The following is a 43,703-nucleotide window of genomic DNA, read 5'->3' as shown; positions in this document are numbered from 1 at the left end:
GTTCGATCGGCTGGGCTTGCCCCGTCTCTCATGACCTCAACCTCTCGAACCGCCCGGTGCGGACCCGCATGCCGGGTGGTGTGGCAGGGGAGCGACCCAAAAGGTCGCCCCCTATGCCGATTGAAAGCAACGCCGTGGAATCGGTACACGCCGCAGCCCGCTGTTGTGCTAAACGGCTGATCCATGAGTGAACCCGTCAAAACCACTGTCTTGCAGAGCGCGCTACGCGGGCTCGCCTGTCGGTGTCCGCGCTGTGGCCGCGGGAAATTGTTCTCAGGCTTTCTGACGCTGGCGCCGCGCTGCCAAGCCTGCGGATTGGACTATACGTTCATCGATACCGGCGATGGTCCCGCGATCTTCATCATCATGCTGGCGGGCGCGATCGTCGTGACCTGCGCGCTGATTGTGGAAGTGAAGTATCAGCCGCCGTTCTGGCTGCATGCGGTGCTCTGGCTGCCGCTGATTCTGGTCACCACGCTATTGCCGTTGCGTTCGATGAAGGCGCTTCTGATTGCGCTGCAGTTCCATCACAAGGCAGCGCCGGGCCGTTTGATCGATCGCGAACCAAAATGAGCGCGACCGCAGGACGGCCGCGCCTCGGCTTTAGCCTCTTTACGCTTGTCATGGTCGCCGCCTTCATCGGCCTCGGCGTCTGGCAGCTCCAGCGCCGGATCGAAAAGCATGCGCTGATTGCGGCGCTGACCGAGCGGCTCGCGGCCACGCCAGTGCCACTGCCGCCTGTGGCAACCTGGAGCTCGCTTAACGCCGGGAGAGATGAATTCCGCCGCGTCCATTTCAGGGCGGCGTTTGACGCCGGGTCCGACGCCATGGTCTACAGCTCCGGCTCGGCCGTTCGCGACGATGTTTCCGGACCCGGCACCTGGGCTTTTATCCCGGCGCGGCTTTCAGGCGGCGAGATTGTCGTGGTCAATGCCGGCTTCGTGCAGAATACGATGCAGGACCGAGCGCAGCAGGATCGCGCGGTCGCGCACCTTGGCGCCGGTGAAGCCACCGATCTCGTCGGCTATATCCGCTTTCCGGAAAGCGCCGGCATTCTTACGCCGTCTGCCAACGTCGAGAAGCGGCTGTGGTTTGCGCGCGATCTTCCAGCGATGGCGCAAGCGCTCGGATGGAGCAATGGCGGCAAAACGGTTGCGCCATTCTACATCGACCTCGAACAGCCGCTGCCGGCGGGCGGCATTCCGAAACCCGCTCCGCTGCAGGTGCATCTCAAGGACGACCACCTGCAATATGCCATCACATGGTTCGCTCTGGCGGGCGCGGTTGTGATTGCCTTTTTCGTCTGGTGGCGCGGCAAACGTCCCCGCGCCGGGCCAGGATAGTTTGCTCGTTGCGTTCGGCTGACGAGGCCGTCAGGACAATTGCTTGTTCTCGCGACCGATGACCGCCAGTTGTTCACTTTGAACCGCCTCGAGCCGCGCCATCATCAGGATGCCGGCGACGAAAGCCAGACCGAGGTCCTCGGCCTGTTCGATCGCGTCATCGATTTTTTCAACCAGCACTCTCGTCTTTTTCTCTCGGAACATAAGAATCCCCATTGCTTTCTGCACGCCTCGCGCCAGTGCGGCGCCTCAAATCGTGTTCCAAAGTCGTCTAATGATCACGAACATAAAAACGTCGGGTCATGCGGCCGGGACCAGATCGCGGATCGCCGGGTGCTCGACGGCGGAAAGGCCCTGCCAGACCAGCATCGGCCCCGGTACAGACCGGCGGGTGCAGATTTCCGTCCAGGCCTGCTCGTTGACGTCGACCATCACGGCAACCGTCGACATCGATTCGATATCGAGAGGAAGGCCGAGCGGGCGTGCGACCCAGCCCTGATCGAGCAGGCGCGGTAGCCACCAGCTTTCAAGCACGATCGTGAAGGCCGACAGTCCCATCGAAAGCCCGTATTCTATGGCGGCGGCCTGGATCACGGCCTCGGTACGCGGCCCGGCATGTTCGCCGCGCCGGTTGGGTACGACAAAAATCCGTGACAATTCGTAGACGTCGGAGCGCCGGATGGGACCATCCAGCGACAGCTTCGGAAACAAATCGCTGAGCAGCGTCGGTCCCGTCGTCGGCACCAGGCGCATGCCCGCGACGATGGAGCGGCCTTCCAGGCCTAGCAGGTAGACCGTTTCGTCGGTGTCGAACTGGTCTATTTCGCGTTTGTCGGGGCGATCGAGAAAGCGCTCGACGACATAGATCTGGTGGCGAAGACGAAAATAGTCTTCGAGGATTTCCGAGTACAAATGCCGGTTGTCGCGACGGATGACATGGACGTCCATTGGACTCTCCCGAGCGGCGCGCGATTTGCGCGTGTCGGGAGAATGTTTTTTCGCACGTCAACCGCCTACTGTCCGAAAGGACAGGTCAGTGCTCCGATTCCGAAGTTCGCAAGCTGTTGCGGCAACCCCTGGTGCGAACTTCGGCATCAAAGAAGCAATGCCAAATATAGGTTTTCAGAACGGCTTTGAATTTGAAGTTCCTATGACGAAGTCGCAGCGATCCTTAAGGAATTCAAATTTGCCGCACTAGAGCTTGATCAGCCCGCGGGCCAGCGCCTTGGCAACCGCCGAGGTTCGGTTGACGGCGTTCAGTTTGCGTGAAGCTTCGACTTGATGGAACTTCACGGTGCGCTCGGAGATCTTCAAGATGATCGAGATCTCCCATGAGGTCTTGCCGCCGGCAACCCAGCGCAGAACTTCCCGCTCGCGCGTGGTCAGCAAATCGCGCTTTTCCGGTTGTGCCCGGGCCAGCGATCGAATGCGATTGTGGGCGTAGACCCCGATCAGTTGAAGCGCGCTCTTTGCCACCGGGTCGAGGTGCAGGTGTTCGGTGGCGAGGCTGACCACGGCGCCGCCCTCATCGTAGTGCAGCGGAATACAATGGCCGTCCCTCAGCCGGAACTCGGTGGCGCGGGTCATCACCAGATGCGCGGCGGGGTCTTCGTCCTTGTCATAACGTGCTTCAGACCATCCGAACGGTTGGACCGTGGAAGCGCGTAGCGCGGGACCGGATCCAGAACGCTGAAGTTTTCGCGTGTGTAGAGCTCGAACCATTCCGCCGGCCAGCCATTGGCGAGCGTCAGCTCGGGAAGCGCGGTTCCCGGCGCCGGCAGGCCGGCCATGATATAGGCGTGAAATCCGCACGCCTTGATTTCGGATTCAAACAGTTTGACGAGACCCGGCGCGTTGAGGCGCTCGACCGCGTCGACAAAGTCGAGTGCCCGCCTCCCCCATTGCCGGGCTGCGTCAGGCATCATGTCCCCTCGGTCCCTCCCAGAGATTGCAACCCCTCTGTGCTTCCGTCAATTACGGATCAACTTCCGCTTATCGCGTCGTTTGCGGTCACCCGGTCCATGTGGGGCGCGTACCGCCAGCGACAGGTGGCGAGGGTTGGCATCCTGATCGGTCTGGGGCAGGGCGCGCGCGAGCGAGTCCACATTCTCCGCCCTGCCAGGCTTTCAAGTCTCGTTTGGTGGAACGCCAAATAAGAAGCGGTTTCCAGTTCCTGTCAAAACGCCTATGGTGGCGCCGCTTTGCCTCCGGCAGAGTGATTTTACATATAAATGTCAAAGGCTTGACCGGATGTCGGGCCTTTGGAGGGTGGTTTGACGAAGTACATTTCGACGCGGGGAGAGGCCCCCGCTCTGGGTTTTTGCGACGTGATGCTGGCCGGGCTCGCCCGCGACGGCGGCCTCTACGTGCCTGACGTCTGGCCGCAACTCTCAGCCCAAACCATCGCCGGATTTTTCGGGCGACCTTATTGGGAGGTCGCGGTCGACGTGATTCGTCCCTTTGTCGCCAACGAGATTTCCGACGCCGATCTCGGGCGCATGGCCAACGAGGCCTACGCGACGTTTCGTCACCCCGCGGTGGTACCGCTCGATCAGACCGGGCCCAGTCAGTTCCTGCTGGAACTTTTTCACGGCCCGACGCTGGCGTTCAAGGACGTCGCGATGCAGTTGCTTTCGCGGCTGATGGATCACGTGCTGGCGAAACGGGCGCAGCGCACGACGATCGTGGTGGCAACATCCGGAGACACCGGCGGTGCCGCGGTTGATGCCTTTGCCGGTCTGGATAATGTCGACCTCATCGTGCTGTTTCCGCATGGCCGCATCTCGGAGGTGCAACGGCGGATGATGACCACGACCGGCGCCGGCAACGTTCACGCGCTGGCCGTCGAAGGTACCTTCGACGACTGCCAGGCGATCGTGAAGGAGCTGTTCAACGATCACGCGTTTCGCGATGCGGTTGCCTTGTCTGGGGTCAATTCCATCAACTGGGCGCGCATCGTGGCGCAGGTGGTGTATTACTTCACGTCCGCCGTCGCCCTCGGGGCACCGGCGCGCAGCGTCGACTTCACCGTGCCGACGGGCAACTTCGGCGACATCTTCGCCGGCTTCGTGGCCAAGCGCATGGGGCTGCCGATCAGATGGTTGCGCATCGCCTCCAACGTCAACGACATCCTGCCGCGCACCCTGAAGACCGGTATCTACGAAACCCGCGAAGTCCACGCTTCGACCTCACCATCGATGGATATCCAGGTGTCGTCGAATTTCGAGCGCCTGCTGTTCGAAGCAAGCAACCGCGATGCGGCGCTCGTGCGCGGACTGATGGCCTCGCTCAAGCAGTCGGGCCGCTTCGTCCTGCCGGATTCGGTTCTGGCCGCGGTGCGCGCTGAATTCGACGCCGGCCGCGCCGACGAAACCGAGACCAGCGCCGTCATTCGCGCCGCCTGGCGCGAAGCGGGTGATCTGGTCGATCCGCACACGGCTGTGGCCCTGGCCGTAGCTGACCGCGACAGTCCGGATTCGAAAGTGCCCAATATCGTATTGTCGACCGCGCATGCCGCCAAGTTTCCCGATGCAGTGGAGGCGGCCTGCGGTGTACGGCCAGAACTGCCGTCATGGCTTGAAGGTTTGATGACCAGGCCCGAGCGCGTTGGGGTGATGAAAAACGACACGGTCGAAGTTGCGCGATTTATCCGCTCGGTTAGCCGGGCCGCGAAGGAAGGAACTGCGGGATGAGCGTTGAAGTCACCAAGCTGCCGTCTGGCCTCACCGTCATCACCGATACCATGCCGCATCTGCAGACCGCCGCGCTCGGGATTTGGGCGGGCGTCGGCGGTCGCGACGAGAAGCCCAACGAGCACGGCATATCGCATCTGCTCGAACATATGGCGTTCAAGGGGACGACGCGGCGCACGTCGCGCGAGATCGTCGAGGAAATCGAAGCGGTCGGCGGCGATCTCAACGCCGGTACGTCGACGGAAACCACCGCCTATTATGCCCGTGTCATGAAGGCCGACGTTCCGCTGGCGCTCGATGTGCTGTCGGACATTCTCACCAATCCCTCTTTCGTGCCCGATGAACTCGAGCGGGAAAAGAGCGTCATAGTGCAGGAAATCGGCGCCGCGCAGGATACGCCCGACGATGTCGTGTTCGAACACCTCAACGAGCTGTGCTACCCGGATCAGCCGATGGGACGCTCGCTGCTCGGAACGGCGAAGACGCTGAAGGCCTTCGACCGCGACATGCTACGCGGTTATCTTTCGACCCATTATCGTGGCCCCGATATGGTGGTCGCAGCCGCTGGCGCCGTCGATCACAAGCGGGTGGTCGAAGACGTGGCGCAGCGTTTTGCAGGCTTCGACGGTACGCCGGCGCCAAAACCCGAGCCGGCGATGTTCGGCAAGGGAGGCTCGCGCGTGGTGCACCGCGAGCTTGAACAGGCGCATCTGACACTGGCGCTCGAAGGGGTTCCGCAAACCGACCTGTCGCTGTTTTCGCTTCAGGTATTCACCAACATTCTCGGCGGCGGCATGTCATCGCGCCTGTTTCAGGAAGTGCGCGAGAAACGCGGCCTCTGTTATTCGATCTACTCTTTCCACGCCCCCTATATCGATACCGGATTTTTCGGCCTCTACACCGGCACCGATCCGGGCGATGCCCCGGAGATGATGGAAGTCATCGTCGACGTCATCAACGATGCCGTCGAGACGTTGACAGAAGCCGAGATTGCGCGCGCCAAGGCGCAGATGAAGGCCGGTCTGTTGATGGCGCTGGAAAGCTGCAGCTCGCGCGCGGAGCAACTGGCACGTCATATCCTGGCCTATGGACGGCCGCTGACGGTTGAAGAACTGGTGACGAGGATCGATGCCGTCAGTGTCGAGACCACGCAAAACGCGGCGCGTGCACTATTGTCCCGCAGCCGCCCCGCGGTCGTTGCGCTTGGCAGCGGGAGGGGGCTAGACACCGCGGTCGCTTTTGCGGAAGGATTGACCAAATCGAAGGCTAAGGAGCGCCTTCACTGACGGCCGTTGCATAATAACGGGATCATGCCTGATCCTGTGTGAGGCATCGGGGGAGTTTCATTCATGGCCCTGTTTCGGTTGCCATCAAGCGGTCCGGCGGCGCTGGTCCCGCGCGGCCACGGCCTGTTGCTGCGGGCGCCGCAGATGTCGGATTTTCTGCAATGGGCGCATTTGCGGGAAGTCAGCCGCGGTTATCTCACGCCCTGGGAACCGATCTGGCCATCAGACGACTTGACCCGGTCCGGCTTCCGCCGGCGCTTGCGCCGCTATGCCGAAGATATCGCCGCCGACCGGTCGTATCCTTTCATCGTGTTCCGCGAGACCGATGGCGTCATGATCGGCGGTATCACATTGGCGAATGTCCGCCGCGGCATCGTTCAGGCCGGCACGATCGGTTATTGGGTCGGCCAGCCCCATGCGCATCGCGGTTACATGACGACGGCGTTGCGCGTGCTGCTGCCGTCGCTGTTCGGCGAGCTCAATTTGCACCGCATCGAGGCCGCCTGTATCCCTACCAACGCGCCGTCGATCAGGGTGCTGGAGAAGTGCGGTTTTACCCGCGAGGGTCTTGCGCGGCGTTATTTGTGCATCAACGGCGTCTGGCAGGACCATCTGTTGTTTGGCCTGCTTCACGAAGATTTCCGCGGCTAATTACCTTGTTGCAGGCAAATAACCTTGTTTCCAGATTATGACAGACGCCTTGGGTTTGCCTCCATTGCGCTGCTATAAGCACCGGCACATGCGCCGTCGAAAGGCTGTTCGGCGGCAATTTAGGTCGGGGATTTTCCGGTAATGCGGCACAGACGGATCGGGCAGGCGAGAGTGGCCGGCAACGGGGGCCACAAGCGCATCGCGATGACGCTTGCGGCCGTATTGCTTACGTCATGCAGCGGGGCCACCATCAACAATCCCTTCAGCACGGCGCCGCCTGCCGAGGAAGAAATTCCCACGATCAGCGAGCGGTTCGATCAGCTGTTCGGCGGCCGCGGCAAGGTCTCTGAAACGGCGCCCGACGGCACCGAGGTCGATTGTCCGGTGGTGAAAATCCGCGCCGGCGCGTCCACCTACGGGGTAGCGCCGCCCGGCAAACAGCCCGTGGCGAGCGAGTTGAACTATCAGGCGACCATCACACGGACTGCACGCGATTGCCGCCGCACGCCCAATGGCCAGATTGCCGCGCGGATCGGCATCCAGGGCCGCGTCATTGCCGGTCCTGCTGGTGCGCCCGAGGCCGTCGAAATCCCGGTTCGTGTCGCGGTGGTGCAGGCGGGCGTCAACGAGCGCGTGCTTACCACCAAGGTATACCGGACCACGGTATCGATGACCGAGGCCGGCGGCGCGTTCAGCGTGGTCGGTGAAGACCTGCTTTTCAACATGCCCGCGCAGCTGACGAGCGAGTCCTTCGTTCTCTATGTGGGTTTCGATCCGCAGGCGGTTACGCCCCCGGCCAAACCGTCGCGCCGGAAATAGCAACGGATCGAAAATTTTCGGCAATCGAAAAGCCGGCGCGATGAACTCGCGCCGGCTTTTGTCTTTCCGTGAATTGGATCGGTCAGTTCAGCTTTTCGCGAACTTCGGTGATGCCCTTGGCCAGCAGATCGTCGGCGACCTGTCCCTTCACCGTCTGCGACAGGATGGCGGAGGCCGCGGTCACCGCGGCGTTGGCTGCGGCGGCACGGACATCGGCAACCGCCTGAGCTTCGGCGAGCGCGATCTTGCTCTCGGCGGTTTTGGTGCGCCGGGCGACAAAGTCTTCCATCTTGCCCTTGGCTTCGGCAGCGATGCGCTCGGCATCGACCTTCGCCGCGGCGATGATGTCCTGGGCTTCGCGCTCGGCGCTGGCGCGCTTGGCCTTGTATTCTTCAAGCAGGTTGGCGGCCTCCTGCTTGAGGCGGCGGGCATCGTCGAGCTCGGACTTGATGCGTTCGCTGCGATGATCGAGCGCCGTCAGTACCGTGCGGTGAACACCGACATAGGCGAATACCCCCATCAAGATGACGAAGCCAACGGCGACCCAGAATTCCGGTTCGGCGAACATCGAGCTTACCCTTTCAAGGTCGCGTCAACGGCCTGTCCGACCGACGCGCCGTCCGGCGCTAATCCGGTCAGCCGCTGCACGATCGCGGCGGCCGCATCAGTTGCGATGCCCCGCACATTACTCATCGCTGCTTCTCGCGTGGCCGCGATGGTTTTCTCGGCATCGGCCAGTTTGACCGCCAGCCGCTCTTCCAGCGTCTTGCGCTCGGCTTCCGCGGTTGCGTTCAGCTTTTCACGGGTCTCGGCTCCGATCGCCTGGGCACGGGAACGCGCGGCGGCCAGTTCGCTCTCATAGGTCTTGAGCGCACCGTCCGATTCGTCCTTCAGCTTCTGGGCGGCCGCCAGATCGCCGTCGATCGTGTTTTGGCGCTCGTCGATCACGCCGCCGACGCGCGGCAGCGCAATTTTTGAGACGATCAGATACAGCGCGGCGAACGCAATCACCAGTGACACCAGCTGCGAGGCGAAGGTGTCTTTCTGGAACGGCGGGAACGGCGCCTTGTGGCCGCCGTCGGCCTCGGTATGAGCGGTGGCGCCCTTCGGCTCGCCATGACTCTCAGCCATGGGCTTCTCCTGTTCGGCTAACCGAGTTTCGATTCCCGCCTCTCAAGCGAGGCGGGATCGGCGATGGATCAGAGCGCGAACAGCAAGAGCAGCGCGATCAGCAGCGAGAAGATGCCGAGCGCTTCGGTCACTGCGAAGCCGAAAATCAGGTTGCCGAACTGGCCCTGAGCGGCCGACGGGTTGCGCACCGCAGCGGCAAGGTAGTTGCCGAAGATGATGCCCACGCCGGCGCCGGCGCCACCCATGCCGATGCAGGCAATACCAGCACCAATGTACTTCGCGGCAATCGGATCCATGAAACGAACTCCTTCTTGAGGTTTGGCTAGAGGGGCCGATCAGTGGCCCGGATGGATAGCATCGTTGATGTAGATGCAGGTGAGGATGGTGAAGACGTAGGCTTGAAGGAAGGCCACCAGAAGCTCAAGCGCGGTGAGCGCGATGACCATGCCAAGCGGCAGAATGGCGCCGAAGTAACCGACAATGCCCAGCCCCGCCAGCAGCGGAATGAAGCTTGCGAACACCGCGAGCGCAATGTGGCCCGCCAGCATGTTGGCAAACAGACGCACCGAATGCGAGATCGGTCGCAGGAAGAACGAGAAGATCTCGATGAAAACAACCAGCGGCAGGATGAAGATCGGGATGCCCGACGGCACGAACAGCTTGAGGAATTTCAGGCCGTTCTTGTAGAAGCCGTAGATCAGCACGGTGAAGAACACCAGAAACGCCAGCGCCGCCGTGACGATGATGTGGCTTGCGATCGTGAAATTGTAGGGAATGACGCCGACGATGTTGGAGACTGCGATCAGCATGAAGAGCGAAAAGATCAGCGGAAAGAACTTCATTCCTTCCTTGCCGGCCGTCGAGCGAATGGTGTTGGCGACGAATTCGTAAGCGATTTCGGCGACCGACTGGATGCGTCCCGGCACCAGGCGGCGGCCCGATCCGAGCATCAGCAGCGAAATCAGCGCCACCGCTCCGAGCATGTAGGCGGAGGAATTGGTGAAAGCGATCTCCTGATTGCCGATATGGCCAATCGTGAAGAGCTTCTCGATGTGGAATTGTTCGATCGGATCGACCATCCGCGCGGCATCTCTAGCTGTTGCCGGCCACGCCGGCATTTCAAGTCACGTCGTCCGGCACTTCCTTAACGGCCAGTCTTGCCCCGGGCAACACCTGCGGAGCGGATCACGTTCAGAACGCCGGCCGTGAAGCCGAGCAGCACGAACACGATGAGCCCGAAAGGTGACGTCGAAAGCAGACGGTCGAAACCCCAGCCCATCAGTGCTCCGACGAGAACGCCGGCGACCAACTCCGATGAGAGGCGGAAACCGAGTGCCATCGCCGAAGCGCGGGCACTGCCGTTTCCACTTCCTGCTTCGGATTGGTCAGTTCTGATGTTTCGGCTGCCCCGAACTTCGGACAACCGGTGCTCCAGACTTCCGAGCCTTGCGGAAAGCGCGGCCTCGTCGGAGGACGATTTCCTTTCATCTTCGCGGTCGTTCGTGCCTTGCGCCATTTTTGCTAAGACCCGAAACGATTGCGGAGAATGAAAGCGACGCCCGTCACCCCTCAAAAGCCGCGCGGACCATACTGACCGTGTTAAATCAAGTCAAGATTGCGTCACATCTATTTATCTATTTGATCTTATTTACATATTCGTCTTATCCCGGGATGCCCGAATCGCATGGTCGCCGCACTGCAATAGATCGCAGCCGGATCACGAAAAAATCCGCGCTGGAAGCCTTTTTGCACCGGCTTGCGGAGTGGATTTGACATTCGCTACCGGGGGCGTGTTGGGATGATCGGTCCATAGCCAATTCCGAAAGCTGCCCCTTGGGAGACCTCATGCCGCGTCAGATCGACTACTACTTTTCGCTTTCCTCTCCCTGGGCCTATATCGGGCACAAGTTATTCCGGGAAGTCGTCGCGGCCCACGACCTCAAGGTCAACCACAAGCCGGTCGTGCTGGTCGATCTGTTCTCTGAAACCGGAGGCCTGCCGCTCGTCAAGCGTCACCCGGTGCGACAGCGTTACCGCATGCTCGAATTGCAGCGCTGGCGCGACAAGCGGGGGCTGAATTTTCATTTCCAGCCGAAGCATGTGCCCTTGAATGCGCGGCTGGCCGACGGTCTTGTGATTGCGGCGATCGAGGCGGACCATGATCCCGATCCGTTCCTGCGCCGGGCCTTTGCAGGCGTTTGGGAAGACCAGCTCGATCTGGCGGATGCCGCGACGCTGGTTCGATTGGCCGACGCAAGCGGCCTTCCGGGCCAAGCGCTGGTGGAGCGGTCCGCCACCGACGAGATCAGCCAGAAATACGAACAGAATCGGCAGGATGCATTGTCGGTCGATGTGTTCGGATCTCCGGCCTATGTACTGGACGGCGAAGTATTCTGGGGTCAGGATCGGATCGAATTGCTGGCGGACGCATTGAAGTCGGGTCGTGCGCCCTATCGTTCGCAGGTTTGAGGGGGAGGCGCGGATCGGCAGCTGGCAAAACTCGGACAGGCTTTGAGGCGGAGCAGCCCATGACCAGAGCGACAAACCTGACGTCAGCCGTTGTCCTCATGTCGGCGCTGGCCGGAACATGCGGCGCTGTGGCGCAATCGACGCCCGACAACGAAAACGGCCGTTATGCGCTGTCGCCGATCCCCGATGGCGTGATCAGGCTGGATACCCGCACCGGCGCGGTCTCGAGCTGCAGCAATGGCGGCGCCGGCTGGGCCTGCTATGCCGTCCCGGATGAGCGCGCAGCGTATGACGCGGAAATCGGCCGTTTGCAGGCCGAGAATGAAAAGTCCAAGGCGGAAGTGGAAAGGCTGACAGCCGAACTGGCCTCGCGCCCGCCAGCAGAAGACAAGACAGCCGAGGCGCTGCCCAGAGAAGCGCTGCCCAAATCGGACTCGCTGAAAAAGGCCGAACCCAAAGCTGCCGAAGGCGAACGCAAGATCGAAATCCCGTTGCCGAGCGACCGCGACATGGACCGGGTGATGTCATTCCTCGAACAAGCCTGGCGGCGGCTGGTCGAGATGGCCAACCGGATGCAGAAAGACGTCAGCGGCAAGATCTGAAAACCGCTCATGGCAGCATCCCCACTCATCTCCCGCAGCGCGCCCTCGGTGGTTTCCGCCGGTTCGATCGTAACGTCCGTGCTTGACGTCCAGACGTCGGACCGCGGCTTTCTCGATCTTACGAGTGAGGTCGCGCAATTCCTTAAGGAAGCGGGCGCGGTCGAAGGCCAGGTGACGTTGTTCGTTCGCCACACCTCGGCCTCGCTCACGATTCAGGAGAATGCCGATCCCACGGTGCTGGCCGATTTGACCACGGCGCTCGATCGTCTGGCGCCGGAAAATGCGGGATGGCGCCACGACGCCGAAGGCCCCGACGACATGCCGGCCCATATCAAGACCATGCTGACGGCAACCTCGCTGCAAATCCCGCTTCTCAAGGGCAGGCTGATGCTGGGGACGTGGCAGGCGATCTATCTGATCGAGCATCGACGACGGCCGCATGCCCGCGAGATCGTCGTGCAATTCGTCGGGACGGCGAACTCAACATCATCGAGCGCAAAATAAAACCGGCCGCGGATTGCTTCGCGGCCGGTTTGCTTGAGGCTCGTTGTAGAGGCTTGATCAGTTGGTCCTGATGTCGACGTCCTTGGTTTCGGGCAGGAACAGGAAGCCAACGACCAGGCTCATCAAAGCGATGCCGACCGGATACCACAAGCCGGAATAGATGTTTCCGGTATAGGCCACGATGGCGAACACCGTCGCCGGCAGGAAGCCGCCGAACCAGCCATTGCCGATATGGTAAGGCAGCGACATGCCGCTATAGCGGATACGACTTGGGAACAGCTCCACCAGCCATGCCGCGATCGGCGCATAGACCAGCGTCACATAGATCACAAGCAGCCACAGCATGACCGTCGTCATCACCCAATTTATCTCGGCCGGATCGGCGGCGGCCGGATAACCATGGGCCTTGATGGCGGCAGGCAACGCCTTGGCGAAATCCGGCGAGCTCGCGTTCAAGGTCTGCTCGCCGATCTTCACCTGCGCTGGCGTGCCCTTCGGCGCGTCCTGAGTCTGGTAATTCACCGACAGATTGACCAGTCCCGACTTCGCTATATCGCAGCTCGTGGTGAATTTCTCGGTGCCCGTGGCCTTGAACTGGAACGAGCATTCCGAGGGGTCCGCGGTCACAGTGACCGGTGCGGAGCTAAGCGCCGCCTCAAGCTTTGGGTTGGCGAAGTGCGTAATGCCCTTGAAGATCGGGAAATACGTCAGCGCCGCGAGCAGGAAGCCCGCGAGAATAATCGGCTTGCGGCCGATCTTGTCGGATAGCCAGCCGAACAGGATGAAGCCCGGCGTGCCGAGCGCGAGCGCAATCACGATCAGGATCTGCGCGGTGGCGCCGGGTACCTTGAGGGTCTGGGTCAGGAAGAACAGCGCATAGAACTGTCCGCCGTACCACACCACGGCTTCGCCGGCGGTGGCGCCGAACAGCGCGACAATGGCAATCTTGGCGTTGCCCCATTCTGCGAAGGCTTCGCTCAGTGGCCGCTTCGAGGTTTTGCCTTCCTCTTTCATCTTTTTGAAGATTGGCGACTCGTTCAGACTCAGTCGAATCCAGATCGATACGGCGAGCAGGATACCGGAGAGAAGAAACGGAATACGCCAGCCCCAGCTGCCGAACGATTCTTCACCCATCCAGTTGCGAATGCCGAGGATGAGCAGCAACGCGAGGAATAGACCGAGTGTCGCGGTGGTCTGAATCCAGGAGGTGTAATAGCCGCGCTTGTTGCGTGGGGCGTGCTCGGCCACATAGATCGCCGCGCCGCCATATTCGCCGCCGAGCGCCAGGCCCTGGATCAGCCGCAGCACGATCAGCACCACCGGCGCGGCGATGCCCCAGCTGTCGTAGCCCGGCAACAGGCCGATGAAGAAGGTGCCGACGCCCATCAGGGTCATCGTGATCAGGAAGGTATATTTGCGGCCGATCATGTCGCCCAGACGGCCGAAGATCAGCGCGCCAAACGGCCGCACCGCAAAGCCGGCCGCAAAGGCGAGCAGCGCGAAGATGAAGCCGACATTCGGCGGTACGTTTGAGAAGAAGTACTTGGCGAGGAAGGCGCCGAGCGTTCCGTAGATGTAGAAGTCGTACCACTCGAACACGGTACCCAACGACGAGGCGAAAATGACCTTTCGCTCTTCGGCGGTCATTCCACCGCTGCGGACCTCGTCACCACCCGCTGTTGCTGCCATTGCCATTGTTCGCACTCCCCGAAATCATGTTGCTGGCTCGTCCTCATGCGCCGGCCGAACCAGGCCACGAGGTTACGCGGACGGTAACATCGTCGTGAAACCGCGCCCAGTAAGACTTTCGGCCCGCTGGGGAAGGCGCATCTGTGAAAGGATACAGACGTGCTGCGCGGGTTGCGCCTAAGGCGGCGCTGTTGCGGCGCACAAGTGGCCGAGTTAACCGCTATTTCGTATGGCGGACATGGTGCCCTTGCGTGCGGTCACAGGCCGCAGGACAATCGAAAAGCAAAACAGCTACACCGGCGTTGTTCCACCGTAACCCCATTGCAAGCCATAGATGACTGCCACCCATCTCGTGATTGCCGACGACCATCCGCTGTTCCGCGACGCATTGCGTCAGGCGGTGGCGAGTGTCGTGACATCGGCCAGAATCGACGAGGCGGGCAGTTTTGAGGAACTGACTGCCCTGCTCGATCGGGATTCCGACGTCGATCTGGTCTTGCTCGACCTGACGATGCCGGGAATTTCCGGCTTCTCCGGATTGATTTACCTGCGGGCGCAATTTCCGGCGATTCCGGTCGTGATCGTCTCTGCCAGCGACGACGGCGGCACCATTCGCCAGTCGCTGGATTTCGGCGCATCCGGCTTCATCCCGAAGCGATTTGGCGTCGAGACGCTGCGCGACGCGATCATGAAAGTGCTCAACGGCGATGTCTGGGTGCCGGCGGATACCGACCTGTCATCGGCCACCGATCCGGAACTGGTCCGGCTGCGTGACCGGCTGGTGACGCTGACGCCGCAGCAGGTACGGGTGCTGATGATGCTGTCGGAGGGCCTGCTCAATAAGCAGATCGCCTATGAACTCGGCGTATCGGAAGCGACCATCAAGGCCCATGTCTCGGCGATCCTGCAAAAGCTCGGCGTCGAAAGCCGGACCCAAGCGGTGATTGCGGCCGCAAAAATCGCCGGCGGCCAGTGGCGCCTGGTGGAGTAGATTTGCCATTCGGCTATTCATCTAGCCGCAGATCAGACCACGAGGGTGCGCCGCAAGCCCAGGGTTACTCCGCGGCGACCATCTGCTGGATACGCCACTGTCCAACCAGCGCGCGCAACGAGGCCGGCTTCACCGGCTTGTTGAGTACGGCGATATTTTCCTCGCGCGCCGCGGCGCGGACATGCGGGCTGCGGTCGGCGGTGATGAGAATGGCCGGGATCGCCTCGCCGAATTTCTTCCTGATATCCCGGATCGCGGCAACGCCGTTGCCGCGGTCGAGGTGATAATCGACCAACAGGCCCGTGACCGGCTTGCCGGCGGCTTCGATCGCCTCGATGGCGGATTCCGGATCGGCCACCGCAATCACTTCGGCGTCCCAGCCTTTGAGAAGCGTCTTCATGCCGTCCAGGATCGCGGCATCGTTTTCGATGCAGGCGATCAATGCGCCCGACATCGGCGTTCGCGATAGCGGCGTGGCACTGGTGACCGCGGCGGTGTGGTTGATGGCTTTCGCGGTCGGCACGGTCACCGAAAAAAGCGAGCCGCCGCTGGCAATGGAATCGAGCGCAATGCCATGGCCGAGCACGCGGGCGAGCCGTTCGACGATCGACAGGCCAAGCCCAAGACCGCGCGCGATGCGGGCGCCTTGTTCCAGCCGGTGAAACTCCTTGAAGATCTCGCCGCGCTTTTGTACGGGAATGCCGACCCCAGTGTCGTAAATGCCGATCTGCAAGGATTGTCCGCGGCGGCGGCCGCCGACCAGCACCCGCCCGCGCGGGGTATATTTGATCGCGTTGGAGATCAGGTTCTGCAACAGCCGCCGCAGCAACAGGCGGTCCGATCGCACGGGCAACGAACAGGGCATGAAAGTCAGCTTCAATCCCTTGGCGCGCGCGATCGGGGCAAATTCGATTTCCAGCGAGCGCATCAGGTCGCCGATCTTGAAATTCGTGGTCGATGTCGTCATGGCGCCGGCATCGAGCCGGGAGATATCCAGAAGCGCGCCTAGAATTTCTTCGATGGCCTCCAGCGAATCGTCGATGTTTTCGACCAGCCTGGAATCCTCGCCGCCGCTCTGGCGTTCGACGAGACTTGTCACATAAAGGCGCGCCGCATTCAGCGGTTGAAGGATGTCGTGGCTGGCGGCGGCCAGAAACCTGGTCTTAGAGATATTGGCGTCCTCGGCGGTGCTTTTCGCCAGCGCCAGTTCCGAGTTCAGCCGTGTCAATTCCTCGGTGCGGTCGCGGACGCGCTTTTCAAGGGTCGCGTTGGCGCGCTCCAGCGCCTCGGCGGCCTCAAAGGACGGCGTGACGTCGGAGAAGGTGATGACGAGACCGCCACCCGGCATCCGGTTGGCGCGCACCTCGATCACCATATGCCGGTCGGGCAGGCGCTCGAGATAAGGCTCGCCCTCGGCCGTGTAGGCTTTCAACCGCCTCTCTATCAGTGCGTCCTTGTCGCCGAACTCGGACGGCGCGATCGCCGTCATGAATTCGAGAATTTCCCGCAAGGGAATTCCGATCTGCACGAGGTGCGGGGCGAGCCCAAGGATGTCGCCGAACTGGCGGTTCGAGCAGATCAATTGTAGTTCGGCGTCGAACACGGCGATGCCCTGCCGCACATGGTTGAGTGCGGTCTGCAAGATTTCGCGGTTGAAATGGAGCGCGGCGTGGGAATCGTCGAGCAGCTTGAGCGCCGCCTTGGCGGAGACAGTTCGTTTACGCAACAGCAGCGACATCACGAGGCGCGAGGAGGCCGCCCCGATCGATGATGCGATCAGATGTTCGGCGTGCTGAAGCAGTTCGAAATCCGCCGGCGCATTCGCCGTCAATCGAATGTTGCGCGAAGCCGCAAAGGCGTCGAAGGAATCCTGCGCGCGTTCGGGTCCCAGATACTGCGCCACCGTGCTCTGGATGTCCTGCACGGTCACCGTGGTCCGCCAGCGGCGGAAGGTCGGCGTCATCGGGGTCAACACGCTGGGCGCAAACAGGTCCGCCTGCATCCGCTCGATCGAGGACGGCTGGCGCGAGAGCGACAGCAGCACGTAGGTCAGGATGTTGAGCGAGAGCGACCAGAGCACGCCGTGGATGAGCTGGGGCAGGTCGGAGCCGAACAGCGCCTGCGGCCGCAGCGTCTCGAGGCCGAACGGGCCCTCGTGCAGGAACTGCAAGCCGGCCGGTGTGCCGTCGAGGAAGCTCGGCAGGAACAGCGTATAGCCCCACACCGCAAAGCCGACCAGCATGCCCCCCATGGCGCCACGTGCGGTCGCGCGTTGCCAGAACAATCCGCCGAAAAAGGCCGGCGCGAGCTGCGCAATTGCCGCAAAGGACAATAGGCCGATCGCGGCCAGCTGGGCTTCGCCGAGCGCACGATAGTAGAAATACGCCATTGCCATGATAGCGAAGATCGCAAAGCGTCGCGTGCCCAGGAGGAAGCGGCCGAAATCCTGTTGCCCGTCGCCGGTCTCGCGGCGGCGCTGCAACACCAGCGGCATGATGATGTCGTTCGAGACCATGACGGAGAGTGCGACGCATTCCACGATCACCATCGCGGTCGCCGCTGACAGGCCGCCGACGAAGACGGCCACGCTGAGCAGCGGCGCGTCTCCCTCTAGCGGCAGCGCCAGCACGTACATGTCCGAGTCCACCGCGCCGAACGGAAAGGTGATGAGCCCGGCAAGCGCGATCGGAATCACGAACAGGTTGATTGCGACCAGGTAAAGCGGAAACAGCCAGCGCGCGCGGCTGACTTCCGACGGCGTGGAGTTTTCGACCACGCTGACATGGAACTGGCGCGGCAGCAGCATGATCGCGCAGAACGACAATAGCGTCATGGTCAGGAAATTGCCGGCCGACGGCACGTATTCCAGCGCGCGCTCGGCTTCCGGGGTTTTCATCGCGCGCTCGATCAGCTCATGCGGCGAGAACATCCAGAACGTGACGAAGGCGCCGGCCGCGATAAAAGCGACAAGCTTGACGATGGATTCGGTTGCGATGGCCAGCATCAACCCGTGCTGGTGCTCGGTCGCATCGGTCTGGCGTGTTCCGAACAACACGGCGAAAGCCGCCATTGCCAGCGTTGCGATCAGCGCGATGTCGCCAACCAGCGGGATGGAGGCGATGGCCTGTTCGTCGATCAGGATGGTTTCGAGCGAGGAGGCAACGGCCTTGAGCTGCAGGGCGATATAGGGCACCGAGCCGATGATGGCGATCAGCGCCACGGTTGCGGCCACCGCCTGGCTCTTGCCGTAGCGCGCGGCGATGAAGTCGGCGATCGACGTGATGTTTTGCGATTTGGCGAGTTTGATAACCCGGCGGAGCAACGGCGTGCAGAGGCCGATCATCAGGATCGGGCCGACATAGATCGCCAGAAAGTCGACACTGGTGCGGGTGGCAAAGCCGACCGAGCCGAAGAAGGTCCACGACGTGCAGTAGATCGCAAGCGACAGCGGATAAATCAGCGCGCTGGCGCGGCCGGGCTTGGTCGGCGAGAGCCGATCGCCATAGCTCGCCACGAAAAACAGGAAGCCAATGTAGCCGAAGGCGGCTGCGATCACGCCCCAGTCGTGCAGCATCGCTGCTTGCTCCCTAACGCACGATCCGAAAAGATCATGCGCAAATAATATGCTTCAGGGAGCAACTATAGACGGAAAGGGCCGGCAACGCACCGTGCGCGGCGACCGGGGACCTGGAAAAGACAGGTAATCGGCGGATTAACGTTATTCCGCCGCCAGCGACTTTTCCTTCAGCGGCAGGCCGAGTTGATCCCAGACCTGCAACAGAGCCTCGGCTAGTTGGTCGATCAGCCCGTCCTCGTGATAGGGCGAGGGCGTGATCCGCAGGCGCTCGGTGCCTTTGGCGACCGTCGGGTAGTTGATCGGCTGGATGTAGATGCTGTGCTCTTCCAGCAGCAGGTCGGACGCCTGCTTGCACTTTTCGGGGTCGCCGACGAACAGCGGCACGATATGGGTGTCGCTCGACATCACCGGCAGGCCTGCGGCGGTCAGGATCGCCTTGGTGCGGGCCGCGCGTTCCTGGTGGCGTTCGCGCTCCCAGGTCGAGGATTTCAGGTGCCGGATCGCCGCCGTTGCGGCCGAGCAGATCGCCGGCGGCAGCGCGGTGGTGAAGATGAAGCCGGGGGCGTAGGAGCGCACCGCGTCCACCATTTCCGAGGTGCCGGCGATATAGCCGCCGAGACAGCCGAAGGCCTTGGCGAGCGTGCCTTCCAGAATATCGATGCGATGCATGACGCCGTCGCGCTCGGCGATGCCGCCGCCGCGCGGGCCGTACATGCCGACTGCGTGTACTTCGTCGACATAGGTCATCGCGCCGTATTTCTCGGCGAGATCGCAGATCTTCGAAAGCGGCGCGATATCGCCGTCCATCGAATAAAGGCTTTCGCAGGCGATCAGCTTCGGCCGGTCCGGCCCGGCGGCGCGCAGCAATTCTTCCAGGTGCGCCATGTCGCTGTGGCGGAAGATCTGCCGCTCGCAGCCACCCTGGCGAATGCCTTCGATCATCGAATTGTGGTTGAGCGCATCGGACAGGATCAGGCAATTCGGAATGAGCTTGGCGATGGTGGCAATGCCGGTCTGATTGGAGACATAGCCCGAGGTGAAGAGCAGCGCTGCTTCCTTGCCATGCAGGTCGGCGAGTTCATGCTCGAGCTGCACCAGCGGATGATGGGTGCCTGCGATGTTGCGGGTGCCGCCGGCGCCGGTTCCGACGCGGGTCGCGGTCTCGACCATCGCGCCAACCACTTTCGGATGCTGGCCCATGCCGAGATAATCGTTGGAGCACCAGATGACGACGTTGCGCGTGCCTTTTGGCGAATGCCACACCGCGTGAGGGAAGCGGCCGGCGACACGTTCCAGATCGGCAAAAACCCGATACCGTCGTTCGTCATGGAGGCGGGAGAGGGCGGACTGGAAAAACTGGCTGTAATCCATCGCGGAACCTGGAATTGGGCGTGATGCCGAAAAAGAGCGCGCCCCTTTTTAGAGGGTTTCTATAATCCGTGTCGAGCCGTAATCGAAAAACTGTTCGTGGCCGAAGGCCTTGATTCAGGTCAAGTTTTGCCACGCGCCCGGCTCAGTGCTGACATGCGTAACCGTAAATCACGACGCTTCCTCAAGCTTTTCTAAAATTGCTGCCCTTTTCTTGGTCGTGCCGTGCCGCGTCGGAAAGGCACCCGGCCGAAGCCTTATCGGAGCCGATCGATCCAATTGAATTGAATCTAGCATTTTTGAAACAATTGTTGCAAAAACGTCCGGCCGCGGCCTAGGATTGCGTCATGGACCGTGGCCCGCTGACCGAACGCATCATCGAGACGTTCGACGACATGCCCGAGCAATTGCAGGCAGGCGCGCGTTATGTGCTCGATCGTCCGCGCGACGTCGCACTGCTGTCGATGCGCGAGCAGGCGCGTCAGGCCGGCGTACAGCCGGCAACCATGACGCGGCTTGCCAAACGCCTCGGCATGGACGGCTATGACGACGTGCGCGAGCTTTATGCCGCCGCGGTGCGCGACGGCGATCTCGGCTTTGCCAGCAAGGCCGGCGTCCAGGTCCTCAGCCAAAAATTGAAGGGCGACAAGGCGCTGGCCGCGGACATACTGACCTCTATCAGCCACCAGATTCAGCAATTGGCGACGCCCGCGGGTCTCGAGCGCATTGTCGATGCGGCCAGGGCGCTGGCGTCGGCACGCCGGATTTATTGCCTGGGGCTACGGTCGAGCCATTCGATCGCCTGGCATCTTCATTACGTGCTGACGCTGGTCGCAGACCGCTCGGTCTTTATCGACGGGATCGGCGCCACGGGTTCGGATGCACTGGCGCGCGCGACCAACAAGGACGTGCTGCTGGTCGCAGGTGTGTTGCCTTATCCGCGCCTGACCGTCGAACTCGCCGAATATGCGGTGGCCCAGGGGATCGCGGTCGTCGCGATCACCGACAGCGAGGTCTCGCCGCTGGCGCAGATCGCGCAGCACGCCGTGATCGTCTCGACCGAAAGTGCGTCCTTCTTCCACGCGATGTCGCCGGCCTTTGCCGTCGCGGAAGTTTTAGGTGCGATCATTGCCGGCCGTAGCGGGGACGCCGCCCTGGCCTCACTTCGGCACATGGAGGGGCATTTCGCCGCGCTCAACACCCATCTCAAATCCAGGAACAACAACAGGAACAACAAGAAGGCGTCATGACCCATATTCTTCATCGCGCCGCCAATGCCAAAATGCCGGTCGCCGTCGGCGGCAAGGGCATCGAACTGTTCGACCAGAACGGCAAGACTTACATCGATGCGTCGGGCGGCGCCGCGGTGTCCTGCCTCGGCCACGGTCATCCCGACGTGATCGCAGCGCTTCACAAGCAGCTCGATAAGCTCGCTTACGCCCATACCGGATTTTTCACCACCGAAGTCGCTGAACAGCTCGCGGATCGGCTGGTCGAGACTGCGCCTGATGGTATCGACCACGTCTATCTCGTTAGCGGCGGATCGGAAGCGATCGAGGCCGCACTGAAAATGGCGCGGCAGTATTTCGTCGAGAAGGGTGAACCACAACGGCGGCACATCATCGCGCGGCGCCAGAGCTACCACGGCAATACGTTGGGCGCGCTTGCGACCGGCGGCAACGAATGGCGCCGCGTGCAATTCAAGCCGCTTCTGATCGAAACCCACCATATCGATCCCTGCTACGCCTATCGCTGGCAGAAGGCAGGCGAAAGCGACGCCGATTATGCCGCACGCGCCGCGCAGCAGCTCGAAGACAAAATCCTCGAACTCGGGTCCGATCAGGTGATCGCCTTTGTCGCCGAGACCGTGGTCGGCGCGACCTCGGGGGCGGTGCCGCCGGTGGCCGATTATTTCAAACGCATGCGCGCGATCTGCGACCGCTATGGCGTGCTGCTCATTCTCGATGAAGTCATGTGCGGCATGGGCCGGACCGGAACGCTGCACGCGTGCGAGCAGGACGGCGTCGCGCCGGACCTGATGGCGATCGCCAAGGGACTCGGCGGCGGCTATCAGCCGGTCGGCGCAACGCTACTGAGCAACAAGATTTTCGAAGCCTTCTCGAAAGGTTCCGGCTTTTTCCAGCACGGCCACACCTATATGGGCCACCCGATGGCGGCCGCGGCCGGGCTCGCGGTGCAGGACGTGCTACGCCGCGACCGCCTGCTCGACAATGTCGTTGCCATGGGTAGTTACCTGCAACGGCGACTCGAAGAGCGTTTTGCCAATCATCATCACGTCGGCGACATCCGTGGCCGCGGGTTGTTTCGCGGCATGGAGCTGGTCTCCGATTGCGATTCCAGGAAGCCCTTTGCTTCGGACTTGAAAGTGAATGCGCTGGTGAAACGCGAGGCGATGGCGCGCGGCCTCTGTGTCTATCCGATGGGCGGCACGATCGATGGCGTCAACGGTGACCACGTTCTGATCGCCCCGCCCTTCATCGTGAACAGAGAGCAGATCGATACGATTGTCGAACGTCTGGGCGATGCGGTCGATGCCGCGGTCGCGTCCGTCAAATGAGGATTCGCTGAATATACGCTGCGTAAATCTGGAAGAGGGGAGTTCATCATGACGAGATCAGCCTTTAGCCTCGCCGCGCTGTGTCTGCTGATATTTGTGTCCGCGCCGGCATCGGCGCAAAGCCTCAGTCCAACCTTGCAGAAGATCAAGGACGCCGGCACGATCACGATCGGCCATCAGCGACTCCTCGGTGCCGTTCTCCTATCTCGATAATGATCAGAAGCCGATCGGCTTCTCGCTCGAGCTGTGCGACCTCGTGGTCGCGAAGATCAAGTCGAAGCTCGGTCAGCCCGGTCTCAAGGTCGCATATCAGGCCGTCAACTTTTCCAACCGCATTCCGCTGGTCAAGAACGGCACGGTCGATATCGAGTGCGGCTCGACCGCCAATACCGTCGCGTGCCAGCAGGAGGTTTCCTATTCGGTGATCTTCTACGCGCCGCAATTCAAGTGGATCGCACTCAAGTCGTCGGATCTGAAAACCACCGACGATCTCAAGGGCAAAGCTGTGGTGGTGACGCAAGGCACCAACACCGCGCAGTTCGTCGCCAAGCTCAATGCCGAGAAGAGTCTCGGATTGAAGATTCTGCAAGGCAAGGACCACGCCGAATCCTTCCTGTTGGTCGACACCGGCCGCGCCAGCGCTTTCATGGAGGACGACATTTTGCTTGCGGGCCTCAAGGCCAATGCGTCGTCGCCGGATAACTTCGCTTTTCTCGGCGATGCGTTTCCGAGCGATCCTTATGGCGTGATGATGGCGAAGGGCGACGGCGAATTCAAAAAGCTGGTCGATGAGGCGCTGATCGAAGCCATGAAGTCCGGCCTCTACGACAAGCTCTACACCAAATGGTTCGAGAGCCCGATTCCGCCGAAAAACATCAATCTGAAATTCCCGCAATCGGACAAGCTCAAGGAATTGGTCAAAACCCCGAGCGACAAGGCCAACGGCCAATAAACGAGGGACAAGAACACGATCCAGGGCTTGACCGATGTCCTTGCTGTTCGAGACCACCCCCGATGGCGTCAGCCGGTATATCGACTGGATCTTGAGCGGGCTCGGCTGGACGTTGTCGCTGGCGCTTGGCGCCTGGACCATCGCACTCGTCGTCGGCACGCTGGTCGGTGTGGCGCGCACGTTGCCGGGAGGGATCTGGCCGCGCTTCGGGCGGGTCTATGTCGAGACCTTCCGCAACATTCCGCTCTTGGTGCAGATGTTTTTCTGGTACTTCGTGCTGCCGGAACTTCTGCCCCAGCGCATCGGCCTTGCCATCAAGCAGATGGACCCGCCCTGGGGCAGCTTCGTTCCGGCGCTGATCTGCCTTGGTCTTTTCACCGCCGCACGGATCGCCGAACAAGTCCGTGCCGGCGTGCAAGCGCTCCCCACCGGACAGCGCGCCGCAGCGTCTGCGCTCGGCTTTGGCCGAATTGGCGTGTGCCGCCTCGTCCTGCTGCCGCAGGCGTTTCGCATCATTTTGCCGACGCTCACCAACGAATTCATGACGATCTTCAAGAACACGTCGGTGGCCTTGACCATCGGGCTGGTCGAATTGACGGCGACCGCACGCGAGATCAACGAGAATACGTTCCGCACCTTTGAAGCCTTCGGCGTCGTCACGATCGTCTATCTCGTGATTGCTTTGCTTGCCTGGCAGCTCATGCACCGGATCGAGCGCGCCGTTCAGCTGCCGAGCCTTGTCAGCGGGAGTGGGCGGAAATGATGGTCGATCTTTCCGCCTTCACGTCTGTCATGCCGTTCCTGCTGACGGGTCTGTTGTTCACGCTCCAGATCACGCTGGTCGGCGTCGCCGGCGGCATTGTGTTCGGCAGCCTGCTCGCGGTGGCGCGGCTATCGCCGAACCGCTTGCTGTCGACACTGGCGACGACTTACGTCAATCTGATGCGCTCGATCCCGCTGATCCTCGTGATCTTCGGGGTCTTCTTCCTCGTGCCCTGGGCGATCGGATGGCTGACCAATGGCGGCCGTCCCGTCGCGGTCGGGGCGTCGCTGACCATTTACGTCACCTTCGTGCTGTTCGAGGCGGCGTACTATGCCGAAATCGTGCGGGCCGGCTTCCGTTCGATTTCATCAGGACAATATGCGGCCTGCGACGCGCTCGGGCTCTCGAAACCCCAGGCCTATATTTATGTTCTTTTTCCGCAGGCATTCCTGAGTGTGCTGCCGATCCTGCTGACGCAGACCATCGTGTTGTTCCAGGACACCTCGCTGGTCTACGTCATTTCGGCGACCGATCTACTCGGCGCGGCGACCAAGATCGCCCAGCGCGACGGCCGTCTGGTTGAAATGTATCTGATCGTCGGCGTGATCTATTTCCTGTTTTGTTACGCCGCCTCGCAATTCGTCAAACAGCTGCAAGGCCGCCTCGCTCACGGGGGCCGATGACGGCATTGGCACGCCCGCGCGGCGAGGTCACAGGGCCCGTTTCTTTTGTGGTGGATTAAATCAGGCGCCTTGCCCGCGCATTATCCTCTATCTACGATCTCCCCTAACTCTGCCATCAAGGCAGATGAACAGGCCTGCACCGAGCCAACCGTGTGGGCCCAACAAGAACCATGGGAGAAAAAATCATGACGACGCGCCGCAATTTTCTGAAAACCGGCACGGCGGCTGCGGCCACCGGCATCTTCTTTTGCGGCTGCGGCCTTTTGCGTAGCGCGCACGCACAAGTGCCGGCGCGCTCGATGCTCCCGGTCTCGGTCAACGGCAAGCGGGTCAAGACGATCGACGTGCACGCGCACTGCAATTTCCACGAAGCCGGCGCGCTGTTGGGCGAAGAAGGCCGCAGGCGTCAGGCCGGCCCGATCAACGGCGCGGAAGAAACCTTCATCGATATCAAGCAACGGCTCGCCGCGATGGATTCGCAGGCCGTGGATATGGAGGTCCTGTCAATCAATCCGTTCTGGTATGACAAGGAGCGCGATCTCGCCGCTCGAATCGTGAAAATACAGAACGAGAAGCTCGCCGAATTCTGTGCCGCGCATTCCGACCGCTTCGCGGCCTTTGCCTCGCTGACCTTGCAGGCGCCGGACCTCGCCGTGCAGGAGCTGGAGACCGCGATCAAGAAGCAGGGCCTCAAAGGCGCCGCGATCGGCGGCTCCATGAACAATATCGATTTTTCCGACCCCCGATTCCACCCGGTTTGGGCCAAGGCCGAAGAGCTAGGCGCGTCCCTGTTCATTCATCCGCGCGGCACGCCCGAACTCGGCAAACGGTTCGCCGGCAATGGCTGGCTCGACAACACGATCGGCAATCCCCTGGATACGACGATCGCGCTGTCGCATCTGATTTTCGAAGGCACGCTCGATCGTTTCCCCGGGTTGAAGGTGATCGCGGCGCATGGCGGCGGTTACCTTGGATCTTACGCTGATCGTTCCGATCATCCCTGCACGGTAGGACCCAAGGGGTGCAATCCCGAGATCAAGCTGAAGAAGAGGCCTTCGGAATATCTCAGCCAGCTCTATTTCGACTCGCTGGTGTTTACGCCCGAAGCGATCCGTCATCTGGCGGCGCAGGTCGGCGCGAGCCAGATCATGCTCGGCAGCGACTATCCCTATCCATGGCAGCTGAGCCCGGTGGACCACATTTTCGCTTCGACCTCGCTCAGCGATGACCAAAAAGCCGACATCCTCGGCCGGACCGCGGCGAAGCTGTTCAATCTTGAAGCTTAAAATCTAAAGTGTGGGCAGCGCGATGCCCACTTCGCGATAGAACCGCATCGCGCCGGGATGGAACGGCAGGATGCGGTTGTTCGCGGCATTGGCCGCGCGCGTTCCTGCCGCGGTCGGATAAATCTGCGACTTGGGATCGGTGGCCGACAGAACAGCCTTGGTGATCGCGTAGGCCACCTCGTCTGGAAGGTCCTTGTTGGCGACGACGAAATTCCAGGCGGAAAAGCTTTTGATCTCGGCGGTCTGCCCTTTGTAGGTACCGGGCGGGATGGTTGTGGCCGACAGCGCCGGCAGCTTTGCGAGTACGGCTGCGACTTCGGCGTCGGAAAGCCCGAACACGATCGCGTCGGTCTGACTTGCGACTTCGACGAGCGACGGAACCGGCACTACCGCGCCCTGCCACAGCGCGTCGATCTCGCCATCAAGCACTTGGCGCGAGAGCGCGGCGGGATCGCCGTTGACGATGACCGGTTTGATATGAGCAACCTCGGCGGCGGCGCGGAAAAATCCTTCGGCCGGGCCGCGTGCCGGGCCGACGCCGACTTTCTTGCCGTCGAGCTCGGCGAGCGAATGGAGCCCGCTCTTGCGCAAAGTGGCAACCTGGAACGATGTCTCGTACATCGGGAACAGCGCGCGCACGTTTTCATGTTTGCGACCGGCGGCAAAGCCAGTGCCGCTGACGGCTTCATAAGCGGACGCCATGAAGGCCGTGCCGATCGTCATGGGCGAAGCATCGACGGCCGACAGGTTTTCGTTCGAGCCGCCGCTTTTCTTGATCTCGATGTGGATACCTTTGGTGGCGAGATAGGCCGCGACGCCCTCACCATAGGGCAGGAACGCGCTGCCGTCGCCGGCCGTCATGAAGGTCACCGGCACCGTATTTTGCGCCACCACCGGCGCCGTACCGAGCGCGGCCAGACCCAACAGAAGGCCGGAAAGCAGAGTACGTCTCATGGGATTCATGTCGTTCTAAAGTGGAGCACGCCGTCGACGTCTTCAGCCGTGAGGCGGCCTTCGACCAGCATGTAGTTGACATGCGCGATCAGTTCACCGGCGGCAAATCCCATCTGGTGCTCATCGAGCACGTGTTTATGAAACACCACCGGCACAAGCTCTCTCGACGTTTTCGACGTCTCCCGGCACGCATCCGCAATCAGCCGGCAGCGATCCTCGTGATGATCGGCAAGCTGCTTGATCCGCGTCTTCAGGCCGTAGAACGGCACGCCATGGCCGGGCAGCACCAGCAGGTCGTAGGGCAGCGTGGTGGTGAGGCTCGCGAGCGAAGCGAGATATTCGCCGAGCGAATTCTGCTCCGGCTCGACCGCCCAGACGCTGACATTGGGTGAAATCTTGCTCAGCACCTGGTCGGCGGACAGGAACAGCTTGTCGGCGGCGCAATACAGCATCACCTGATCGAGCGCGTGCCCACCACCGGTGATGACCTTGAAGCGGCGGGTGCCGATCGAAATCTCGTCGCCTTGCGAGATCCGCCGATAGGACGCCGGCAAGATCGAGACCCGCGTCAGATAATCCTGGCCGCGCCCGAGCAATTTGTCGGTCAGGCTCTCGTCCATACCGTGGCGGCGAAAGAACCGCCGCTGCGCCTGCTTGCGTTCTTCGGTGCCGCGGTTCTGGTGATAGACCGTTTGCAGATATTCGACCTGCGACATGTAAAGCGGGCAATCGAAACGCTCGACCACCCAGCCGGCCAGCCCAACATGATCGGGATGGGAATGGGTGACGATCAGCCGGCTGATCTTGACCCCTGCGAGCGGGCCCTCGAACAAAGCGGTCCAGGCTGCGATCGTCTCTTCGTTGCCGAAGCCGGAATCCACCATCGCCCAGCCGTCGCCGTCGGCGAGCAGATAGATATTCACGTGGTTGAGGCGGAACGGCAGCTTCAGGCGAACCCACAACACGCCCGGCATGATCTCCACGACCTCATCGGGGCCGGGGTGGTTTTCCCAGGGGTAACGGAGTGCCTCGGCCGAGGACTTCGTCGCGTCTGTTTTTGTGTCCGTCATTCCCATCCGGCTCGTGGTGGTCTGCCGCCGCTACTATCGGCGTCACAGCTTTCGAACACAATCGGGAATCCGGTAAGGCACAAAAGCAAAAAGGCCGGCGCCAGGCCGGCCTTTTCTAACCGAGTGATCCGCGAAGATCAGTATTTCGCGACCACCGGGCCTCCCCAGTTGAAGCGATAGTTGATGCCCGCCTTGACGACGTGGTCGTCGGTGCGGAAGTTGCCGAACCGAACCAGCGCGGCCGGAGCGGTGAAGCTCGAATCGCCGAAGTTGTAGTACTGATACTCGATCTTGCCCGACCAGTTCTGGGTGAACATGTATTCGAGGCCGGCACCGACGGTGTAGCCGTTGCTGTGGTTGCCCGAGAGAGCGAACGGGACCGAAGCGCCAGCGCCGTTCACGAGCGAATCGTTGTTGTCGGAGAAGGCATAACCGCCCTTTACGTAGAGCAGGCCGGGACCCCAGGTGTAGCCGATGCGGCCGGTGACGGAGCCGAGGCCGCGCTGGTTGTTGGTGTAGGAGTTGCCGTTCGGGAAGAGCACGCTGCCGTTGTTGCCGGCAATCCAGCTATACTCGGCTTCCGCGCCGACCACCCAGTTCGGGGCGAACTGATAGTCCGCACCGCCCTGCAAACCGCCGAGGAAACGGCCGTTGCCGTTGTTGCCGGTGGTCAGGCCGCCGAAATTGCTGTTGTCCGAGAACACGCCACCAAGATGGCCGCCGATGTAGAAGCCGGTCCAGTTATAGAGCGGAGCGGCATAGGCCGGCGCCTTGGTATATTGGGGGCGAGCGGCGAGGTCGGCAGCGAGTGCTGGCACGGTCGCGCCGAGGGCGACGAGAGCCACAGTTGCAAGTAGGAATTTCTTCATTGGGAGTTCTCCAGAGTGTCGTTCATTTTTCAGATCGAGCGCTTTCTGCGCCGTCCATGGCGCGCACTTAGCCAGCTTTTGAGTAAAAAGCTGTCACAGTTCAGCCACACCCGGGGACAACCCAACATATTGGGGAACAACACGAATTTGTGCTTAACGACCGCCTAATGAAGCCTTAAAGGCGCCTTAATTTTCGGCGGCCGGGCGTCCCGTGGCGCAACAGCGGGAACCGACATCGGACACAGCCGCACGATTCTAAAGTCGAGATGCTCTGAGCCGTTATCGCAGGCGATTGGGGTCAATGCCGAAAAATGGTGCTGCCAGACAGGATTGAACTGTCGACCTCTCCATTACCAATGGAGTGCTCTACCACTGAGCTACGGCAGCATGCGCTCGGAACCGACACTAGATCAAAGAATCGGCCGAAAAGGGCTCCACAGAGCGGGGCGATCCTTGCCACAAGGCTAGGGAGCGCGCAAGCGCGGGGAGGCCCCATCCTGCGGACTAAAAGCCGGTAGTTCGGCGGGTCGGTAATGCCGGGCGCACAAACTACCTCGCTGGCGCCTTGATTGGGCAGGACAGCGCCAACACAATGGGCGGCACGGTGAGCTGACGATGATGGATGATGGGAACGATAGCGAGCGGCCGACTGGGAAGGCTCCCAAAGATCGGCGTAAGGAACGGCTGAAGCTGGCGCTACGCGAAAATCTCAAACGGAGAAAGTCGCAGGCGCGCGAGCGAAGCGATTTCACGCCGGCGTCGTCCGCTTCTGATGAGGTCTCTTTCGATGGCGGCGAAGAAAGCCCGGGTAAATAGCCGGTTGGCTCGCGTATGCAGGTTCTCGTATGCCGGTTGATGAAATTCCTCGACCGGGCGGTTTTGCTGGAAGGCGGTTGGTAATGTCGGAGGCCATCATCGGACAAGAAACGGGCGGCGCCGCGAGCCTCGCCAACGCCTTTCCTCGGTATGAACAGACGTTCCCGGGCCTGACCGCGCAGGAAATCGCGCGGATGCAGCGGTTCGGCGAGGAACGAAACTATCACCACGGCGAAGCGCTGTTCGAAACCGGCAAGCCGGGGCCTGGCATGTTTGTCGTGCTGTCCGGCCATGTGGCCATTACCCAACGTGATGGCCTTGGCCGGGTCACTCCGATCATCGATCAGGGGCCGGGCCAGTTTCTCGCCGAGATCGGTCAGTTGTCGGGGCGCGCCGCGCTGGTCGACGGCCATGCCGAGGGCGATGTCGCAACGCTGCTGATTTCGCCGGAACGCCTGCGCGCGCTGATGGTCGCGGAAGCCGATCTCGGTGAGCGCATCATGCGGGCGCTGATCCTGCGCCGCGTCAACCTGATTCGCGGCGGCGCCGGCGGGCCTGTGTTGATCGGCCCGGCGAATTCCGCCGGCGTCATTCGCCTTCAGGGGTTTCTCTCCCGCAACAGCTATCCGTATCACGTGCTGTGTTCGCATGCGGACCCGGACGCTGCCGAAGTGGTTGCGCGCTATTCGCCGTCGCCGGCCGACCTGCCGCTGGTGGTGGTGCCCGACGGGACCGTGTTGCGCAACCCGGGCGAATCCGAACTGGCGCGCGCCATCGGCATGGTGCGCGCCGTCTCAAAGGACATGGTCTATGACGTCGCCGTTGTGGGCTCCGGCCCCGCGGGACTGGCGACTGCGGTCTACGCGGCCTCGGAAGGCTTGACGGTTGCGGTTTGCGATACGCGGTCTTTCGGCGGCCAGGCTGGCGCCAGCGCCCGAATCGAGAACTATCTCGGCTTTCCGACCGGCATTTCCGGGCACGCGCTGATGGCGAGAGCCTTCAACCAGGCGCAGAAATTCGGCGCTGACATCATGATCCCCGTCGAAGTGAACTCGCTCGATTGCTCGCGTGCCGACGGCGCCTTCGGCTTGACGCTCGACAATGGCGATGTGGTGCGAGCCCGCTCCGTCGTGGTGGCGAGCGGCGCTCGTTACCGGCGGCCGGTGATCGAAAGCCTCGCCGACTTCGAGGGCCGGGGCGTCTGGTACTGGGCCTCGCCGGTCGAGGCGCGTCTGTGCACCCGTCAGGAGGTCGTGCTGGTCGGTGGCGGCAACTCCGCCGGCCAGGCCGCGGTCTTCCTGTCCGGCCATGCCAGCAAGGTTCACATGGTGATCCGCGGCGGCGGTCTTGCCGCCAGCATGTCGCGCTATCTGATCGAGCGCATCGAGGCGTCGGCGAATATCGAATTGATATTCAACGCCGAGATCACGCGACTTGAGGGGACCAAGGAGGGTTCGCTGGAAGGCGTACGCTGGCGCAGCCGCCTCGCGCCCGAAGAAAACCGGTTTGATACCCGCAATCTTTTCCTGTTCGTGGGCGCCGATCCTGCCACCGGCTGGCTCGAGGGCTGTGGCGTGAAGGTCGATCGCGCCGGTTTTATCATCACGGGCGCGCCAAACGGCGGAGCGTCTGCCGCATCAACGCTCGAGACGTCGGTGCCAGGCGTTTTCGCGGTCGGCGATGTGCGTTCGGGGTCGGTTAAGCGCGTCGGCGGCGGGATCGGTGAGGGCGCGCAGGTCGTTGCCGCGTTGCACGGCTACCTCAACGACGCCGCGAAGCCGGCGCTCTAAAGCCGGTCTTTTATTGCCCGAGCCGGCAGTGCTGTGACGGCATTGCAAAAATTCTATGACGCGGTCAATCCACTCCACTGGCTGTGGCAATTTCAACCGAACGGCCGTAGCATCGAGCGATCCAACAGGGGGGATTGCATCATGATGCTGGGTTTAAGCTTGCATGCCGTCACGGTCCTGCACGTCGTCATCAGTTTGGTCGCGATCGTCGCGGGCATCGTTGTTTTGTTCGGGCTGTTCAAGTCGCAATCGATGCCGGGCCTGACCGCCATCTTCCTCATCACCACCATCCTGACCAACGCCACCGGCTTCATGTTTCCCTTCGAGAAGCTGTTGCCCTCGCATATCATCGCGATCCTGTCGTTGGTGTTGCTTGCGATCGCCTGCTACGCGCTCTACGGCGCGAAGCTTGCCGGAGCCTGGCGTCCGATCTACCTGATCACCGCGATCGCCTCGCTCTATCTCAACGTCTTTGTATTGGTGATCCAGAGCTTCCTGAAAATTGGCCCCTTGCATGAATTGGCGCCGAGCGTACCACCGAGTGAACCGCCGTTCGCCGTCGTGCAGGGCATCGTGCTCGTCCTCTTCATCCTGGCGACCGTCAGGGCGGTTCGGCGCTACCACCCGGCCTGAGTGAGGCCGGTGAAGGTCATCCTGTTCGGCGCCACCGGAATGGTCGGGCAGGGCGTGTTGCGCGAATGCCTGCTCGATCCCGGAATTGAAAGCATGCTCGCGGTCGGGCGCAACCCGCTCCGCGAGCAGCGGCCGAAGCTGCGTGAAATCCTGCACAATGACTTCACCGATTATACTGACATCGAACCGCAATTGACCGGATACGATGCCTGCTTCTTCTGTCTCGGCGTGTCGTCCGTCGGGATGGATGAGGAACGTTACCGGCATTTGACCTATGACGTCACGCTGGCGGCGGCGAAGACCCTTTCGAGGCTGAACCCGCAGATGGTGTTTGTTTATGTCACGGGGCGGGGCACCGATTCTACCGAACATGGCCGGCTGATGTGGGCGCGGGTCAAGGGCAAGACCGAGAACGACCTGCTCAAGCTGCCGTTCAAGGCGGCCTACATGTTTCGTCCCGCCGGTATCCAGCCGCTGCACGGCATCCGCTCGAAGACGGCATGGGTTCAGGCAATTTATGTCGGTGCCGCGCCGCTGCTGTCGCTGCTCAACCGCGTGGCCCCGGCATGCATGACCACGACCGAGCAGGTCGGCCGCGCCATGATCAAGGTGGCGCGGGAGGGGTATCCCAAGGCCGTGCTGGAAAGCGAAGATATTAATCGCCTCTAACCGCCATACCTATTAAATAGCCGCAAATTCAAAGCTTGCCCTATATAGTGGGCATAGCAAGAAGCAGGTTTCGGTATGGATCGCATTCGCATCATCGGCGGCAATCAACTCAACGGCACCATTCCGATTTCCGGCGCCAAGAACGCCGCGCTGCCCTTGATGATCGCGGGCCTTCTGACCGACGAGACGCTGATCCTCGATAACGTGCCGCGGCTCGCCGACGTCGCGCAGTTGCAGCGGATCCTCGGCAATCACGGCGTCGATATCATGTCGGCCGGAAAGCGGCCCGGCGACCGCGAATATCAGGGCCAGACCCTGCACATTTCGGCGGCTGACATTATCGATACCACCGCGCCTTATGAGCTGGTGTCGCGGATGCGCGCGAGCTTCTGGGTGATTGCGCCGCTACTGGCGCGGATGCACGAGGCAAAAGTCTCGCTGCCGGGCGGCTGCGCCATCGGCACGCGCCCGGTCGATCTATTGATCATGGCGCTGGAAAAACTCGGCGCCAAGATCGTTATCGACGGCGGCTATGTGATTGCGAGCGCTCCGGGCGGCTTGAAGGGCGGCGAGATCGATTTTCCCAAGGTGACGGTCTCTGGCACGCATGTCGCGCAGATGGCGGCGACCCTGGCGAAGGGAACGACGATCATTACCAATGCCGCCTGCGAGCCGGAGATTTTCGACGTCGCCGATTGCCTCAACAAAATGGGTGCGCGCGTCACGGGCGCCGGCACGCCGCGGATCGTCATCGAAGGTGTGAATGCGCTGCACGGCGCACGGCACACCGTGCTGCCGGACCGGATCGAAACCGGCACCTATGCCATGGCGGTGGCGATGACCGGCGGCGATGTTCAGTTGAGCGGCGCGCGGCCGGAACTGCTGCAAGCCGCGCTCGATGTCCTGACCGAGGCCGGCGCGGTCGTGACCGCGAATAACGAGGGTATTCGCGTCGTCCGCAACGGCGCAGGCCTCAATCCGGTGCGGGTGTCGACCGCGCCGTTTCCGGGCTTCCCGACCGATCTTCAGGCCCAACTGATGGCGCTGATGACCCGCGCCAAGGGCGCTTCCCATATCACTGAGACGATTTTCGAAAATCGCTTCATGCACGTCCAGGAACTGGCGCGGTTCGGCGCGCGGATCCAGCTCGACGGCGAAACCGCCACCATTCACGGCATCGGCGAATTGCGCGGCGCGCCCGTCATGGCGACCGACCTGCGCGCTTCGGTGTCGCTGGTGATCGCGGGGCTTGCCGCCGAGGGCGAGACCATGGTCAACCGCGTCTACCATCTCGACCGCGGCTTCGAGCGGCTGGAGGAGAAGCTCTCCGCCTGCGGCGCCCTCATCGAGCGCATCAGCGATTAAACGCGCAAGCGCTTAAAACTCGCGAAAGGAACAGGCACTTTCTGTGGGGTGGGGCGCTGCCATCCCGTGAAGCGTCCTTAAACGCTGTTGGCTGCTAACGGGTTGACGGCGATTTGCCCTCGCGCCATGGAGCAGAAGCCTTTACTTTACGACCTTAAGACCTCCGGAAAGCCGCCATGCCCGTTCTGCTCGACACCTCCAGCGCCGATTTCGCGACAACATTCGCCAGCTTCCTGGCGATGAAGCGCGAGGCCGCCGCCGATGTCGAGGCGGCCAGCCGCCGTATTGTCGAGGATGTCGCCGCCCGTGGCGATGCCGCGCTGATCGAAGCGACGCAAAAATTCGACCGGCTTGGCATCGACGCCTCGCGGCTCCGGATCAGCGCGGACGAAGTCGAGCAGGCGGTGAAGGCCTGCAACCGCGAAACGCTCGCGGCGCTTGAGTTCGCGCGCGACCGGATCGAGAGTTTCCACCGCCGGCAAATACCGAAGGACGAACGCTTCACCGACGCGCTCGGCGTTGAACTCGGCTGGCGCTGGAGCGCGATCGAATCGGTCGGCCTTTATGTTCCCGGCGGCACCGCCGCCTATCCGTCGTCGGTGTTGATGAATGCGGTGCCAGCGAAAGTCGCCGGCGTCGTCCGCGTGGTCATGGTGGTGCCGTCGCCGGACGGAAAGCTTAATCCGCTGGTACTGGCGGCAGCACATCTCGCCGGGGTTTCGGAAATCTATCGCGTCGGTGGAGCGCAGGCGGTGGCGGCGCTGGCCTACGGCACGGCGACTATCGCGCCGGTCGCCAAGGTCGTCGGGCCCGGCAATGCCTATGTCGCGGCCGCCAAGCGGCTGGTGTTCGGCAAGGTCGGCATCGACATGATCGCGGGCCCGTCCGAAGTGCTGGTCATCGCCGACCGCTCCGCGAATGCCGCCTGGATCGCCGCCGATCTGCTGGCGCAGGCCGAGCACGACGTCAACGCGCAATCGATCCTGATCACCGACGATGCGGCGCTCGCCGCCGACGTCGAGCGTGCGGTGGAAACGCAACTCGCGACCTTGCCGCGCGGCGCGATCGCGCGCGCCTCGTGGCAGGATTTCGGCGCGATCATTCGGGTGCGCACGATCAATGAATCGGTTGCCCTTGCAGACGCGCTCGCCGCCGAGCATCTGGAGATCATGACCGCGGATCCCGAAGCGCTGGCCGCCAAAATCCGCAATGCCGGCGCGATATTTCTGGGACCGCATACGCCCGAAGCCGTCGGCGATTATGTCGGCGGCTCCAACCACGTGCTGCCGACCGCGCGCTCGGCGCGTTTTTCCTCCGGCCTTGGCGTGCTCGATTTCATGAAGCGGACGTCGCTGCTCAAATGCGGACCCGATCAGTTGCGCGCACTCGGCCCGGCGGCGATGACGCTCGGCAAGGCGGAGGGCCTCGATGCTCATTCACGCTCCGTCGGAATCCGTCTCAACCTGTCATGACCACGCCGCCGCCAGGAGACGATTCGAAAAGCCGCATCATTGCGGTCACGCTCGATGAGGAATCGATCGGCCGCTCCGGTCCTGACATTGAGCACGAGCGCGCCATCGCGATCTACGACCTGATCGAGCAGAATCTGTTCGCGCCGGAAGGCGTCGACGGCGGCCCCTTCACGCTGCATCTTTCCATCACCGGCAATCGCCTCGCCTTCGATATCCGCCGCGAGGACGGCTCGCCCGTAGTGGCGCATCTGCTGTCGCTGACGCCGTTTCGGCGCATCGTGAAAGATTATTTCATGATCTGCGACAGCTACTATCAGGCGATCCGCACCGCGACGCCGGACCGGATCGAGGCGATCGACATGGGCCGGCGCGGCATCCACGACGAAGGATCGCGTACGCTGCAGGAAAGGCTGAAGGGCAAGGTGCGGATCGACTTCGAGACCGCGCGCCGCCTGTTTACGCTGATCTGCGTCCTGCACTGGAAGGGGTGAGCCGCATGATCCCGAAAAGCGTGCAGCGGTTTTCGGACGCGACAAACGCAAGGTGCGTTTGCGCGGAGATCATGCGCAAGATAACAAGCATGGACCCGAAAAGTGGGCGCCGGTTTTCGGATGAAGCCGTGCGCCAGTTGAAAAAAGCCTGATGGCAGCGCCGCTCTTGCGTGCTCCGCAAGCTGTGCTGTTTGCCTGTGGCTTCAACAGCGTGCGCTCGCCGATGGCTGAAAGCCTGTTGCAGCAGATGTTTCCGCACGCGCTCTATGTGCGATCAGCCGGTGTCAAGAAAGGCGAGCTTGATCCCTTTGCGGTCGCCGTGATGGCCGAACTCGGCCAGGACATCTCGCAGCACAGACCGATGACGTTTGAGGAACTCGACGACTGGGAGGGCCTCAATTTTGATCTCATCATTACGCTGGCGCCGGAGGCGCATCACCGGGCGCTGGACCTGACGCGAACGCTCGCGGCGGAGGTGGAATACTGGCCGACGCCGGATCCGACCGGTCTCGAGGGCAGCCGTGAGCAGAAACTGGAGGCCTATCGCGAGGTTTGCGACGGCTTGCTGTTGCGCATTCGCAAGCGATTTTCGAACGTCGGCGCGGCCAGCGGCTAAAGCGGGCGCTTCACACACAGTTCCTGAGTGACGGAGACCTTCATGGCCCGCCAGCCGTGTTGCGACTTCGTGACGCCCGGATGTCAGCGGTGCCTTGGGTGTTTTCCTCATGTGTAGCGGCCAGTTACCAGGCGCCCTCTTCGTCATGATGGCAACGAATGCACGGTTGTCTCGGCGTGAGCCTTCCGATAGGTTCCGCGCGCATTCCGGGGTTTCGAATCTCTCCCACCAACTTAAATCCGCATGCTTGGCCGTCCTAAACTGGTTCTCGCCTCAGGTTCACCGCGACGTCTCGGCCTGCTCAACCAGGCCGGCATCGAGCCCGATGCGTTGCGCCCTGCCGATGTCGATGAGACCCCCAAACGCGGCGAGTTGCCGCGCGCCTGCGCCAATCGTCTCGCCCGTGCCAAGGCCGATGCCGCGCTCAAATCGGTGCAACTCGATGATGAGTTGCGCGGCGCCTTCATTCTTGCTGCTGACACGGTGGTTGCGGTCGGCCGCCGCATCCTGCCCAAGGCCAACCTGGTCGACGAAGCCGCGCAATGTTTGCGGCTATTGTCGGGCCGTAATCACCGCGTCTACACCGCGATTTGTCTCGTCACCCCGCGCGAAGCGTTTCGCCAGCGCCTGATCGAGACCCGAGTGCGCTTCAAGCGGCTCTCGGATGAAGACATTCAGGCCTATATCGGCTCGGGTGAATGGCGCGGCAAGGCCGGTGGTTACGCGGTGCAGGGCATCGCGGGATCGTTCGTGGTGAAGATGGTCGGCTCCTACAGCAACATCGTGGGCCTGCCTTTGTACGAATCGATTTCGCTGCTCGGCGGCGAGGGGTTTCCGATCCGCTTTGGCTGGCTGAATGCGAGCTAAGTCGTCAGACAACAAGTCTCCCCGCACAGCGGCTGCGAAGCCGTGCCCGATTTGTGGCAAGCCTTCGGTCGAAGCTGCCAAGCCCTTTTGTTCGGATCGCTGCCGGGATGTCGACCTCAATCGCTGGCTGTCGGGTTCCTATGCGATCGCCGGCCGGCCGGACGAGGACAACGATTGATTTTAATTCATTTTTTCAACAGGTTGCGCGGCCATTCACCGCTACCCTTCGGGCGGTGACGGACCCGTCTCACGACTAATTTGAGGCACTGCCGCGCTCCCAGAAGCCGTTCCGGCTTCGCCCTCCGGGTGACGGCGGGCAGGAGGGCGAAGCGTGGTGGACAGAGCCGCGTTGCCTGACTATAAACCGCCGCTCCCGTTAGCCTTTCAGGCAGAGGGAACGCCCAGGTAGCTCAGTTGGTAGAGCATGCGACTGAAAATCGCAGTGTCGGTGGTTCGATCCCGCCCCTGGGCACCATGACCCCCTCCGCAGTCTTCCGCCACCGTCCGCCAACGTGTTAGAATCCCTCAATAAAGCGAGGAATTCTCTTCCACTGCCCTCCGCGGTGTTCCGCTGACAACCAGAACATTTGTTGGTACGGCTGTTGGGATTGGAGAGAACATCTGTTGGTAGATTGAGCTGAGGGGATCGAACCCATGCCCATTTCAGACGCTGTATGCCGTAGCAGCAAATCGCGAGAAAAGCCGTATAAGCTGAGCGATGGCGGGGGCCTCTATTTGCTGGTCGAAACCAACGGCTCGAAGCTTTGGCGTCAGGCCTTCCGTTTCGATGGGAAACAGAAGCTCATCGCGCTCGGCGGGTATCCGGCTGTTTCACTGGCGGAGGCGCGTGCTGGCCGCGACGCCAACAAGAGCTTGCTCGCGAAAGGTATTGATCCGTCTGTCCAACGCAAAATCGATCGCGGCGCCGCGCGTATTGCGCGTTCGAACACTTTTAGGATCGTTGCTGACGAACTGCTCGAAAAGTTCAAAGCCGAAGGCGATGACCCGAAGACCCTCGACAAGAAGAAATGGCTTCTCGGCTTCATAAATGCCGACCTGGGCGATCGACCGGTTGCCGAGATCAAGGCGCCGGAACTGCTCGACGTGCTTCGGAAGATCGAGCGGCGAGGTCGCTTTGACACCGCGCGACGGACGCGAAGTCTGGCAGGTCGTGTTTTCAAATATGCAATCGCGACCAATCGAGCTGAGCGCGATCCATCCGCCGACCTCGCTGGCGCGTTGATCTCGCCAAAGGTTCAGCATCGAGCATCTATCACAGACCCTAAGGCGGTCGGCGCGCTCATGCGCGCCATCGACGAACTCGACGGTCAGCTGACGACCAGAGCAGCGCTGCAGCTCATCGCGGTGACGTTTGTGCGGCCCGGTGAACTTCGTCATGCAGAATGGAAAGAATTCGATATTCCAAACGCTATCTGGAATATCCCTGCCGAAAAGATGAAGATGAGCCGACCACATAAGGTGCCGTTGTCGCGTCAGGCGATAGACGTTGTTGAAAGTCTCCGTCCTATTACCGGCAAGTCCCGCTATCTTTTTCCGCAAATTCGATCCTGGCACCGGCCCATATCTGATGGAACACTAAATGCGGCTCTCCGCCGTATGGGCTACAGCAAAGCTGAGATGACGGCTCATGGGTTTCGTTCGACTGCGTCAACGCTACTGAACGAGAGCCGTAAGTTCAGTGGCGATGCTATCGAACGTCAACTTGCGCATCAGGAAGACGACGATACTCGTGCAGCTTATAACTTTGCAGAATTTTGGGATGAGCGCGTCAAGTTGATGCAGTGGTGGGGAGATTATCTCGACGAATTACGCGAACTCGGACAAGTCGCCGCGCTGCGCGCTTGACTGATCTGCCCCGCTGGCGCGGCAACGGCTCGCCACAATTGCAATAAGGTTACGGTCTGCGGAGGCTCGCAAATTCCGCAAGGCACCTGGCCCGCGTCATGACCGTGAGTGAATTTCAAAACGTCATCGAGCGATCTTTAGCGAGATTCGTTGCCGCTCGAGCCGCAAGGTCTAACCTAAACTAATTCATGGAACTCAACACACACATCTCGCTGTGAGCCGCGCGTCAATGGATGATCCGCTCCGCCCCGGCGCTGCGGTGCGCCAGCCTTTAGAGCATCTGGAGGTTTCTCCGTGGTGGTAGCGCGGTCGATCGGAGCGGCAGGGTGACTTTGAGCCAGCGCTCTCTTACTAGCCGCCTTTGGGCCCACGTCCATATCGGCCTTTTGCAGGCGGATCACGCGCCGCAATACGCTCGCTGCGTTCGCCGACCTTCACCTGCAATGGCTCGTTCGCGATCTTCTTCCCCTGCCACCAAGCGGCGGCATTCCTCGCGACGCAACAAGATCGCTCAGTCCGCGATCCTACGCTCTGCTCGGGCCAAGGCTGCAGGCCGGTCGTTGCGGCGCTCAAAGAACGCCATCAAGGCCGCGATGGTCGCGGACTTGGAAAGCAGCAACAGGAGATCACCATGGCTCAGATTGGCACCTTCACTCGCGCCGAAGACGGATCGTACACCGGCACCATCAAGACGCTCTCGCTCAACATCAAGGCGCGTTTCCTGCCGGCCGAACTCTCCGAGAACGAGAAGGCTCCGAACCTGCGCGTGCTGGCCGGCAACGTCGAGATAGGTGCCGCTGCCTCACGGTGCTCAGGCCCGCCCTTACAGCATATCGAAAAATTATTTGGCGCCGCTGATGTCCGAAACTAGCCAAATAATCGTCGACGCGCGCTGTCGTACGCTGTGGCCCTCGGACGTCCGCATTGACGCTGCTCATCGCAAAGATAAGTCTGGCCCCTATCGAGTTTATGTGCGAGCGGGAGACTTCATGAGGTACAAGCCGCGAGAAAGCAGAGTGGAAGTGTCGCAGTTTACTTGATCCGATTCAGAAGTCAGGGGACCAAAGGCGATTCCATTCGCTCAGCGGTTTACCTGTACGATCAAAGAAGCATGTGAGCTAACAGGCCTTGGGCGCACGAAGCTCTACGAGCTGATAGTAGACGGACATCTTGCGACGACAACCGTCGGACGCCGGCGATTGGTTGTGGTGAGTTCACTTCTGTCACTCCTCGAGGCGAAAACCCCATTGTGATGGTGTGCGGCCGAAGTGCGAGCAATTCCGAATACGAAGAACCGTACCAAGTTGATCGGCGCGATAGCGTTCGTATTCCATTCGCGAACCTGTGCCCTAGGCAGGGCAACTGCGGGGATTGGCAATTAAAACCAGACCCTATACAGAAACGTCGGCTTTGCTGCTTTTGTTTTGGCATCTTGGCCAGCCGCCAAGGTGTTCAAAGGTAAAGTCTGTGAAGAAACAAATAGAACCAAGGGAGGACATCAATGTCCAAATATGCCGATCGTTGGCACCGCCTAGCTTTTGGATTGTCAGTTGCTGTCGTCTCCGCGTTCTTCGCATCAGAGATGACATGCAATGCGCTTGCGCAAGATCAAGGAAGCTGGTCTGCCGCGTCCATAATGCCGACGCCCACCGCAGACCCCGGAGTCGCTGCTCTCGACGGGAAGATTTACGTTGTCGGCGGTTCAACTTTCTTTCCGCATGCTCTCCCCACATCTGCCGACATGGGCTCAGGCACGTGGGGGTCGTCAGTCAATTACGAATACGACCCTGCGACAGACCACTGGCGCGAACTTGCGCCGTTGCCAATCGGATTAAGCCACATCGGATTAGTCGGATTTAATCACAAGCTTTATGCTTTTGGAGGGTTCACCAGTCTCGTCCATGCGAATGCTCAGGACGTGGCCCTCGCATACGATCCGACGGCCAATGCCTGGCAGTGGCTTGCGCCGCTCAGTTCACGGCGCGGGGGACTCGGCGTCGTTGAAGTCGGCGGAAAAATTCACGTCTTCGGCGGCCGGCCTCGCGACCCAACGCCTCTCGACATCCACGAAGTCTACGACCCAACGACCAATCAGTGGACTAAAAAAGCGCCAATGCCGCTGGCACGTGATCATATGGGTATCGCGGTCATCGATGGCAAAATCCACATCGTCGGTGGACGCACAGGAGGTCAAATCGACAACCTCCATGACCACGACGTCTATGATCCAGCGACGGACCAATGGACAAAAGCAGCGCCAATGCCGACCGCCCGAAGCGGCGGGGCGGCAGTTTATTACCATGGGCTGCTGCTCTTCGTCGGCGGTGAGTGCAAGAAGCGCGATCCAAACGCTCGATTCGGCGGTGGTGAGGATTTTGACGAGAACGAGGGCTACGATCCGAAAACGAATACGTGGATAAGCTTGGCGAAATTGCCCAGTGCTCGACAAGCTTTTGGTTCCGCCACCGTCGGTTCGGCAGCCTATTTTCCAGGTGGTACGCTGCGCTGTGGAGCCCTGGCGCTCACGGATCAGATGCTGATTTTTCAAATGAAGTAAGAAGCGAGCGTACCCCTGCCACGTCCAAGTGATGAGGATCTCAATAGCGGCGCGACAAGGATTGCCGAACTCCGGCCCCCAAATTAGGGTCAGAACTCATTAATTTTTCTATTTGAACAATACGATATTGATTCGTATTGGGGAAGAATTGATGAGCAGAAATCTGTTCTGGCTAAGCGACGAGCAATGGGCACGGATTGAACCGCATTTGCCGAAGGATGTGCGTGGTGTTGAGCGCGCCGACGACCGGCGCGTGATCAGCGGGATCGTGCACGTGCTCAGATGCGGCTGCCGCTGGTGCGATTGCCCGGAAGCTTATGGTCCACTGACGACGATCTATAACCGCTTCGTACGCTGGGCGCGGCGTGGCATCTGGGAAAACACCTGTTCCGGGAGCTTGCTGGGAACGGACGATCCACAGACACACAGATGATCGACTCCACACACGTCAAAGCGCACCGCTCGGCATCGGGCCGAAAAGGGGGGAGCAGAAGCAGGCTGTTGGCCGCTCGCGCGGAGGGCGCAACACGAAGATCCACGCACTCGCAGATGCTAAAGGACGCCTCATCGCTATTCTGTTGACCGGAGGTGAAGCGCACGACTGCCCGGTCGCAGAACGCCTGATCCGCAGGGTAAAGTCGGCGAAGCGTATGCTTGGCGACAAGGCTTACGACAGCGCCGAATTGCGCGAAGAACTGGATGAACGCGGAACCAGGCCGGTCATTCCAAACCGCAGCAACAGGAAGCAACCGTTCCGCTTCTCCAAGCGCCTCTACAAGCTTCGCTGGCGCATCGAAGCTGCCTTCAACAGACTGAAGGACTTCCGCCGTATCGCAACACGTTATGACAGACTGGCTCGAAACTACTTGGCCTCTGTCTGTCTGATCGCTGCTCTCGTATGGTGGATTTAATGAGTCGCGACCCTAGTAGTCTGAAGGGGCCGGGCGTAGGCCAATATTATGATGGGACACGAGGCGCGTTTGAGATCCATATGGGGTTGGTCGCGTCGAAAGGCTGCGAGAATTAGACATCCACTCCTCGCATCGCGTCAAATATCTAAAGGCGTTGCTCGACCTCGACTATGTCATCTGCCATGATGGCGTCGCCTTGATGAACGCTAGCGAGATCGGCGACTTGTACCGCGCCGAAATGTCCAAAGTCCGGAACTCGAAAGACTGAAAAGCAAACAACATAATAATCAGGGATGGGAAGCTGCGCATGATCAACGCCGCCGTCATCGGTCTGGGCTGGTGGGGACAAAACATCCTCAAAAACCTGCTCGAC

The 43,703-nt window shown here is 61.3% G+C and carries 45 protein-coding genes, 2 tRNA genes and 2 pseudogenes (1 of these 49 only partly in view); 33 read left to right on the top strand and 16 right to left on the bottom strand.

Annotated features, from left to right (window positions below):
* Positions 1 to 183 precede the first annotated feature (183 nt).
* Together ABSE61_RS24885 and ABSE61_RS24880 are read left to right on the top strand one after the other, a co-directional pair.
* Positions 184 to 573 carry a DUF983 domain-containing protein gene (locus ABSE61_RS24885; RefSeq protein WP_423873792.1) on the top strand — a complete coding sequence of 130 codons (390 nt, stop codon included), beginning with the start codon at positions 184 to 186 and terminating at the stop codon, positions 571 to 573.
* Positions 570 to 1,343, top strand: coding sequence for an SURF1 family protein (locus ABSE61_RS24880; RefSeq protein ID WP_423873791.1), 774 nt, complete (start codon positions 570 to 572; stop codon positions 1,341 to 1,343). The genes ABSE61_RS24885 and ABSE61_RS24880 overlap by 4 nt, the downstream gene beginning before the upstream one ends.
* A gap of 30 nt (positions 1,344 to 1,373) precedes the next feature.
* Here the strand turns inward: ABSE61_RS24880 and ABSE61_RS24875 are convergent, their stop codons facing one another.
* From ABSE61_RS24875 to ABSE61_RS24860, 4 genes and pseudogenes are all read right to left on the bottom strand, one after another.
* Entirely contained in the window at positions 1,374 to 1,523 is a 150-nt protein-coding gene (locus tag ABSE61_RS24875) for a hypothetical protein (RefSeq protein ID WP_423873790.1), read from the bottom strand.
* Between the two features lie 120 nt (positions 1,524 to 1,643).
* Positions 1,644 to 2,291, bottom strand: a complete 648-nt coding sequence (locus ABSE61_RS24870; protein ID WP_423873789.1) for an acyl-homoserine-lactone synthase — start codon at positions 2,289 to 2,291, stop codon at positions 1,644 to 1,646.
* Positions 2,292 to 2,537: 246 nt separating this feature from the next.
* A complete protein-coding gene (locus ABSE61_RS24865) occupies positions 2,538 to 2,819 on the bottom strand; it encodes a LuxR C-terminal-related transcriptional regulator (RefSeq protein ID WP_423873796.1) in 282 nt (93 codons plus the stop codon).
* A 12-nt stretch (positions 2,820 to 2,831) separates the two neighbouring features.
* Positions 2,832 to 3,133 (bottom strand): annotated as a pseudogene (locus ABSE61_RS24860) (autoinducer binding domain-containing protein); the annotation flags it as partial.
* Between the two features lie 483 nt (positions 3,134 to 3,616).
* On the opposite strand from ABSE61_RS24860, the gene thrC reads away from it, so the two are divergent.
* The 4 genes from thrC to ABSE61_RS24840 all read left to right on the top strand — a co-directional run bounded on the left by thrC (position 3,617) and on the right by ABSE61_RS24840 (position 7,791).
* Entirely contained in the window at positions 3,617 to 5,035 is a 1,419-nt protein-coding gene (gene thrC, locus ABSE61_RS24855) for a threonine synthase (protein WP_423873788.1), read from the top strand.
* Positions 5,032 to 6,321 carry a M16 family metallopeptidase gene (locus ABSE61_RS24850; RefSeq protein WP_423873787.1) on the top strand — a complete coding sequence of 430 codons (1,290 nt, stop codon included), beginning with the start codon at positions 5,032 to 5,034 and terminating at the stop codon, positions 6,319 to 6,321. The genes thrC and ABSE61_RS24850 overlap by 4 nt, the downstream gene beginning before the upstream one ends.
* Before the next feature lie 63 nt (positions 6,322 to 6,384).
* The gene (locus tag ABSE61_RS24845) at positions 6,385 to 6,972 is read left to right on the top strand and encodes a GNAT family N-acetyltransferase (RefSeq protein ID WP_423873786.1); all 588 of its coding nucleotides are present in this window, start codon (positions 6,385 to 6,387) and stop codon (positions 6,970 to 6,972) included.
* Between the two features lie 141 nt (positions 6,973 to 7,113).
* Complete coding sequence (locus ABSE61_RS24840) at positions 7,114 to 7,791, top strand: hypothetical protein (RefSeq protein WP_423873785.1); 678 nt, start codon at positions 7,114 to 7,116, stop codon at positions 7,789 to 7,791.
* 82 nt (positions 7,792 to 7,873) lie between these two features.
* On the opposite strand, the gene ABSE61_RS24835 is transcribed toward ABSE61_RS24840, so the two are convergent.
* The 5 genes from ABSE61_RS24835 to ABSE61_RS24815 form a co-directional block, all read right to left on the bottom strand.
* A complete protein-coding gene (locus ABSE61_RS24835; protein WP_423873784.1) occupies positions 7,874 to 8,359 on the bottom strand; it encodes a F0F1 ATP synthase subunit B family protein in 486 nt (161 codons plus the stop codon).
* Between the two features lie 5 nt (positions 8,360 to 8,364).
* Entirely contained in the window at positions 8,365 to 8,922 is a 558-nt protein-coding gene (locus ABSE61_RS24830; protein ID WP_423873783.1) for a F0F1 ATP synthase subunit B family protein, read from the bottom strand.
* Positions 8,923 to 8,990: 68 nt separating this feature from the next.
* Positions 8,991 to 9,218 carry a F0F1 ATP synthase subunit C gene (locus tag ABSE61_RS24825; RefSeq protein ID WP_009796340.1) on the bottom strand — a complete coding sequence of 76 codons (228 nt, stop codon included), beginning with the start codon at positions 9,216 to 9,218 and terminating at the stop codon, positions 8,991 to 8,993.
* A gap of 39 nt (positions 9,219 to 9,257) precedes the next feature.
* A complete protein-coding gene (locus ABSE61_RS24820; RefSeq protein ID WP_423873795.1) occupies positions 9,258 to 10,001 on the bottom strand; it encodes a F0F1 ATP synthase subunit A in 744 nt (247 codons plus the stop codon).
* Between the two features lie 65 nt (positions 10,002 to 10,066).
* Complete coding sequence (locus ABSE61_RS24815) at positions 10,067 to 10,438, bottom strand: AtpZ/AtpI family protein (RefSeq protein ID WP_423873782.1); 372 nt, start codon at positions 10,436 to 10,438, stop codon at positions 10,067 to 10,069.
* 329 nt (positions 10,439 to 10,767) lie between these two features.
* On the opposite strand from ABSE61_RS24815, the gene ABSE61_RS24810 reads away from it, so the two are divergent.
* From ABSE61_RS24810 to ABSE61_RS24800, 3 genes are read left to right on the top strand one after another with little or no spacing between them, the layout of a single operon-like run.
* A complete protein-coding gene (locus ABSE61_RS24810; RefSeq protein WP_423873781.1) occupies positions 10,768 to 11,391 on the top strand; it encodes a 2-hydroxychromene-2-carboxylate isomerase in 624 nt (207 codons plus the stop codon).
* Between the two features lie 59 nt (positions 11,392 to 11,450).
* Positions 11,451 to 11,993: a hypothetical protein gene (locus tag ABSE61_RS24805; RefSeq protein WP_423873780.1), complete on the top strand. Its 543-nt coding sequence runs from the start codon at positions 11,451 to 11,453 to the stop codon at positions 11,991 to 11,993.
* Positions 11,994 to 12,002: 9 nt separating this feature from the next.
* Positions 12,003 to 12,497 carry a secondary thiamine-phosphate synthase enzyme YjbQ gene (locus ABSE61_RS24800; RefSeq protein WP_423873779.1) on the top strand — a complete coding sequence of 165 codons (495 nt, stop codon included), beginning with the start codon at positions 12,003 to 12,005 and terminating at the stop codon, positions 12,495 to 12,497.
* A gap of 57 nt (positions 12,498 to 12,554) precedes the next feature.
* On the opposite strand, the gene ABSE61_RS24795 is transcribed toward ABSE61_RS24800, so the two are convergent.
* Positions 12,555 to 14,192, bottom strand: a complete 1,638-nt coding sequence (locus tag ABSE61_RS24795; RefSeq protein ID WP_423873778.1) for an MFS transporter — start codon at positions 14,190 to 14,192, stop codon at positions 12,555 to 12,557.
* Between the two features lie 328 nt (positions 14,193 to 14,520).
* On the opposite strand from ABSE61_RS24795, the gene ABSE61_RS24790 reads away from it, so the two are divergent.
* The gene (locus ABSE61_RS24790; protein ID WP_423873777.1) at positions 14,521 to 15,177 is read left to right on the top strand and encodes a response regulator; all 657 of its coding nucleotides are present in this window, start codon (positions 14,521 to 14,523) and stop codon (positions 15,175 to 15,177) included.
* 64 nt (positions 15,178 to 15,241) lie between these two features.
* On the opposite strand, the gene ABSE61_RS24785 is transcribed toward ABSE61_RS24790, so the two are convergent.
* Together ABSE61_RS24785 and hemA are read right to left on the bottom strand one after the other, a co-directional pair.
* Positions 15,242 to 18,751, bottom strand: a complete 3,510-nt coding sequence (locus ABSE61_RS24785) for a PAS domain-containing hybrid sensor histidine kinase/response regulator (RefSeq protein ID WP_423873776.1) — start codon at positions 18,749 to 18,751, stop codon at positions 15,242 to 15,244.
* Between the two features lie 144 nt (positions 18,752 to 18,895).
* Complete coding sequence (hemA, locus tag ABSE61_RS24780) at positions 18,896 to 20,125, bottom strand: 5-aminolevulinate synthase (protein WP_423873775.1); 1,230 nt, start codon at positions 20,123 to 20,125, stop codon at positions 18,896 to 18,898.
* A 344-nt stretch (positions 20,126 to 20,469) separates the two neighbouring features.
* On the opposite strand from hemA, the gene ABSE61_RS24775 reads away from it, so the two are divergent.
* The 7 genes from ABSE61_RS24775 (at position 20,470) to ABSE61_RS24745 (ending at position 26,384) form a co-directional block, all read left to right on the top strand.
* Complete coding sequence (locus ABSE61_RS24775) at positions 20,470 to 21,372, top strand: MurR/RpiR family transcriptional regulator (RefSeq protein WP_423873774.1); 903 nt, start codon at positions 20,470 to 20,472, stop codon at positions 21,370 to 21,372.
* Entirely contained in the window at positions 21,369 to 22,700 is a 1,332-nt protein-coding gene (locus tag ABSE61_RS24770) for an aspartate aminotransferase family protein (RefSeq protein WP_423873773.1), read from the top strand. The genes ABSE61_RS24775 and ABSE61_RS24770 overlap by 4 nt, the downstream gene beginning before the upstream one ends.
* 48 nt (positions 22,701 to 22,748) lie before the next feature.
* A complete protein-coding gene (locus ABSE61_RS24765; protein WP_423873772.1) occupies positions 22,749 to 22,913 on the top strand; it encodes a hypothetical protein in 165 nt (54 codons plus the stop codon).
* Entirely contained in the window at positions 22,891 to 23,652 is a 762-nt protein-coding gene (locus tag ABSE61_RS24760) for a transporter substrate-binding domain-containing protein (protein ID WP_423873771.1), read from the top strand. Before ABSE61_RS24765 ends, ABSE61_RS24760 begins: the two co-directional genes overlap by 23 nt.
* Positions 23,653 to 23,686: 34 nt before the next feature.
* Positions 23,687 to 24,415 carry an amino acid ABC transporter permease gene (locus tag ABSE61_RS24755; RefSeq protein WP_423873770.1) on the top strand — a complete coding sequence of 243 codons (729 nt, stop codon included), beginning with the start codon at positions 23,687 to 23,689 and terminating at the stop codon, positions 24,413 to 24,415.
* Entirely contained in the window at positions 24,412 to 25,098 is a 687-nt protein-coding gene (locus ABSE61_RS24750) for an amino acid ABC transporter permease (protein WP_423873769.1), read from the top strand. Before ABSE61_RS24755 ends, ABSE61_RS24750 begins: the two co-directional genes overlap by 4 nt.
* 185 nt (positions 25,099 to 25,283) lie before the next feature.
* Positions 25,284 to 26,384 (top strand): amidohydrolase family protein, encoded by a 1,101-nt coding sequence (locus ABSE61_RS24745; RefSeq protein ID WP_423873768.1) that lies wholly within the window; start codon positions 25,284 to 25,286, stop codon positions 26,382 to 26,384.
* A gap of 3 nt (positions 26,385 to 26,387) precedes the next feature.
* Here ABSE61_RS24745 and ABSE61_RS24740 read toward each other — a convergent pair whose 3' ends face one another.
* The 4 genes from ABSE61_RS24740 to ABSE61_RS24725 form a co-directional block, all read right to left on the bottom strand.
* The gene (locus ABSE61_RS24740) at positions 26,388 to 27,338 is read right to left on the bottom strand and encodes a TAXI family TRAP transporter solute-binding subunit (protein WP_423873767.1); all 951 of its coding nucleotides are present in this window, start codon (positions 27,336 to 27,338) and stop codon (positions 26,388 to 26,390) included.
* Positions 27,339 to 27,343: 5 nt separating this feature from the next.
* Positions 27,344 to 28,408, bottom strand: a complete 1,065-nt coding sequence (locus ABSE61_RS24735) for an MBL fold metallo-hydrolase (RefSeq protein ID WP_423873766.1) — start codon at positions 28,406 to 28,408, stop codon at positions 27,344 to 27,346.
* Positions 28,409 to 28,545: 137 nt separating this feature from the next.
* Positions 28,546 to 29,277 carry an outer membrane protein gene (locus ABSE61_RS24730; RefSeq protein WP_423873765.1) on the bottom strand — a complete coding sequence of 244 codons (732 nt, stop codon included), beginning with the start codon at positions 29,275 to 29,277 and terminating at the stop codon, positions 28,546 to 28,548.
* A 312-nt stretch (positions 29,278 to 29,589) separates the two neighbouring features.
* Positions 29,590 to 29,664 (bottom strand) — tRNA-Thr (locus ABSE61_RS24725).
* 512 nt (positions 29,665 to 30,176) lie between these two features.
* Here ABSE61_RS24725 and ABSE61_RS24720 point away from each other — a divergent pair.
* The 16 genes and pseudogenes from ABSE61_RS24720 to ABSE61_RS24645 form a co-directional block, all read left to right on the top strand.
* On the top strand, positions 30,177 to 31,883 hold the full coding sequence (locus ABSE61_RS24720) for an FAD-dependent oxidoreductase (RefSeq protein WP_423873764.1): 1,707 nt from the start codon (positions 30,177 to 30,179) through the stop codon (positions 31,881 to 31,883).
* A gap of 141 nt (positions 31,884 to 32,024) precedes the next feature.
* Entirely contained in the window at positions 32,025 to 32,516 is a 492-nt protein-coding gene (locus tag ABSE61_RS24715; protein ID WP_423873763.1) for a hypothetical protein, read from the top strand.
* Positions 32,517 to 32,525: 9 nt separating this feature from the next.
* Entirely contained in the window at positions 32,526 to 33,185 is a 660-nt protein-coding gene (locus ABSE61_RS24710) for a Rossmann-fold NAD(P)-binding domain-containing protein (RefSeq protein WP_423873762.1), read from the top strand.
* 75 nt (positions 33,186 to 33,260) lie between these two features.
* A complete protein-coding gene (gene murA / locus ABSE61_RS24705) occupies positions 33,261 to 34,550 on the top strand; it encodes a UDP-N-acetylglucosamine 1-carboxyvinyltransferase (protein ID WP_423873761.1) in 1,290 nt (429 codons plus the stop codon).
* Between the two features lie 176 nt (positions 34,551 to 34,726).
* A complete protein-coding gene (gene hisD, locus ABSE61_RS24700; protein ID WP_423873760.1) occupies positions 34,727 to 36,022 on the top strand; it encodes a histidinol dehydrogenase in 1,296 nt (431 codons plus the stop codon).
* Positions 36,019 to 36,513 (top strand): UPF0262 family protein, encoded by a 495-nt coding sequence (locus tag ABSE61_RS24695; protein ID WP_423873759.1) that lies wholly within the window; start codon positions 36,019 to 36,021, stop codon positions 36,511 to 36,513. The genes hisD and ABSE61_RS24695 overlap by 4 nt, the downstream gene beginning before the upstream one ends.
* 151 nt (positions 36,514 to 36,664) lie before the next feature.
* Positions 36,665 to 37,129: an arsenate-mycothiol transferase ArsC gene (locus ABSE61_RS24690; RefSeq protein WP_423873758.1), complete on the top strand. Its 465-nt coding sequence runs from the start codon at positions 36,665 to 36,667 to the stop codon at positions 37,127 to 37,129.
* 243 nt (positions 37,130 to 37,372) lie between these two features.
* A complete protein-coding gene (locus ABSE61_RS24685) occupies positions 37,373 to 37,996 on the top strand; it encodes a Maf-like protein (RefSeq protein WP_423873757.1) in 624 nt (207 codons plus the stop codon).
* Positions 37,986 to 38,174, top strand: coding sequence for a DNA gyrase inhibitor YacG (gene yacG, locus ABSE61_RS24680; protein WP_423873756.1), 189 nt, complete (start codon positions 37,986 to 37,988; stop codon positions 38,172 to 38,174). The genes ABSE61_RS24685 and yacG overlap by 11 nt, the downstream gene beginning before the upstream one ends.
* Positions 38,175 to 38,395: 221 nt before the next feature.
* Positions 38,396 to 38,471, top strand: a tRNA-Phe gene (locus ABSE61_RS24675).
* Positions 38,472 to 38,650: 179 nt separating this feature from the next.
* Positions 38,651 to 39,862, top strand: a complete 1,212-nt coding sequence (locus tag ABSE61_RS24670; protein WP_423873755.1) for a tyrosine-type recombinase/integrase — start codon at positions 38,651 to 38,653, stop codon at positions 39,860 to 39,862.
* Between the two features lie 631 nt (positions 39,863 to 40,493).
* A complete protein-coding gene (locus ABSE61_RS24665; protein WP_423873754.1) occupies positions 40,494 to 40,733 on the top strand; it encodes a DUF736 domain-containing protein in 240 nt (79 codons plus the stop codon).
* Between the two features lie 199 nt (positions 40,734 to 40,932).
* Positions 40,933 to 41,115, top strand: coding sequence for an excisionase family DNA-binding protein (locus ABSE61_RS24660; RefSeq protein WP_423873794.1), 183 nt, complete (start codon positions 40,933 to 40,935; stop codon positions 41,113 to 41,115).
* Between the two features lie 248 nt (positions 41,116 to 41,363).
* Positions 41,364 to 42,419, top strand: a complete 1,056-nt coding sequence (locus ABSE61_RS24655) for a Kelch repeat-containing protein (RefSeq protein WP_423873753.1) — start codon at positions 41,364 to 41,366, stop codon at positions 42,417 to 42,419.
* 151 nt (positions 42,420 to 42,570) lie between these two features.
* Positions 42,571 to 43,330: pseudogene (locus tag ABSE61_RS24650) on the top strand (IS5 family transposase).
* Between the two features lie 307 nt (positions 43,331 to 43,637).
* On the top strand, positions 43,638 to 43,703 hold the start of the coding sequence (locus tag ABSE61_RS24645) for a Gfo/Idh/MocA family protein (protein WP_423873752.1). It continues 930 nt past the right edge of the window; the window shows 66 of its 996 coding nt (coding positions 1-66); its start codon is at positions 43,638 to 43,640; its stop codon lies beyond the right edge, outside the window.

Source organism: Bradyrhizobium sp., assembly GCF_049519115.1.
GTDB lineage: Bacteria > Pseudomonadota > Alphaproteobacteria > Rhizobiales > Xanthobacteraceae > Bradyrhizobium.
This window is presented reverse-complemented; position numbering and strand designations above follow the sequence as displayed.

Bases quoted from the DNA above. Each gene is read 5' to 3' on its own strand.
- ABSE61_RS24775 (WP_423873774.1), top strand. From the start codon at position 20,470: ATGGACCGTGGCCCGCTGACCGAACGCATCATCGAGACGTTCGACGAC.
- ABSE61_RS24825 (WP_009796340.1), bottom strand. From the start codon at position 9,218: ATGGATCCGATTGCCGCGAAGTACATTGGTGCTGGTATTGCCTGCATC.
- ABSE61_RS24800 (WP_423873779.1), top strand. From the start codon at position 12,003: ATGGCAGCATCCCCACTCATCTCCCGCAGCGCGCCCTCGGTGGTTTCC.
- ABSE61_RS24670 (WP_423873755.1), top strand. From the start codon at position 38,651: ATGCCCATTTCAGACGCTGTATGCCGTAGCAGCAAATCGCGAGAAAAG.
- ABSE61_RS24870 (WP_423873789.1), bottom strand. From the start codon at position 2,291: ATGGACGTCCATGTCATCCGTCGCGACAACCGGCATTTGTACTCGGAA.
- ABSE61_RS24720 (WP_423873764.1), top strand. From the start codon at position 30,177: ATGTCGGAGGCCATCATCGGACAAGAAACGGGCGGCGCCGCGAGCCTC.
- ABSE61_RS24715 (WP_423873763.1), top strand. From the start codon at position 32,025: ATGATGCTGGGTTTAAGCTTGCATGCCGTCACGGTCCTGCACGTCGTC.
- ABSE61_RS24685 (WP_423873757.1), top strand. From the start codon at position 37,373: ATGCTTGGCCGTCCTAAACTGGTTCTCGCCTCAGGTTCACCGCGACGT.
- ABSE61_RS24785 (WP_423873776.1), bottom strand. From the start codon at position 18,751: ATGCTGCACGACTGGGGCGTGATCGCAGCCGCCTTCGGCTACATTGGC.
- ABSE61_RS24740 (WP_423873767.1), bottom strand. From the start codon at position 27,338: ATGAGACGTACTCTGCTTTCCGGCCTTCTGTTGGGTCTGGCCGCGCTC.
- ABSE61_RS24830 (WP_423873783.1), bottom strand. From the start codon at position 8,922: ATGGCTGAGAGTCATGGCGAGCCGAAGGGCGCCACCGCTCATACCGAG.
- ABSE61_RS24840 (WP_423873785.1), top strand. From the start codon at position 7,114: ATGCGGCACAGACGGATCGGGCAGGCGAGAGTGGCCGGCAACGGGGGC.
- ABSE61_RS24815 (WP_423873782.1), bottom strand. From the start codon at position 10,438: ATGGCGCAAGGCACGAACGACCGCGAAGATGAAAGGAAATCGTCCTCC.
- ABSE61_RS24805 (WP_423873780.1), top strand. From the start codon at position 11,451: ATGACCAGAGCGACAAACCTGACGTCAGCCGTTGTCCTCATGTCGGCG.
- ABSE61_RS24735 (WP_423873766.1), bottom strand. From the start codon at position 28,408: ATGACGGACACAAAAACAGACGCGACGAAGTCCTCGGCCGAGGCACTC.
- murA (WP_423873761.1), top strand. From the start codon at position 33,261: ATGGATCGCATTCGCATCATCGGCGGCAATCAACTCAACGGCACCATT.
- ABSE61_RS24695 (WP_423873759.1), top strand. From the start codon at position 36,019: ATGACCACGCCGCCGCCAGGAGACGATTCGAAAAGCCGCATCATTGCG.
- ABSE61_RS24770 (WP_423873773.1), top strand. From the start codon at position 21,369: ATGACCCATATTCTTCATCGCGCCGCCAATGCCAAAATGCCGGTCGCC.
- ABSE61_RS24790 (WP_423873777.1), top strand. From the start codon at position 14,521: ATGACTGCCACCCATCTCGTGATTGCCGACGACCATCCGCTGTTCCGC.
- ABSE61_RS24755 (WP_423873770.1), top strand. From the start codon at position 23,687: ATGTCCTTGCTGTTCGAGACCACCCCCGATGGCGTCAGCCGGTATATC.
- ABSE61_RS24880 (WP_423873791.1), top strand. From the start codon at position 570: ATGAGCGCGACCGCAGGACGGCCGCGCCTCGGCTTTAGCCTCTTTACG.
- yacG (WP_423873756.1), top strand. From the start codon at position 37,986: ATGCGAGCTAAGTCGTCAGACAACAAGTCTCCCCGCACAGCGGCTGCG.
- hemA (WP_423873775.1), bottom strand. From the start codon at position 20,125: ATGGATTACAGCCAGTTTTTCCAGTCCGCCCTCTCCCGCCTCCATGAC.
- ABSE61_RS24690 (WP_423873758.1), top strand. From the start codon at position 36,665: ATGGCAGCGCCGCTCTTGCGTGCTCCGCAAGCTGTGCTGTTTGCCTGT.
- ABSE61_RS24885 (WP_423873792.1), top strand. From the start codon at position 184: ATGAGTGAACCCGTCAAAACCACTGTCTTGCAGAGCGCGCTACGCGGG.
- ABSE61_RS24795 (WP_423873778.1), bottom strand. From the start codon at position 14,192: ATGGCAATGGCAGCAACAGCGGGTGGTGACGAGGTCCGCAGCGGTGGA.
- ABSE61_RS24810 (WP_423873781.1), top strand. From the start codon at position 10,768: ATGCCGCGTCAGATCGACTACTACTTTTCGCTTTCCTCTCCCTGGGCC.
- ABSE61_RS24730 (WP_423873765.1), bottom strand. From the start codon at position 29,277: ATGAAGAAATTCCTACTTGCAACTGTGGCTCTCGTCGCCCTCGGCGCG.
- hisD (WP_423873760.1), top strand. From the start codon at position 34,727: ATGCCCGTTCTGCTCGACACCTCCAGCGCCGATTTCGCGACAACATTC.
- ABSE61_RS24745 (WP_423873768.1), top strand. From the start codon at position 25,284: ATGACGACGCGCCGCAATTTTCTGAAAACCGGCACGGCGGCTGCGGCC.
- ABSE61_RS24850 (WP_423873787.1), top strand. From the start codon at position 5,032: ATGAGCGTTGAAGTCACCAAGCTGCCGTCTGGCCTCACCGTCATCACC.
- ABSE61_RS24820 (WP_423873795.1), bottom strand. From the start codon at position 10,001: ATGGTCGATCCGATCGAACAATTCCACATCGAGAAGCTCTTCACGATT.
- ABSE61_RS24665 (WP_423873754.1), top strand. From the start codon at position 40,494: ATGGCTCAGATTGGCACCTTCACTCGCGCCGAAGACGGATCGTACACC.
- ABSE61_RS24655 (WP_423873753.1), top strand. From the start codon at position 41,364: ATGTCCAAATATGCCGATCGTTGGCACCGCCTAGCTTTTGGATTGTCA.
- ABSE61_RS24765 (WP_423873772.1), top strand. From the start codon at position 22,749: ATGACGAGATCAGCCTTTAGCCTCGCCGCGCTGTGTCTGCTGATATTT.
- ABSE61_RS24835 (WP_423873784.1), bottom strand. From the start codon at position 8,359: ATGTTCGCCGAACCGGAATTCTGGGTCGCCGTTGGCTTCGTCATCTTG.
- ABSE61_RS24845 (WP_423873786.1), top strand. From the start codon at position 6,385: ATGGCCCTGTTTCGGTTGCCATCAAGCGGTCCGGCGGCGCTGGTCCCG.
- ABSE61_RS24750 (WP_423873769.1), top strand. From the start codon at position 24,412: ATGATGGTCGATCTTTCCGCCTTCACGTCTGTCATGCCGTTCCTGCTG.